Annotated in this window: 64 protein-coding genes, 1 tRNA gene and 1 other RNA gene (2 of these 66 cut by a window edge); 37 read left to right on the top strand and 29 right to left on the bottom strand. The window is 51.8% G+C overall.

Translation table 11 applies throughout. The annotated features are described in order from the left end of the window. On the top strand, positions 1-574 hold the 3' portion of the coding sequence (locus NTE_RS11965) for a phosphatase PAP2 family protein (RefSeq protein ID WP_158385527.1). The gene continues 152 nt to the left of window position 1, outside the view; only the last 574 of its 726 coding nucleotides appear in the window; its start codon lies off the left edge, out of view; it ends in the stop codon at positions 572-574. On the opposite strand, the gene NTE_RS11970 is transcribed toward NTE_RS11965, so the two are convergent. Together NTE_RS11970 and NTE_RS11975 are read right to left on the bottom strand one after the other, a co-directional pair. After that, a complete protein-coding gene (locus NTE_RS11970) occupies positions 571-903 on the bottom strand; it encodes a hypothetical protein (RefSeq protein ID WP_148701224.1) in 333 nt (110 codons plus the stop codon). The two genes, NTE_RS11965 and NTE_RS11970, sit on opposite strands and share 4 nt — an antisense overlap. Before the next feature lie 2 nt (positions 904-905). After that, a complete protein-coding gene (locus NTE_RS11975; protein WP_148701225.1) occupies positions 906-2360 on the bottom strand; it encodes an NAD(P)/FAD-dependent oxidoreductase in 1455 nt (484 codons plus the stop codon). Between the two features lie 109 nt (positions 2361-2469). Here NTE_RS11975 and NTE_RS11980 point away from each other — a divergent pair, with 109 nt between their 5' ends. Together NTE_RS11980 and NTE_RS11985 are read left to right on the top strand one after the other, a co-directional pair. Next, positions 2470-3189: an HAD family hydrolase gene (locus tag NTE_RS11980; RefSeq protein ID WP_226986991.1), complete on the top strand. Its 720-nt coding sequence runs from the start codon at positions 2470-2472 to the stop codon at positions 3187-3189. Positions 3190-3201: 12 nt separating this feature from the next. Further along, complete coding sequence (locus NTE_RS11985) at positions 3202-3510, top strand: hypothetical protein (RefSeq protein WP_148701226.1); 309 nt, start codon at positions 3202-3204, stop codon at positions 3508-3510. Here the strand turns inward: NTE_RS11985 and NTE_RS11990 are convergent. Together NTE_RS11990 and NTE_RS11995 are read right to left on the bottom strand one after the other, a co-directional pair. Beyond that, positions 3460-3891, bottom strand: a complete 432-nt coding sequence (locus tag NTE_RS11990) for an HIT family protein (protein ID WP_148701227.1) — start codon at positions 3889-3891, stop codon at positions 3460-3462. The two genes, NTE_RS11985 and NTE_RS11990, sit on opposite strands and share 51 nt — an antisense overlap. A 32-nt stretch (positions 3892-3923) precedes the next feature. Next, a complete protein-coding gene (locus NTE_RS11995) occupies positions 3924-5321 on the bottom strand; it encodes a SelD-related putative sulfur metabolism protein (protein ID WP_148701228.1) in 1398 nt (465 codons plus the stop codon). 157 nt (positions 5322-5478) lie between these two features. On the opposite strand from NTE_RS11995, the gene NTE_RS12000 reads away from it, so the two are divergent. Continuing rightward, positions 5479-6222, top strand: coding sequence for a phosphoadenylyl-sulfate reductase (locus NTE_RS12000; RefSeq protein ID WP_148701229.1), 744 nt, complete (start codon positions 5479-5481; stop codon positions 6220-6222). A gap of 13 nt (positions 6223-6235) precedes the next feature. Next, positions 6236-7366: a sulfate adenylyltransferase gene (gene sat / locus NTE_RS12005; protein ID WP_148701230.1), complete on the top strand. Its 1131-nt coding sequence runs from the start codon at positions 6236-6238 to the stop codon at positions 7364-7366. Positions 7367-7421: 55 nt separating this feature from the next. Here sat and NTE_RS12010 read toward each other — a convergent pair whose 3' ends face one another. The 3 genes from NTE_RS12010 to NTE_RS12020 form a co-directional block, all read right to left on the bottom strand. Continuing rightward, entirely contained in the window at positions 7422-13256 is a 5835-nt protein-coding gene (locus tag NTE_RS12010) for an Ig-like domain-containing protein (protein WP_148701231.1), read from the bottom strand. Positions 13257-13704: 448 nt separating this feature from the next. Beyond that, positions 13705-14073, bottom strand: a complete 369-nt coding sequence (locus NTE_RS12015) for a hypothetical protein (protein WP_226986992.1) — start codon at positions 14071-14073, stop codon at positions 13705-13707. A 100-nt stretch (positions 14074-14173) separates the two neighbouring features. Then, positions 14174-15217 (bottom strand): hypothetical protein, encoded by a 1044-nt coding sequence (locus NTE_RS12020; protein WP_148701232.1) that lies wholly within the window; start codon positions 15215-15217, stop codon positions 14174-14176. A gap of 108 nt (positions 15218-15325) precedes the next feature. On the opposite strand from NTE_RS12020, the gene NTE_RS12025 reads away from it, so the two are divergent. After that, positions 15326-15742 carry a winged helix-turn-helix domain-containing protein gene (locus tag NTE_RS12025; RefSeq protein WP_148701233.1) on the top strand — a complete coding sequence of 139 codons (417 nt, stop codon included), beginning with the start codon at positions 15326-15328 and terminating at the stop codon, positions 15740-15742. A 95-nt stretch (positions 15743-15837) separates the two neighbouring features. On the opposite strand, the gene NTE_RS12030 is transcribed toward NTE_RS12025, so the two are convergent. The 5 genes from NTE_RS12030 to NTE_RS12050 all read right to left on the bottom strand — a co-directional run bounded on the left by NTE_RS12030 (position 15838) and on the right by NTE_RS12050 (position 19724). Next, positions 15838-17391, bottom strand: a complete 1554-nt coding sequence (locus tag NTE_RS12030) for a DUF3179 domain-containing protein (protein ID WP_226986993.1) — start codon at positions 17389-17391, stop codon at positions 15838-15840. Positions 17392-17528: 137 nt separating this feature from the next. After that, positions 17529-17723, bottom strand: a complete 195-nt coding sequence (locus NTE_RS12035) for a hypothetical protein (RefSeq protein ID WP_148701234.1) — start codon at positions 17721-17723, stop codon at positions 17529-17531. A gap of 235 nt (positions 17724-17958) precedes the next feature. Next, positions 17959-18420, bottom strand: coding sequence for a hypothetical protein (locus NTE_RS12040; RefSeq protein WP_158385529.1), 462 nt, complete (start codon positions 18418-18420; stop codon positions 17959-17961). A 226-nt stretch (positions 18421-18646) separates the two neighbouring features. Then, a complete protein-coding gene (locus NTE_RS12045; protein ID WP_148701236.1) occupies positions 18647-19345 on the bottom strand; it encodes an HFX_2341 family transcriptional regulator domain-containing protein in 699 nt (232 codons plus the stop codon). A gap of 94 nt (positions 19346-19439) precedes the next feature. Beyond that, the gene (locus tag NTE_RS12050; RefSeq protein ID WP_148701237.1) at positions 19440-19724 is read right to left on the bottom strand and encodes a hypothetical protein; all 285 of its coding nucleotides are present in this window, start codon (positions 19722-19724) and stop codon (positions 19440-19442) included. Positions 19725-19930: 206 nt separating this feature from the next. On the opposite strand from NTE_RS12050, the gene NTE_RS12055 reads away from it, so the two are divergent. Next, positions 19931-20581, top strand: a complete 651-nt coding sequence (locus NTE_RS12055; RefSeq protein ID WP_148701238.1) for a helix-turn-helix domain-containing protein — start codon at positions 19931-19933, stop codon at positions 20579-20581. A 53-nt stretch (positions 20582-20634) separates the two neighbouring features. Here the strand turns inward: NTE_RS12055 and merB are convergent, their stop codons facing one another. Both merB and NTE_RS12065 read right to left on the bottom strand, forming a co-directional pair. Continuing rightward, positions 20635-21318 carry an alkylmercury lyase MerB gene (gene merB, locus NTE_RS12060; protein WP_148701239.1) on the bottom strand — a complete coding sequence of 228 codons (684 nt, stop codon included), beginning with the start codon at positions 21316-21318 and terminating at the stop codon, positions 20635-20637. A gap of 176 nt (positions 21319-21494) precedes the next feature. Next, positions 21495-22703, bottom strand: coding sequence for a DUF7482 domain-containing protein (locus tag NTE_RS12065; RefSeq protein WP_148701240.1), 1209 nt, complete (start codon positions 22701-22703; stop codon positions 21495-21497). Positions 22704-22876: 173 nt separating this feature from the next. On the opposite strand from NTE_RS12065, the gene NTE_RS12070 reads away from it, so the two are divergent. Beyond that, on the top strand, positions 22877-23176 hold the full coding sequence (locus tag NTE_RS12070) for a DUF8036 family membrane protein (protein ID WP_193354107.1): 300 nt from the start codon (positions 22877-22879) through the stop codon (positions 23174-23176). A gap of 266 nt (positions 23177-23442) precedes the next feature. Further along, complete coding sequence (locus tag NTE_RS12075) at positions 23443-24024, top strand: hypothetical protein (RefSeq protein ID WP_148701242.1); 582 nt, start codon at positions 23443-23445, stop codon at positions 24022-24024. Between the two features lie 377 nt (positions 24025-24401). Here NTE_RS12075 and NTE_RS12080 read toward each other — a convergent pair whose 3' ends face one another. Together NTE_RS12080 and NTE_RS12085 are read right to left on the bottom strand one after the other, a co-directional pair. Continuing rightward, positions 24402-24704 (bottom strand): Sso10a family chromatin protein, encoded by a 303-nt coding sequence (locus NTE_RS12080; protein ID WP_148701243.1) that lies wholly within the window; start codon positions 24702-24704, stop codon positions 24402-24404. Between the two features lie 213 nt (positions 24705-24917). Next, positions 24918-26348: a hypothetical protein gene (locus NTE_RS12085; protein WP_148701244.1), complete on the bottom strand. Its 1431-nt coding sequence runs from the start codon at positions 26346-26348 to the stop codon at positions 24918-24920. A 15-nt stretch (positions 26349-26363) separates the two neighbouring features. Between NTE_RS12085 and NTE_RS12090 the strand changes: the two genes are divergently transcribed. Then, the gene (locus NTE_RS12090; RefSeq protein ID WP_148701245.1) at positions 26364-27068 is read left to right on the top strand and encodes a hypothetical protein; all 705 of its coding nucleotides are present in this window, start codon (positions 26364-26366) and stop codon (positions 27066-27068) included. Here NTE_RS12090 and NTE_RS12095 read toward each other — a convergent pair. Then, entirely contained in the window at positions 27022-27702 is a 681-nt protein-coding gene (locus tag NTE_RS12095) for an endonuclease III domain-containing protein (protein WP_148702159.1), read from the bottom strand. The two genes, NTE_RS12090 and NTE_RS12095, sit on opposite strands and share 47 nt — an antisense overlap. A gap of 134 nt (positions 27703-27836) precedes the next feature. Between NTE_RS12095 and NTE_RS12100 the strand changes: the two genes are divergently transcribed. The 5 genes from NTE_RS12100 (at position 27837) to ffs (ending at position 31123) form a co-directional block, all read left to right on the top strand. After that, positions 27837-29003 carry an aconitase X gene (locus tag NTE_RS12100; protein ID WP_148701246.1) on the top strand — a complete coding sequence of 389 codons (1167 nt, stop codon included), beginning with the start codon at positions 27837-27839 and terminating at the stop codon, positions 29001-29003. Continuing rightward, positions 29000-29410 (top strand): aconitase X swivel domain-containing protein, encoded by a 411-nt coding sequence (locus NTE_RS12105; protein ID WP_148701247.1) that lies wholly within the window; start codon positions 29000-29002, stop codon positions 29408-29410. Before NTE_RS12100 ends, NTE_RS12105 begins: the two co-directional genes overlap by 4 nt. A 142-nt stretch (positions 29411-29552) precedes the next feature. After that, on the top strand, positions 29553-29768 hold the full coding sequence (locus NTE_RS12110) for a TFIIB-type zinc ribbon-containing protein (protein WP_158385533.1): 216 nt from the start codon (positions 29553-29555) through the stop codon (positions 29766-29768). A 54-nt stretch (positions 29769-29822) separates the two neighbouring features. Then, positions 29823-30779 (top strand): TIGR00269 family protein, encoded by a 957-nt coding sequence (locus NTE_RS12115; RefSeq protein ID WP_148701249.1) that lies wholly within the window; start codon positions 29823-29825, stop codon positions 30777-30779. Between the two features lie 33 nt (positions 30780-30812). After that, positions 30813-31123: signal recognition particle sRNA (ffs, locus tag NTE_RS12120), an RNA gene on the top strand. Positions 31124-31252: 129 nt separating this feature from the next. On the opposite strand, the gene NTE_RS12125 is transcribed toward ffs, so the two are convergent. Then, positions 31253-31699: a class IIb bacteriocin, lactobin A/cerein 7B family gene (locus tag NTE_RS12125; RefSeq protein WP_148701250.1), complete on the bottom strand. Its 447-nt coding sequence runs from the start codon at positions 31697-31699 to the stop codon at positions 31253-31255. 154 nt (positions 31700-31853) lie between these two features. Between NTE_RS12125 and NTE_RS16720 the strand changes: the two genes are divergently transcribed. The 3 genes from NTE_RS16720 to NTE_RS12135 all read left to right on the top strand — a co-directional run bounded on the left by NTE_RS16720 (position 31854) and on the right by NTE_RS12135 (position 33428). After that, positions 31854-32006, top strand: coding sequence for a hypothetical protein (locus NTE_RS16720; RefSeq protein WP_158385535.1), 153 nt, complete (start codon positions 31854-31856; stop codon positions 32004-32006). A 31-nt stretch (positions 32007-32037) separates the two neighbouring features. Then, on the top strand, positions 32038-32553 hold the full coding sequence (locus NTE_RS12130) for a hypothetical protein (protein WP_148701251.1): 516 nt from the start codon (positions 32038-32040) through the stop codon (positions 32551-32553). 401 nt (positions 32554-32954) lie between these two features. After that, positions 32955-33428: a hypothetical protein gene (locus NTE_RS12135; RefSeq protein ID WP_148701252.1), complete on the top strand. Its 474-nt coding sequence runs from the start codon at positions 32955-32957 to the stop codon at positions 33426-33428. Between the two features lie 184 nt (positions 33429-33612). On the opposite strand, the gene NTE_RS12140 is transcribed toward NTE_RS12135, so the two are convergent. From NTE_RS12140 to NTE_RS12150, 3 genes are all read right to left on the bottom strand, one after another. Next, positions 33613-33873, bottom strand: a complete 261-nt coding sequence (locus NTE_RS12140; RefSeq protein ID WP_148701253.1) for a hypothetical protein — start codon at positions 33871-33873, stop codon at positions 33613-33615. Beyond that, entirely contained in the window at positions 33831-35276 is a 1446-nt protein-coding gene (locus NTE_RS12145) for a Vgb family protein (RefSeq protein WP_148701254.1), read from the bottom strand. Before NTE_RS12145 ends, NTE_RS12140 begins: the two co-directional genes overlap by 43 nt. A 97-nt stretch (positions 35277-35373) precedes the next feature. Continuing rightward, positions 35374-35952, bottom strand: coding sequence for a PepSY domain-containing protein (locus NTE_RS12150; protein ID WP_148701255.1), 579 nt, complete (start codon positions 35950-35952; stop codon positions 35374-35376). A gap of 285 nt (positions 35953-36237) precedes the next feature. On the opposite strand from NTE_RS12150, the gene NTE_RS12155 reads away from it, so the two are divergent. After that, entirely contained in the window at positions 36238-38427 is a 2190-nt protein-coding gene (locus tag NTE_RS12155; protein ID WP_148701256.1) for a heavy metal translocating P-type ATPase, read from the top strand. Here NTE_RS12155 and NTE_RS12160 read toward each other — a convergent pair. Further along, positions 38420-38650 carry a heavy-metal-associated domain-containing protein gene (locus NTE_RS12160; protein WP_226986995.1) on the bottom strand — a complete coding sequence of 77 codons (231 nt, stop codon included), beginning with the start codon at positions 38648-38650 and terminating at the stop codon, positions 38420-38422. The genes NTE_RS12155 and NTE_RS12160 overlap by 8 nt on opposite strands. A 94-nt stretch (positions 38651-38744) precedes the next feature. Between NTE_RS12160 and NTE_RS12165 the strand changes: the two genes are divergently transcribed. Then, a complete protein-coding gene (locus NTE_RS12165; RefSeq protein ID WP_148701258.1) occupies positions 38745-38888 on the top strand; it encodes a YHS domain-containing protein in 144 nt (47 codons plus the stop codon). Between the two features lie 126 nt (positions 38889-39014). On the opposite strand, the gene NTE_RS12170 is transcribed toward NTE_RS12165, so the two are convergent. Next, positions 39015-39380 (bottom strand): hypothetical protein, encoded by a 366-nt coding sequence (locus NTE_RS12170; protein ID WP_148701259.1) that lies wholly within the window; start codon positions 39378-39380, stop codon positions 39015-39017. A gap of 232 nt (positions 39381-39612) precedes the next feature. On the opposite strand from NTE_RS12170, the gene NTE_RS12175 reads away from it, so the two are divergent. Beyond that, complete coding sequence (locus tag NTE_RS12175; RefSeq protein ID WP_148701260.1) at positions 39613-40020, top strand: hypothetical protein; 408 nt, start codon at positions 39613-39615, stop codon at positions 40018-40020. 57 nt (positions 40021-40077) lie between these two features. On the opposite strand, the gene NTE_RS12180 is transcribed toward NTE_RS12175, so the two are convergent. Beyond that, on the bottom strand, positions 40078-41376 hold the full coding sequence (locus tag NTE_RS12180; protein WP_226986996.1) for a DEAD/DEAH box helicase: 1299 nt from the start codon (positions 41374-41376) through the stop codon (positions 40078-40080). A gap of 179 nt (positions 41377-41555) precedes the next feature. On the opposite strand from NTE_RS12180, the gene NTE_RS12185 reads away from it, so the two are divergent. The 9 genes from NTE_RS12185 (at position 41556) to NTE_RS12225 (ending at position 46930) form a co-directional block, all read left to right on the top strand. Then, the gene (locus NTE_RS12185) at positions 41556-41867 is read left to right on the top strand and encodes a 4Fe-4S dicluster domain-containing protein (RefSeq protein ID WP_148701261.1); all 312 of its coding nucleotides are present in this window, start codon (positions 41556-41558) and stop codon (positions 41865-41867) included. A gap of 4 nt (positions 41868-41871) precedes the next feature. Further along, a complete protein-coding gene (gene dph2 / locus NTE_RS12190; protein WP_148701262.1) occupies positions 41872-42873 on the top strand; it encodes a diphthamide biosynthesis enzyme Dph2 in 1002 nt (333 codons plus the stop codon). 379 nt (positions 42874-43252) lie between these two features. Beyond that, a complete protein-coding gene (locus tag NTE_RS12195) occupies positions 43253-43495 on the top strand; it encodes a hypothetical protein (protein ID WP_075054524.1) in 243 nt (80 codons plus the stop codon). A 23-nt stretch (positions 43496-43518) separates the two neighbouring features. Continuing rightward, entirely contained in the window at positions 43519-43893 is a 375-nt protein-coding gene (locus NTE_RS12200; protein ID WP_148701263.1) for a hypothetical protein, read from the top strand. Then, entirely contained in the window at positions 43868-45280 is a 1413-nt protein-coding gene (locus tag NTE_RS12205) for a UbiD family decarboxylase (protein WP_148701264.1), read from the top strand. The genes NTE_RS12200 and NTE_RS12205 overlap by 26 nt, the downstream gene beginning before the upstream one ends. 24 nt (positions 45281-45304) lie before the next feature. Continuing rightward, positions 45305-45634: a hypothetical protein gene (locus NTE_RS12210; protein WP_148701265.1), complete on the top strand. Its 330-nt coding sequence runs from the start codon at positions 45305-45307 to the stop codon at positions 45632-45634. Positions 45635-45678: 44 nt separating this feature from the next. Continuing rightward, positions 45679-46239, top strand: a complete 561-nt coding sequence (locus NTE_RS12215) for a hypothetical protein (protein WP_148701266.1) — start codon at positions 45679-45681, stop codon at positions 46237-46239. Between the two features lie 66 nt (positions 46240-46305). Next, positions 46306-46737, top strand: coding sequence for a hypothetical protein (locus NTE_RS12220; protein ID WP_158385537.1), 432 nt, complete (start codon positions 46306-46308; stop codon positions 46735-46737). 73 nt (positions 46738-46810) lie between these two features. Then, positions 46811-46930: transfer RNA gene (locus NTE_RS12225), tRNA-Gly, on the top strand. A gap of 83 nt (positions 46931-47013) precedes the next feature. Here NTE_RS12225 and NTE_RS12230 read toward each other — a convergent pair. From NTE_RS12230 to NTE_RS12240, 3 genes are all read right to left on the bottom strand, one after another. After that, positions 47014-47973, bottom strand: a complete 960-nt coding sequence (locus NTE_RS12230) for a transcription initiation factor IIB (RefSeq protein ID WP_148701268.1) — start codon at positions 47971-47973, stop codon at positions 47014-47016. A 37-nt stretch (positions 47974-48010) separates the two neighbouring features. Next, positions 48011-48595, bottom strand: coding sequence for a putative antibiotic biosynthesis monooxygenase (locus tag NTE_RS12235; protein WP_148701269.1), 585 nt, complete (start codon positions 48593-48595; stop codon positions 48011-48013). Positions 48596-48812: 217 nt separating this feature from the next. Further along, positions 48813-49226, bottom strand: a complete 414-nt coding sequence (locus tag NTE_RS12240) for a winged helix-turn-helix transcriptional regulator (RefSeq protein ID WP_158385539.1) — start codon at positions 49224-49226, stop codon at positions 48813-48815. 87 nt (positions 49227-49313) lie between these two features. Here NTE_RS12240 and NTE_RS12245 point away from each other — a divergent pair, with 87 nt between their 5' ends. Beyond that, complete coding sequence (locus NTE_RS12245) at positions 49314-49745, top strand: hypothetical protein (protein ID WP_148701271.1); 432 nt, start codon at positions 49314-49316, stop codon at positions 49743-49745. Positions 49746-49890: 145 nt separating this feature from the next. On the opposite strand, the gene NTE_RS12250 is transcribed toward NTE_RS12245, so the two are convergent. Beyond that, positions 49891-50385 (bottom strand): hypothetical protein, encoded by a 495-nt coding sequence (locus NTE_RS12250; protein ID WP_148701272.1) that lies wholly within the window; start codon positions 50383-50385, stop codon positions 49891-49893. Positions 50386-50468: 83 nt separating this feature from the next. Between NTE_RS12250 and NTE_RS12255 the strand changes: the two genes are divergently transcribed. After that, a complete protein-coding gene (locus tag NTE_RS12255; protein WP_148701273.1) occupies positions 50469-50966 on the top strand; it encodes a CopD family protein in 498 nt (165 codons plus the stop codon). Here NTE_RS12255 and rtcA read toward each other — a convergent pair. Further along, positions 50963-52027, bottom strand: coding sequence for an RNA 3'-terminal phosphate cyclase (rtcA, locus tag NTE_RS12260; protein ID WP_148701274.1), 1065 nt, complete (start codon positions 52025-52027; stop codon positions 50963-50965). The genes NTE_RS12255 and rtcA overlap by 4 nt on opposite strands. Positions 52028-52137: 110 nt before the next feature. On the opposite strand from rtcA, the gene NTE_RS12265 reads away from it, so the two are divergent. From NTE_RS12265 to gatD, 5 genes are all read left to right on the top strand, one after another. After that, positions 52138-53160, top strand: a complete 1023-nt coding sequence (locus NTE_RS12265; protein WP_148701275.1) for a TIGR03557 family F420-dependent LLM class oxidoreductase — start codon at positions 52138-52140, stop codon at positions 53158-53160. A gap of 65 nt (positions 53161-53225) precedes the next feature. Then, positions 53226-53771, top strand: a complete 546-nt coding sequence (locus NTE_RS12270; RefSeq protein WP_148701276.1) for a nicotinamide-nucleotide adenylyltransferase — start codon at positions 53226-53228, stop codon at positions 53769-53771. Positions 53772-53810: 39 nt separating this feature from the next. Further along, positions 53811-54197 carry a hypothetical protein gene (locus tag NTE_RS12275; RefSeq protein ID WP_148701277.1) on the top strand — a complete coding sequence of 129 codons (387 nt, stop codon included), beginning with the start codon at positions 53811-53813 and terminating at the stop codon, positions 54195-54197. Positions 54198-54326: 129 nt separating this feature from the next. Beyond that, entirely contained in the window at positions 54327-54698 is a 372-nt protein-coding gene (locus NTE_RS12280; protein ID WP_148701278.1) for a hypothetical protein, read from the top strand. Positions 54699-54786: 88 nt separating this feature from the next. Further along, positions 54787-56118, top strand: the 5' portion of a protein-coding gene (gatD, locus tag NTE_RS12285) for a Glu-tRNA(Gln) amidotransferase subunit GatD (RefSeq protein WP_226986997.1). It continues 6 nt past the right edge of the window; 1332 of the gene's 1338 nt are visible here — the first part of the coding sequence; the start codon lies at positions 54787-54789; its stop codon lies beyond the right edge, outside the window.

Consider the following 56118-nt stretch of genomic DNA (forward strand, 5'->3'; position numbering starts at 1 on the left):
AGAGGGCAACCCCGGCCTTGACGCGGTCATGATCGCAATAACGACGATGGGCGACGTGGCGACGCTCCTCCTGTTTGCCATTGCAATCACCATAGTCAGGCGCACAAGAAAGGCAGGCATGATATTTCTCATCAGCATAGTTGCGCTTGCCATAGCAGTCATGTACCTAAAACCGTTTGTAGGCAGGACAGCGCCGCCGTACGAGTTTGTCCCTGCGGTAAAGCTGCCAGAGAACTTTGGCATCGAAAGCGACAGCCTTGCGCCGTTTGCAGCGGCCTTTTCCTACCCGTCGGGCCACGTGTCAAGGGCCACGGCTCTTGCGTTTATCGTCGGATACCTGCTGTACAGAAAATCAAGAGTGGCAGGGTACGCGATATGGGCATTTCCCATAGTCATAGGGATTACCCGGGTCTACGTCCAGCAGCACTTTCCGACAGACTTGATAGGCGGTTTTCTGATTGGCATGATAATATCAGTCGTCCTGAGCAACTCGATGAAGCTGTGGCAGCCGTTCCAGCTATCAAGATTCAAGGGCAAAGAGGACGAAGAGGGCGCCAAGGCCAGCAGCGCCTAGGCCCGGCCTTCAAACTTTTCAAATATTTTTGGGCTTGCAAGGAGCCAGCCGTAATGTTCTTCGTCATGCACGTAGCGCAGGTCTCGCACCTGGGGCACGAGCCCGCGCTTGCGAATGGTCAGTATAAACTCGCCCTGGAACGTCATGCCAAGCTTTTTGGCCTTGCCGGTCAGTTTTTCTCCCCGGGGCAAAAGTATGCGGAAACTAAACTCATCCTGCCTTTTCTCATAGGCGTCTGCCACCTTGTCGACTGCGAGGCGAATGTCTGCAGCGTCGCGCAGGTCGATTGTGTCTATCACTGGAAAGCCGGCGTATTTTGAGGTCATCATTATTACTTGTACTTGGCAAACGCTTCCTGCAGCATGCCGTGGAGCGTCTTTTGCCACGCGGAAAAGCCGTCAGGCGTTTCAGGGTAGTTGTAGTAGTGGTCCGTGAGCTTTTTGTTGATGCTGGCGCAGTAGCGCAAGTCCTCTGCAAGTTTCTTGTTCATGGCGCCCCTTATCATCATGCCCAGCTTGTCGACCGTGCTAAACTCGGGGTGCTCGCCCTTGGTTATCTTGTCGATGTCCATCTTTGACAAAAAGTGCTTCATGCCATAGTTTATCTGGTCGTTTGTGAGACCTTGCAGCATCCTTCTGAACACTTCAAGGCCGGCCGTCTTGTAGCCATAGTCGTTTATGAAATGCTTGTTGTATTTCCACAGGTTGCGCTCGGAAGTGTCGTTGGCCTCTATCGCCTCGACGGCGTCCTTGCCTGCGATTGTGGCCGCGATTATTGCCGGGCCGATGCCTCCTGCATCAAGCGGCTTGGGCATCCACGCCGAGTCGCCTACCAGCATGTAGCCGTTTGACACCATGCAGTCGTTCTGACGCCTTACTGATACCTGCCATGTGCCCCAGGCGTTGCCGTCGTCCATCTCTCCGTCTGCAAGCGTCGGGTTCTTTATCGTCGGGTTTGCCTGCACATACTCGTTTATGAGCGTGGTAAGGTTCGGGTTTACGCCCATTTCCTTGTTGCGCGCCTCAAACGCCTTTTGCTGCACGCCAAGGCCGATGTTGACCTTGGTCTTGCCCTTTGGAAAGACCCAGCCGTAGCCTCCCGGGGCAAGCTTTTGATCCAGATGAATAATGCAGTAATCCGGATCGAAATAGGTTTTGTCGTCGTTTGCAAGCTCGAAATTGTAGATGTAGCGGCCTGTCGCTTCAAGATCGTCGCGGTCAATCCTGCGCTCAATGTACGACTTTAGCGGAAAGTTTGTGCGAAGCACAGAGGTTACGCCCGTGCAGTCAACCACCAGTTTGGCAGTTTTCTTGAAGGGAGTCTTGCTGGCAAGGTCCTCGCCCTCGACCCCAATGACGGCGTTGTTTTCAATAATGAGAGAGCGTATTGCGACGCGTTCTTTGAGCTCTACTCCCATCTTTTTGCAGTCCGCCATTTGGCGCTGCGGGAGCATCTTGCGGTTCAAGATGTAGCCTTCGCCGTCAAACGCGACCTTGGTTTCGTGGTCTGGCGAGAACGCGACCACTCCCTTGACAGGGTGCTCGATCTCGGGCTTGCCCCAGTTGATGTGTATGCGCTCTGCCATATAGTCGACGGTGTTCCTGCCTACCGCATCGCCGCAGACCCAGCCGGAGATGGTCTTCATTCCCTGCTGGGGAAACGCGTTCCTGTCGATTACCAGTATTTTCAGCTTTTGCTTTGAATAATACGCGGCGGAGGTGCCAACTATCATGCCTGCAAGGCCACCGCCTGCCACAATAATGTCATAATCACGCTGTCCGGGCATTGTTGCTTGCTAGCCGAGAAAAGAGCCCAAAACGCTATTTAAAGTGTTGGAGGCTCAAAACGCAGAATATAATATAAGAATACTTTGCAGAAATGAGATAAAGAGAAAGATGCACAGGCAGCAGCCGTTCGTGTTCTTTGACCTTGGACAGACGCTTGTCACGGAATGGGATTTCATCAACCACTTTGACGGCAAATTCCTTGAACTCTTGAACGGCTATGGCGCAAGGATTGACATGCGCAACTATCGCGCCGTTCGCGACAGCATGATACGCGACCGCAGGATAGGCCACGGAAGCGTAAAAGAGCTTGTGATTGAGATCTGCCGGGCAGTCCTGCCGTCCGGCTATGAAAACGCGATACTGCAGAAAATAGACCCGCAGGTCAAGGCAGGCAGAAGAGAGCTATTCAGGTTTGCAGACGGCGCGGAGCAGGTTTTAAAGGAACTGTCGCAGGGAAAAAAATGCGACCTTGGCATAATCGCAAACCAGTCTGAGGATATTGTCGCGCTCTTGCAGGGAGCAGGCCTTGACAAGTACTTCAAAGTCACTGCAATATCAGGTGCTATCAAGATGAAAAAGCCCGACCCGCGCATATTCCAGCTTGCGCTCAAGCAAGCAGGAAGGGAGGCGCAAGAGTGCGTCATGGTAGGCGACAGGCTTGACACGGACGTGTGCCCGGCAAACAGACTTGGCATGACCACGATGAGGATCACCGACTCGCTCTTTGCGCTGCAACAGCCCCGCGAGGACTGCGAGCGCCCCGACTATACTATTGCCAAGCTGACCGAAGTCCCTGCAACAGTGGAAAAAATTATTAGCAGAAAATAGCAAGATACACATGTGCTGCGCGCAACTATCAAGATGCTCAAAAACACTCACAGGCACCCTGCCAACAAGGCGCTTCATGCAGTTGGTCTTCCAATATACGCATACGGCATTGCCATGATTATTGGCAGTTTTGCGGGTGCAGGCACGGATAATGCCTTGCTTGGACTTGGCCTGTGGGCCCTTGCAGTTTCCATGCTAGTTGCAGGCCATGCAATAGAGGGCAACGTCATGTCCATGACGCCGGTGCTGCTTGCCCGGCTTGTCTTTCGCTCACTTTGCCGGGTTCATCTTGTCGAGAAGCGCGTCCATCTCTTGCGCTGACAGCTTTGGCCGGTTCTTGAACATAGAGTGAACCGGCCCGGCCCCGTCGCCAGGCTTTCTCGGTATGATATGGATGTGGACGTGGGAAACCTCCTGCCCTGCTTCTTTGCCATTATGGATTGCAATTGTTGATGCGCCTGTACCGGCAGCAGACTCGACTCTGGCGGTTATTTTGTATACGAGATCAAAAACCGCCTGTGCGTCAGGCGCATCCATATCCTGCACCTTTTGAAAATGCGCCTTTGGCACTACAAGCGTGTGGCCCGCGGCAAGCGGAAAGGCGTCAAGAAACGCCGTCGCCCTGTCGTTCTGCATTATAACCCTTGCAGGAATCTGGCCCGTCGCTATTTTGCAAAAGATGCAGTTTGGATCTTGCGGCATCGCGCGTTATCCGGTACAGGAAGAGGAGGATATTAACTCGCCGGCTTTAGCAGGCGTGCAAGTTTTGCCTTTTGTGCCACATACATACTTGCGTCTTTTTCTATTGCGATTGACGGCGCGCCTTTTTTTGCAACAAAGCCTATCCTTTCAGGTGCAAAGTGGTGCTGGCGCAGATCCTCCGCCGCAAGGTTCAGCACGTCCTTTGTGCCAACTAGTATGTGGCAGCCGTGCTGCGATGCAGTCGAGTTTTCTACAAGCGACTCTTTTGTTGCAAGCCTTGCAACCTCTTCGTGCCTTACAGGAAGCTCGTTTACCGCAATGTGGGCATTTGCCAGCTCCGCAAGGGCGCCAAGCGCAAACAGGCCTTTTGCGCCGACAGGATAGACGGCGGTGATGTGTGCGCTCTTGTCGTATCCCTGCCCAAAGTCTGGGCAGTATTTTGAGATTATCTTGCCCAGCGCAAAGTGGGGCTCGCTGAGGCTCTTTAGCGCCTCGTCCCTTGCAGCCGTCAAGTCAGGCATTGAGACGCCTGCCTGCTCGAACTTCAAAGCGTTGGCAGGGTCGGAAAGAGCAAGGGCGTGCAGGCTGACTGCCGCAAGCCCGCCAAACTTGTTTGTTATCATGACTTCCATTCCCTCTTCTATCTGCTCGTAGCGCGTTGGAAGCTCTTTGTTTGTGATCGCAACGGCGCTTGTGCCGTAAAACAACCGGCCGCGCTTGAGTGAGCTATAGTCTTCCATGACAAGGTTGTAGCGCGACATGAACGCGTCGAGGTTCGTGCGGATCCTGTCGAGCATCCCTTCATCAGGCGCATCATATATCGGAAAGAACTTGAAAAGCGCCGAGTTGCCGCAGCCAAGCAAGTTCAGGCGCTCCACTGCGTCAGTAAGCGCGATCCTGACATGCACTTCGTCGTCTGGTGCTTTTGTAATGTCTGCCACCTGCTCAAACGATGACAGCGCTGGCATGTAGCCGTCCTTGTTGCCCCGGCGAAGCTCGATGTAATCGAGCAGTGCAAACTGGGCGCCAGGATGCTCTGTCGTTGCAACAGGCGCACTTGTCACCGCCACTTTGGCCCTGAAAACCGAAAAGAACTTGCCCAGTGTTTCTGCAAGTGCCTGTGGCGACTCGGCAGTAGCAGAGTGCACGCGCAGAATAGCAAGCGCTCTTTTGACCTCCACTTCCTTGTCCACGACGGGGCTTGCCAGATCATAGACGCGCCTTGTCAGCTCGGGCTCTTTTCCTTCGATATGAAAGTACGAGTCAAACCAAAAGGGCGACGCCAGCTTTATCGTGCTGCGCTTTATCTCGGCAAGGGCGCTTTTGACGATATTTGAGTCGGCCTCAAGCGAGCAAGACGAGAGCCAGCGCAGCGGATCGGCGCCCAGCTTCCTGTATTGCTCTACATTTTCCCAAAAATTATTAGACAAACCCAGACTCCCCTAGCAATCACACTATTTGTAATGAACGAAGTTACACAATATATAGAAAATAACTTGTTAATAAACAAATTCTTGTACGTCCTCATGTGACGGGATTTTACCGGAACAAGTATTATAAGGCGTTCAGAAACGAAGAATCACGTATATGAGGTTCACCGCTGAGCAGGTCGAGCAGCTGGCCAAGGACTTTGAGGGCAAGACGGCCCAGCAGGTGCTAGAGTGGGCCCTTGAAGAGTTTGGCCCCAAAATTGGCCTTGCCTCAAGTTTTGGAGCAGAGGACGTTGCCATCATTGACATGATGGCACAGATAAACAAGGACAAGACGCACGTTTTCACGCTAGAGACAGGCAGGCTCAACCAGGAAACCTACGACGTGATGGACGACATTCGCGCCCGCTATGGCATCAGCATAACGGCGTATTTTCCAGACCAAAAGGAGGTAGAGGAGATGATAAGGGCAAGGGGAATGAACCTCATGTATGCAAGCGTCGAGAACCGCAAGCTGTGCTGCGAGATACGCAAGGTCCACCCTCTTAACAGGGCGCTTGCAAGCCTTGACGGCTGGATAACCGGCCTGAGAAGGGACCAGGTCGCAACGAGGGCAAGCACGAGAAAAATAGAGATAGACAGCGCGCATGGCGGTATAATCAAATTAAACCCGATAGCAGACTGGACATCTGAAATGGTCTGGGACTATATCAAAAAGAACAACGTCCCGTACAACAAGCTGCACGACATGGGTTACCCAAGCATCGGTTGCGAGCCGTGCACGAGGGCGGTAGAGCCGGGAGAGGACCCACGCGCAGGCAGGTGGTGGTGGGAAAACGCCGCGCACAAAGAGTGCGGGCTCCACTTTGACCCGGTAAAAATGATGAAGAAGAAAAAGTGAGGATGATAGTAATATGGCTTTGCAACAACCACACGGCGGAAGGCTGGTAAGCAGGTTTTCAAACGCAAGCCTTGACGGCATGTTCGCTGTCGAGGTTTCAAACGACCTGAGAAGCGACATCGAGAACATCGCCGACGGTATTTTCAGCCCCCTTGAAGGCTTTGTCGGCCAGGACGACTTTGACAGCATCGTAAAGACGGGCAGGCTGAAAAGCGGCCTTGCATGGACGGTCCCAATCGTGCTCGACCTTGACGAGCAGGCCGCAAAAAATGCCAGGCAGGCCGGCGAAGTCGCGCTTGCAACCGCAGGGGAAAAATTTGCATCACTTAAAATAGAAGAGGCATACACGTTTGACAGGCTTGCCTCTGCCAGGGCAGTCTATGGCACAGACGACCTCAACCACCCAGGGGTTGCCAAGATGTCAAACATGAAGAGCCACCTTGTCGCCGGTAGGATAGAGGTTTCAAAGAGGATCCCGCAAGGACAGATAAGGAAGTACAGAAAGACCCCAAAGGAGACGAGAGAAGAGATGGCGCAGCGCGGCTGGAAGACCGTCGTTGGCTTTCAGACCCGGAACGTGCCGCACGTTGCGCACGAGATGCTGCAAAAGGCGGCCCTCAACCTGTACGACGGGCTTTTCGTAAACCCGCTCATCGGCAAGAAAAAGCAGGGCGATTTCAAGGACGAGGTGATTCTTTCTGCGTACGAGACCCTCATCAACAACTATTACCCAAAAAACCGCGCCATGTTTGTCACATTGCACACAGAGATGCGCTACGCCGGGCCCAAGGAGGCGATACACCACGCAATCATGAGAAAGAACTTTGGCTGCACGCACTTTATTGTCGGGCGCGACCACGCCGGCGTTGGCAGTTACTACCACCCCTTTGCATCACACGAGATATTCAAGAACTATCCTGACCTGGAGATACAGCCTGTGTTCTTTCCGGCGTTTTACTACTGCAAAAAATGCCTCAGCTACGCCAACGAGCGCAACTGCCCCCACGGCCCGGAGGTCAGGGAGGAACTGAGCGGCACAAAGATGAGAAGGATGGTCAGCTCTGGCGAGATGCCGGCAGAGCACCTGATGAGGCCGGAAGTATCAAGGCTGATAGTGTCGTTCAAAGAACCTTTTGTGTCCTAGAGAATCCAAAAGAAAAAGAGACGGAAAGACCCTCGTAAAAAAGAAGAGGGTCGTATCAGGAAGTGAACACGATGTTCACGTTAACAACGTGCCACTGCATGTTGCCGGCGCTGTCAGTCGCCCTTGCCACCAGCTGGTGCGCGCCAGCGGTCTTGAAGACTACACTTTTTGTCCAGTGGGCGTACCCGTCAGAGGTCGCCGCAGTGCTATAGCCGCTTGTATCTGTCCTTACTTCTACGATCTGCACTGCAAAGTTGTCAGACGAGGTGCCCTGCAGGTTCACCGTCACTCCGCTTGAAGGACCAGACAGGGAAGACCCTTCAACAGGGATGGTTACGGTCACCACTGGCCTTGTCACGTCTATTGTCATGCCTATGTTTATGTTGATGACGTGCCACTGCATGTTGCCGGCGCTGTCAGTCGCCCTTGCCACCAGCTGGTGCGCGCCAGCGGTCTTGAAGGTGATGCTCTTGGTCCAATTAGCATAGCCATCCGCAGTTGTCACCGGGCTGTAGCCGCTCGTCTCTGTCCTCATCTCGACTATGTGTATTCCGCTTCCGCCTGCGTTATCTGATGAAGTGCCCGAGATGTTTACCGTGACCCCGGACGTCGGCCCGTTGATGGTGGCGCCGTTTGCAGGCACAGAGATGTGGACTGTCGGCTTGACTGCGTCTGCGGCAGTTATTGTATAGACTTCTGTCTTGACCGATTCCTGGTTGCCTGCCGCGTCCTTGGCAAAGAACTTGAGCGTGGTTGTCGACGTTATCGATACTGGCGAGCTATACACTGGACTTGAGGTTGTCGGCGCTGTGCCGTTTGTTGTGTAGTAGATTGTGGCCGGCTCGCTGGCTGTCAGCGATATTGATTGCGGGCCAACAAAAGTGCCTCCTGCAGGGGCGGCCGTTGTAGTCGGCGCTGTCGTATCCGCAACCGCCAGAGATATCGCAGCAATGTTGCTGTCCAGTGTTCCGTCATTTGCCTTGAACGTGAACGAGTCTGGGCCGGTGTAGTTTGCGCTTGGCGTGTACGTCAGGTTTGGCGCTGTGCCGGAGAGTGTACCGTGAGAGGGGCTATCCACCACAGAGTAAGTCAGGGTATCAGCAGGCAGGTCGGCATCGCTTGCCACCAAGGTGACGCTTACTGGAGTTCCTTCGCCAGTGCTTGCCAATCCGTCGCTTGCTGTCGGTGCCGAATTAACCTCCGTCACTGTCAGGCTGAATGTCTTGCTGTCCGTGCCGCCGTTGCCGTCGCTCACCGTGACTGTGATTGAGGAGGTGCCGTCATCTGATTCGCCGGGTGTTCCCGTAATCTCGCCGGTGGTAGCGTTGATTGCAGCCCATGACGGAAGCCCGGTCGCGCCGAAGGTCAGCGTGTTGGCTGGGACATCAGAATCGCTGGCCGACATGGTGATGGATGCAAGCGCCAGCTCGGGTACTGACTGGTCAGCGGGCTGCGCCAGCGAAGGCGGATCGTTTGCCGGGGTAACAGTGATGTATACGATAACTTCGTTGCTGTCTGCCTGCCCGTCGCTGACCTTGAAGGTAAAGCTGTCTTCCCCGGTAAAGTCAGATGATGGCGCGTATGTCAGGTTCGGAGCCGTTCCGGAGAGGACGCCGTCAAACGGCCCCAGGACTATTTCATATGTCAGCGTGTTGGCCGGCTGGTCAGAGTCGGTCGCTGACAGAGTTATCGGGACAGGAGTATCTTCGGCAGTTATTACAGGGTCGTTGTTGTTTGCAACCGGCGCAGAGTTGACTTCATTTACAGTGACCGTTACGCTCTTGCTGTCTGTGCCGCCGTTGCCGTCAGACACCACCACGTCAAAGGTGTACGAGCCGGGGCCCTGGGCTTCAGCAGGCGTCCAAGAGAACGCGCCTGTCGTTGAATTCATGGATGATCCCGCGGGCTCGCCGGATAGGCTGTAGGCAAGAGTGTCTGCCATATCACTGTCAGTAGCTGAAGCGTTGAAGGCCAATTCTGACAGCTCGTTTACCGTTTGTGGATCTATCGCGGCAAGTACCGGAGCGTCATTGACCGGACTGACGGTGACCGCAATAGTAGCCTCCGCGCTGTCTGCATTTTCGCTGTCTGTCACTTTGAACTTGAACTCGTCAGGGCCGTTATAACCGGCGTCAGGCGTGTAGGTCAGATTAGGAGCAGTGCCATTGAGGGTGCCGTGTGAAGGACTGGAGGTAACAGCATAGTTCACCAAGGCGCCATCTTCGGTGTCGTTTCCTGTTAGTGTTATTGCTACTGGCGTATCCTCATCTGTTGAAACTGATTGGCTGTTGGCTAGCGGTACGTCATTTACTGCGTTAACAGTGATAGATATAGTGGCTGTGTTGCTGTCAAGTGTTCCGTCGTTTGCTTTAAAGGTAAACGAGTCGGAGCCGCTAAAGTCAGCGTTGGGCGAATATATCCTACTGTCTCCGGTTCCTGACAGGACACCGTTGGACGGTCCTGAAACTATTTCATATGTCAGCAAGTCACCATCCGAGTCTGTCGCTGGCAGAACGATTGCGGCAGTTGGCGTGTCTTCATTAGTCGTGGCAGAGGCGTCGGAAGCCACGGGCGCGTCGTTCACGCCGTTGACGGTAATGCTCACCGTTGCTTCGGCGCTGTCGAGCAATTCCGAGTCTGTTACCGTGAATGCAAAGCTGTCCGGTCCGTTGTAGTTGGTATCCGGAGTGTACGTCAAGTTCGGAGCGGTGCCGGCAAGTGTACCGTGAGACGGGCCAGATGTTACCGTGAATGTCACTGCTGTGCCGTCTTCAACGTCGCTACCAGCAAGCGTGATGCCAGTTGGCGTATCTTCGTTGGTTGCTACATTCTGGCCGTCGGCTGTCGGCGCGTCATTGACCGCATTGACGGTGATTGAAACCGTGGCTATGTTGCTATCTGCCGCGCCATCATTTGCCTTGAATGTGAAGGAGTCTGTGCCGTTGTAGTTTGCGTCAGGTGTATATGTCAGGTTTGGAGCCGTTCCAGAAAGAACGCCGTGGGATGGGCCATCAACTACGCTGAAGGTCAAGCCGTCGCCATCGACATCAGAAGCTGTCAGCGTAATTGATTTGGCCGCATCTTCATCGCTCGAAACGTTCTGGTCATCAGCTACTGGCGCGTCGTTGACTGCGTCGATTGTGATGGTTACTGTTGCATCGTTGCTGTCTGCCTGTCCGTCGTTGACCTTGAAGGTGAAAGAGTCAGGCCCGTTGTAGTTTGCATCAGGCGTGTACGTCAGGTTTGGAGCTGTGCCGGAGAGTGTACCATGGGAGGGGTTTGTGACATTGTACGTCAGAGTGTTGGAGGGAATGTCGGTATCGCTTGCCACCAAGGTGACGTTGGCGGGCGTGTCTTCACTCGTTGTAACCGCGCCATCGCTTGCAGTAGGCGCCGAGTTGACTTCTGTTACTGTAATATCAAAGGTCTGACTGTCATTGACAGAGCCGTCGCTCACAGTAACAGTGACTGACGATGTGCCGTCGTCAGCTTCGCCCGGCGTTCCTGTTATTTGGCCAGTGTTCTCGTCAATTGCAGCCCACGGAGGAAGACCTGTAGCAGCATAAGTGAGTGTATTGGCCGGCACATCACCATCTGCGGCCAAAAGCTGGATGGAAACTGGAGAGCCTTCCGGCACCGACTGGCTGCCGGGGTTGGTCAGTGAAGGCGCCAGATTTACCTCATTGACGGTTACTGTTACGTTCTCTGAATCTGTGCCGCCGTTGCCGTCAGACACTATTACATCAAAGGTGTACGAGCCGGGACCCTGGGCTTCAGTAGGCGTCCAAGAGAACGCGCCTGTTGATGAGTCTATAGACGCACCGGTCGGTTCGCCTGACATGCTGTAGGTCAGTGTATCTGCGAGGTCGCTGTCGGTGGCTGAAGCGTTGAAGGCCAATTCAGATAGCTCGCCTATTGTTTGTGGACCTATGGCGGCAAGTGCTGGTGCATCATTGACTGCGTTTACTGCAATTGACACTATAGCTTCGCTGCTGTCCAGGCTTTCAGTATCTGTCACCTTGAACTTGAACTCGTCAGGGCCGTTGTAGTTGCTGTCTGGCGTGTACGTCAGGTTGGGCGCAGTTCCGGATAGGGCGCCGTGGGATGGGCCGGATGTAACAGCATATGTCACTGTCGCGCCGTCTTCAACGTCGCTGCCAGTGAGGGTCACCGTGGCTGCAGTGTCTTCATCGGTTGTCAGGGATTGGCCGTCAGCAGTTGGAGCGTCATTTACCGAGTCCACGATGATTGAAACCAGAGCCGTGTTGCTGTCTACTGTGCCATCATTGGCCTTGAACGTAAAACTATCAGAGCCGTGATAGTTGGCGCTTGGCGTGTACGTCAGGTTTGGAGCCGTGCCAGAAAGCGTGCCATGGGCGGGGCTATCTACCACTTCGTACGAGAGCAAGTCACCATCAATGTCTGTTGCAGCCAAGACAATTGGCAACGCGGTATCTTCGTTAGTTGAGACGCTCTGGTTGCTTGCTACTGGCGCGTCATTGACCGCACTGACCGTTATTGACACGGTTGCCGCAGAGCTGTTTTCAAAGCCATCGTTGACCCGGAAGGCAAAGCTGTCCGGTCCGTTGTAGTCGGCAGCAGGGTTGTACGTGACTGCGCCTGTCGCAGAGTTAAAGCCAGAAAGGGTGCCGTGCGAGGGGTTAGTGACTATTTCAAAAGTCAGCGTCTGCCCGACGTCGTTGGCGTTGCCTGTTAGTGTTATTGGAAGCGATGTGTCTTCATCGGTGTTAAGACTCTGTGCGTTTGCAGTTGGCGTAGTATTTGGCGGCAACGTATAGTAGACTGTCATCGTAATGTGGTCTACGCGTGCTGATTCATCGGTATTGGAATTGCTCTGCACCGACAGTACGACACCAAAGTTTGCATTGTTGATGTCTGCAGGCGTCCAGGTTGTGCCCCAAAGATCGCTGCTGCTGCCATACGTTGCCGTCGTGTCTGTCGTTGGCCAGTTTGTACCAGTAACTGCCTTGTTACTTCCTGTAACTACGTTGTTCTTAACTAGACTAACAACGTTATCCTGAATCTCCGCGTTGCCGAGGCCGCCCTCGCTTCTTTCTATCTTTGCTTCAATCCCGGTTATGGTAGCGGTACTAGGAATCGTGAAACCGAATCCCGTGGCTCTGAGATAGTTGGATATATCAGCGTCATTTTGTATCGTGACATCCGCATAAAGATTGTTTGATGTTGTAATGTTACCTGCGTTATTCCAGTTGGCATCGCCGCTAGTGATTGCAATGTTACCTGCGGCGGTCGAGCTACTTTGCGGTCCCTGCGCCGAAGGAACAAAATAAGTAACAGTGATTGTCATGTGGTCAACCCTTGCAATTTCGTTTCCGCCAGATGTGCGACCTACTGACAGTACGACACCAAAGTTTGCATTGTTGATGTCTGCAGGCGTCCAAGTTGTGCCCCACAGGTCGGAGCTTCCACCGTATGTTGCAATAGCGTCGGTCGTAGGCCACGCTGTAGAAGTGCCCTTGTCCTGCCCGGTGACGACGTTATTCTTTACTAGGCTGACCACATTGTCAAAAATAGTTGCAGTTTGAGTATTGGCTTCGCTTCTTTCTATTTGTACTTCAATTCCTTGTATAATTGCGGTAGTAGGAATCGTGAAGCCAAAGCCGGTTGCCCTGAGATAATTGGATATATCCAAAGAACTGGTTACGGTTGCTGTTGCATAGGAGTTGTCGGAACTAGCCGCGTTGCTAGGATTCACCCAATTAAAATCGCCGGAGGCAATAGGAACGTTTCCTGCAAAGGTCGTGCCACTTCTTGGTCCAGCAGAATCTGCATAGGCAAACGGTATAGTAACCATTGAGGCGACCATGACTGCAAGTAAAGCGATTGCCAGTATGATTTTCTTGTTCAATTTGTATTTCTCCTTCTGTTAATGGAACCGCCGGTGATTGCTGACTGGGATGGCCCAGACTTGGCATCTTTCATCATCAAAGCACTCAAGTGTGCAAGGAGTATCGTTTCAGATACCGTGCGCTCGTGGGTGCCAGTTGCAAAAAATGCCTCATCATTTTTGGTATTCTCCGTCGAGAATCTACGGTGGAGGGTGGTGGTGTCCATTATAATTTCGACAAAGCTTGCAGCATTATGATAGCAATCGGTTCGCCTGCAAACAATTTACTCACTAGAAAAACCTTCTCAGGAAATTCTATAGAGTAAAAAACCCGATCAATTGCATGGCCGTGAAGCAGGCTAATAACACACCTGTTTATAGTTCCATTGAACGCCTTTGATGAAAAATCACAGGATTATCATTGTAAACATCAAAAATACCTGCTATCGAAATGCGTATTTTTCAGCATCTATTCTGCTGCTAAAAGAGGAATTATCTTTTGTAGAATTATCTTCTCATGTTCGGCCTCGACGTCAAATGAGACCATGAGACAGTGGCTATCAGGATCGCGAATTGGTATGGTGGCGCGCTTTACTCGCTCGTACATTGCAAACGCAAAGATTGTCGGACCCAGCTTGTTCTCAAACACCGAGCGGGTTCCCATCCGCAATATCGACTGCGTCACGGACAGTTCTGACTCTTCCTTTGTCAATAGGGGCTTGACGTTTTTGCGATACTGTGACGCCACAATCCTGCCAAGATGGTCGGCAACGCTGGCAAAGCGCACCTTCGGGTCGATATCAAGTATCTTAAGGCACAAGGCGTCATAGTCGACCAAGAGATTCCAGAAACGGAATATTTTGCTGCAGATAATTAAGTTAACGGTAAGGAGAAAGATAGAGAAGAATTTAGAAAAAAAGAAAAAGGCAGGGGCGTCTCTAGTTGACGCCCGGGAGGTTGTTGTTTGCCGAGTTGTACGCCTTGGCGTCCGTGAAGAGCAGGAAGGTAAAGAACACCGGCTGCGTCGGGTTGTCCACGGACCACGGAGTCGACTGCGGCTTTGGCTCTGGCGCGTTTACGCCCCATTCTGCCAGCTTGGCATAGTCAACTGGAGGCGGATTCTTCAGGGACGGGTCGTCTGCAAGAGGCGTAAAGCTCTGCGCCTGCTCCGGCGTTAGAGGGCCTATTCCGCCTGGAAGCTGCACTCCGCTTGGGACGTTTACGAGGAAGAGGAGCACTACAAGCGGCGTGCCGTCGTTGTTCTGCATGTCGGAGTAGAACCCTTTCTCGTCCACTGCTTTACCCACCATCAGGTGCATGAATATGTTCTTTGCAACCAGCTTGCCGCCGTCAGTCTCGTCGTAGACGTTTGCATGGCCGTACACCACGACCTTGTTTGAGAACAGAGGCACGTCCGCCCTGTCTATCATAGAGTGGCCGTGCTGGTACTGGTCAAATGCCACGCCGTTTCCAGGCAGGAGAAAGTCTGGCGTCCTTGTGGGAAGCGGAGTCTGCGCAGGGTCGTCGTTGTTCCACTTTGTGTCTACCATCACCACCTTGTACTTGTGGCCTTTGACCTGGTGGTCGCCGTAGGTGATTGGCGCGGTGTACGTGGCAACGAACCTGTTGTCGCCCCGCGTGCCATTCTCCTTGAATACGCCCTTGAAAGTTGCATCCGTCTGGACGCCGCAGGTTATCGCGTTTCCGCAAGAGAAGGTGTCGTTAAAGAACGGAAATATGCCGCCTGGGCCAAACACGTTTGTCTTGCCTGCATTGGGCTCGTACAGCGCTGAACTGCCTGCAAAAGCCTTGACGTATGGCTGCTGCACCATGTCTGCCGCTTCTGCTTCTTCTGTGGCTGCTCTCATAGATGAGCTAATGGCCACCACCGCCGGGACCATTGCAACCAGCATGGCTGCAAAGACCGTGGCGACAATGACATTAGTCTTGATTTTGCCGTTATCGTCGCGAAGAGGATTCATTGCGGGTGCTTTTGCTCCGGCTATAAAGGATTTTTCCCCAATTCACACCCAATTTACTCCCCAATTGCGGACAACTTTATAACCACGCAAAAACACGCAGTTTTGTCGATGTTTCTAACGGCAGGCATTTCAGGCATCATTGCTGGCCTCCTCGTCACCCTCCGCCTGCCATCGTCATCGTTTCTGCACGCGGCACCCGGCGGATTTGCAGGACAAGGCGGAGGATACATCGATCCCCGCTTCAAGCGCGTGCTGTGGTACCTGATAGCAAGCAGCAGGGGAGGCGCTAACCGCGCCAAGATAATCGACATGCTAAACGGCCGGCCGGCAAACGCAAACCAGATCGCATCAGAACTGAAACTTGACTACAAGACCGTGCTCCACCACCTCAAGGTGCTCACGGAAAACGGCATGATAATAACGGAAAACCGCGAGACGTACGGCGCCACATACTTTTTGACGCCGCTCATGGAAAAGAACTATGCTTCATTTCAAGAGATACTGGCCAAGGTAAAGAAAGAATGATTGCCATGGGGGAGTGGGGCGTGCTTCCAGTGGAACACGGCAGTTTCCAGTTACTTCTTTTATACTCGCAAGAGAAATTGAGTTACGGACCTATGTCATCGGCTGTAAAGCTCTGTTTCCGGATGGAATGCCACCCACTCAAACCAGAACCCTTCGTCAAAAGGAAGGCGACTTAGCTGCTTGCCCTTCAACGGCCCTTCGATTGCTCTCCCATTAAAGTCCCACACACTTGATGTCTGCTTATCCATAATCTTGCCATCCGGGTACTGAAAGTCCAGAACCGCACCGTCATCTAATGCCCTGTCGAACAACCGGACACCAAATGGATAGACGGAGAACAATGCTATGGGCCTCGCACCGACCTGGTCATTGATCACGTGTCTGTCTTCGACATCTTGGAGCTTGTATGCCTTGTAAGTGCCAGAATTTTCTTCAAGCCCTATCACGATTTCCTTTGGACCAAGCCTATCGTCACGATGGGAAACCGGAAACAAAATGTCCGGGCTTGTATAATAGTCACCATACGGGTCTGAGCCATAAGGCCGGCCATAACCTGTATCCTGAGAGAGTACCTTTGACTGCGGGTGCAGCTCTTTCCAGTCCTTCCAGTATGCCAGATCAAACGGAACCCGCTCAAGCTTCACCCCTGCATATTTGCCGGCAATTCCTTGCCCGAGTGCTTGGCTCCAGAGCGACTCGCTTGTCCTGTCATACATTACCAAGTTACTGTTGTACAGCTTGCCCGAAGTCCCAAATTCCACTACAGTATTATTATTTCCATCATCTACTACTGCACGCTTGAACACCTGGTTAGTAAAGCAGAGAGGGCAGTACGTGACTGCCACAGGCATGCCACCGACGTTGTCATTAACAATCTCGTGCCAGACCATGATGCGCAGCGGGTATGCCCTGATGTCGCCGTTGATTTCAAGCCCGAGCACAAGGTCAGAGTCCCCAAGCCCCGCACCATTCGCCGAAGTAAACTTGGGATTGTCGATTGACGGAATCCCGTCGCGCGGAGGACCTCCATTCACAATCTTGTCTGGCGGCACCACCACGAAAGGTCCTGCAGGCCGATCACCCGTCGCGGATGTTGTATTGCTTGACGGCTGCTGTTGCTGATAAGTAGCGGCGGCCGCTGACGCAATAATCACGACTGCAAGGACTATAGAGCCGATCAATATCGCCAGGGGCTTACCAATACTAACTGAAGGAGGTCTGGGCGCCATTCTTGACATACGGCGATGCAGCCTCGCGCCGTTGAGGACTGTCAGGCCCAGTACCGACGCCGTGGCGACGTAAGAAAGCGGTTTTGAATAGTCAATGAGAAATGCAGAGGCTGCAGTGCCCAAGACTGACGGGAGAAAAGATAGCAAAAGGAGCCAGCTGCCGCAACAGCCAAGCGGGACGAGCGAAAAGAACGAGAAAAATGAGCCGACCGCACTGCCTGAACCTGTACCAAGCCGGCTTCTTTTTTCAAGATTGCATCCAAAAAGACTTTTCCCATAGCTGGCAAACAAGGTCTGCACGGCTACCGCCGTCGAGGTGCCGCCAATGACAATAGGGTTTGCCGAAAAAGAAGCTTGAATGGCTGAAAGGGCAGGGAGGCTTGGAGTAGTCAGCACTACTACAAGCAAGTACAGGGACATTGTTATGCCACCTGCCAGCAGACTCTTAGTCAACGCATTTCTTTCGATGTAGCCCAGGCGCCGCTGCTGCAAATCTATCGCTAGCCATAATTCGTCTGTTCATTATTTAATTCCGTACTTTAAGGGTTAAAGAAAAGCTAAATGGGTTGATTCAATCCACTACTACAAGTAGTAGTTCTTCTAATCTCTGCTATTTCATGGAGCATCCTGTTGATCCTTCTCCTCTGCCTGATGACCTTGATCCCCTTCATCATGACTGGGCTTGCTGCCATGCCTAAAAGCATGCCCACTGTCATGTCAAGAGAGACAAACCCGAGCATCAACGGTTCCATAGCCCTTGTAGGCTGCAAAACAATAAAAGATTTTTTCCGGTTTTGCGACGGCAAATGCTATTAGTTCTGCTACGATCCCGCGTGTCCTGCTAACTGGGCCGGCTGCTGCACGTCGCGGGCCTTTGTTGCAAGGCGCGGCCAGACTGGCTTTTTCTGGCGCTGCCAAGTTGTAATGACAGGCAACCGGGGAAGAAAAATTGGTCGTGGCTGCTGGAGCAGAAGCAGGAGATTCGTTTCAGCGATGTCGATTTCTAGCTTCCCTTAGCACGAATACCGATGTTACTGTTCCCAAGACAGCGCCGTATACCAGATGCTCGATTACGCCGATACCCATCATTGTGGGCATCGCCTGCTGCATCATGCTCATGACCTGCTGCGTCGCTCCGGGGTTCATGCTCAACATCATTCGCATAAGGACTAGGGGCATCATCACCATGCTAACCGGCAAAAAGAGAACTGCCAACGCTATTGCACCGGTTATCACACCCTCGCCGATTCCTTTCCCCATGCTTGTAATGTTTAGCTTCTTTACCGCGGACGTTACAAATCCAAATATTGCTCCTATCAAAATGCTAGTAAGCATATGGATGCCAAAGCCGGCCATTACAGCGTTATCCATGCTAGCACCAAACATCAGGCCTATCGCCTTGAGCATAGTATCCGCGGGCATTCCAACAGCTATGCCGGTTAGCATCATAAACGGTGCCATCACCAAGCCTGCAATGATACCACCCACTGCACCACAGGCCACACTTTTGCCTAGGGGTTTCTGCCTAAGAGTTCCGGTTGATGTCATATTTTTCCGATTCGTTAATGATTTATTTCATTTGCCTAGAACAGATAAAGCATTTTTTGAATTGTTAGATTTACTACCTGTAACATTATTTCCGCAGGATCAATCTTGCAGATTCCTTCATTGGATGTTAATTTGTGGTGGTCGGGGTGCTGCTGATGGCGCTGCTTGTGACCAGCAATTTGCCAAGCGTGGTCAGCTTTGCAGATATCTTGCCCCTGTCGCCCTTTTCCACTTCAAGCAGGCCAAGGTCTGCAAGCCCTTTGGATTCACGCGAGCCCATCACGTGATAGCTGAGCAAGGGCTTGCCGTAGCCTGACACTTGCTCGAGCTGATCCAGACTCTCGATGGCGCCGCCGGCGCCGTGGATTGCCTTCAGTATCCTGATCTTTGCTTCAGAGATTATTTCGCTGTAGCTGAGTTTCAGAACAGGCATGAGCAAGGGCGCGCCGGCGGAGTCCATCCCGAAAGCCTTGATTCCGTTGATAAAAGCCGCAGACAGCGCCGCGCATCCCATCAGCTTGTCCCCGCAGCTCACGTTCACGAGGACCTGCTGGAACTCTTTTTGAGAGATGTTGTTGAGGATTTCGCCCACCCTTTCCATCGTGTCCCTGATGACGTTTTCACGCGTGACCAGGCTCAGCGTGACTGTCAGGCCAAGGACTGTCCGGAGCTTCCTTGCAAACTCTTCTGCCTTTTGCCTGTCAGAGTTGTAGCACAGGAGCACCAGCTGGTGTACGGGGAAATTTCTGATGCCGGCAGCAATGCCTTCCTGACCTTCGCTTCCAAAAGTCGCTATCTGGAGCGTGGTCATTTGCTGCTGAGACATATGGGATAAATTGAGCGAATGATAGTATTAAAAATAGCGTTAAACCGTTCAATTTTTCCTTTAACAGAAGAAAAGGAGAGCCGTACTAAAAATATTATTTGGAGTCAAGCGCCGCATAGCATGTCCCGCATTTGGATTTGTATCTATATTCAAGACCAAATCCGACTGCAAGCACAGCTATAAGGGTAGTAAATGTAACCCATGCCGGCAGATTTACCACTCCTATAGTGTCCAGGAGAGCCAAAATGCCAAGTCCCAAGAATCCCGGCCCGGTTATTTTGCAGTGGTATCTGCCGCATGAGCCATAATTGACTAGACACAATGCACCTGCTGCAAACCAGCCCGCGACTAGCGCCCATCCTTCATACGGAGATGGCATCAAGTTATCTGCCAACACCATGTATCCGATTATTGCCAGCCAACCCCACAGGGGAATCTCCTTATGCCTAGCCATAGGTTCAACCGGTTGCCGATTGTTCTGTCTCACAGGTCTGCTTTACAGAAGCAATACATTTTTCCTTTATACCCCACAGGTTGGGCACATTTATTATTAGAAACAAGATACTATTAGTAAGCGTATGCAGCATGCGGCGCGTAACTCTGGAATTCAACTATCAAGATGCATGGAAGCAGATCTTTGGTTCCAATTACGGCAAGGTCGAGGTTCTTGAGGCTCTCAGGTGCTTCAGGTGCGATACTCAGGGTCTAGCCCTCATCTGCAGGATAAGATTGAAGGACAAGAGTATGGATGTGAAGGATTTAGTAGGTAATGGACTTCTTACAAATCTAGAGGTTCTTTACAGGGAAAAGGACGGGTCACTGGTGGTTTTTCTTGAAGGAGAGACCGTTGTCCCGCAATCGCCGGGGAATCTCTATCGGCCCAGATTGCTAATGGCTCGACCGCCAGAATTTTTGGATGTAAATAGAATGAAGGCAGAGCTGGTAGGCAAAGAGACAGAAATAAAGAAATTCCTTCAATATACGAATAAGTTGAGTAGTACGTACAAGATCCTTGGACTCACTTCGGTCGATACAAAAGCAGAATCGCCTCTGTCAAAGCTGACCCTTAAACAAAGACAGACGCTTCTCATGGCTTTTGCTCTGGGCTACTATGACGTGCCAAGAAGGATTTCCTCAGAAGAGCTCTCCCGTCACCTGAATGCTGACAAGTCCACCGTTGTTGAGCACTTGAGGAAGGCCGAGAGAAAGCTCATTGACGGAATCATAGCCGGATAAAATAAAATGAAAAAAGCTATATGATGCCCTGTTGAGCATCATGCAAGAAAATTTCAGCAGCATATTCTTTCCTGCCGTACAGTCATGTCGCCGTACTTGTTCAGAATTATGTGCTTCATCGCTTGATAGACATCGTTTGCAGGATAGAACATCTTGTCTGGATGCTTTTCAATCCATCTTGATGCTGTTTCAGGAGAGCTGAAGAAATGCACATGGCAGCATCCGCTACCTCGGATGTTTGTAGCATCTACGTTCTTTACCCATGATACAACAGCACTTTTAGGCTCTATCTCCACCACTCTGTCAGGCGTTACACCGACTCGAATCTTCTCTCCAGTCACAGGATCGGGCGATTCTATATAGGCAGTGTGATTGAGCATGACTGGAAAGAGCAGTGCGTCCGCCGCGCACCATGTGTACAGCTTGCGGCCGTCAACTTTGTAGACATGCGGAGTTGGAACTAGAGTCAGACCGACTCCCAGTACGTTGCCGTCTTTGTCGAATTCTGCGCCAAATCCGCGAAGAGTAGAGATCACCTTGTCTGTCAGGACTTGTAGGCGTATAGCTATTTCGTCAGGTGGAACGGGACAGCCATTTGCCAGTAGTTGCAACGTTTGACCGAAAATACGCCGCTGTTCTTGTTCTGGGATGAGGCTTTCAAAGATGTCTGTTGCAATCTTGTCGATTGCTTGTTGCACTTCGTTGCCGTTCATTTTCTTTTGGTTGGTTTTAGCCATGCAACTAACTAGGAGCGTGCAGCGGATTAGTTCTATACCCTACAGGTCGGGCTCTTCAAGGGTTCAGAGTGTTTTGTTCACACATCAAACAGGATTGCCAGTTAATGGGCAAGATAATACTGTTGCATATATCATTACCCCTTGCCTCCTGTTCTGCATCAGAATCATAGTTTAATTCATCCTTCTTTGTGCATGTGCTTTGATACTGTTTCTTCGCCAAAGAATGGGCAGTTTACAACATGCTTGCCTTCCATCGCAGGGGCCAGCGTGATCGAGCCATCTGCAACCATTGTGTTTATGTCTCCTAGATTTTCCAGAACCCGGGCCTGCGATGGATCCTTCCACTGGATGAAGGAGATCTTCCACATGGGGCTGTACTTTGCGCTGTCGTCAGGATTTGCCCCACCGATGCCTGCCTGAAAGCCCATCGGGCCGGTTCCATTTATGCCGTTTGTAAACTGGAACAGGTCAACTGCGACTGGAGTCCTCGCAAGTTTTTCGTCCGCCGGCACGCTGGCCACCCCCATCATCGTTGCCGGCATTTCAGGCGTGGCGTCTGTCACCACATAGTAGATTGTTTTCCCGTCTGGTCCCCATCCCCTGTGGGCAACCATCGTGACGAGCATCCTGTCCGTGTCTATGTTGAGAATCTGGCCTCCTACGTACGGCGAGTCATCGGTGATGTTGTCCCTGTCGTCCCGGATCTTTAGCGAGCCGCCGTCCCACTTGATCGTAGGGTGGTTTACGATAATGCCGGTCTTTGTCACGCTCAGCTGTCCAGAGCTTTGCGCATCCATGATCTGCTGGACCGAAGTTAATTCTCTTGGAGCTGCGCCTTCTTTCCAACTTGCCATGTTGACCTGCCACAGCGGGCTGTAATTCCTGTCGCCGGGTTTGGATGTTACCACGGGCAGTTGGAACCCAAATGTGCCATTGCCTTTAATGCCGTTAGTAAAGACGTATGCCTGGTTGCGCGCATCCTGCGGGGCCTTGGCAAGCAGCGGCGCAAAGTTGACTGCAAATCCACTCTTGTTAGTTAGCTGGGCGGCAAAGTTCTGGTCCGACGCGTCGGTCGTTATAAAGAATATCTCTTTTCCATCTTGGTATCCCTTCTCAAGGGGCATGTCTATTGGGACGCTTGCCCTTGACAGCTTTAGAACCGAGCCGGCGTTGATGTCCACTACCGTGGCGTTAGACGCTGCAACAGCAGTAGCAGTACCTGCCTGATCCTCTGTCGATTGTTGTTGTAGTGATGTCGCTGTCGCAGTTTCCTGCTGTTGCATTGATGACAAAGAAGCAGACATGACGACCAGTATTGCGATTATCAAAACTGATGCAGCTACTGTAGAGGTAACTACACTCTTTTTCGTCTTTGACAAAACCATCTATGCTCTTTCGACGGCTTGTGCGTATAAAACGAGTATTTCCAACAGTTCAAGATTGACTTTAAGCGTTTGATTTCAGAGACGGCGGCAACAGCGAGAGTCAAATTAGCTTGAATTGGGACCGAATTGGGAAAAAGTAAATTAGGCAAGCCGAGAGCCCAAAATCCGTATTGGTGGACTTTATGCTTGGTGCCGCAGGGGCCGCCCTTTTGAACATCGGGCTCCTCGGAGGCATAGTCGCGCTCTACATACAGAGCCTGAGAGTGATAAAGTCCTACTTTACATGGGGCCTCGTCATAGTGGCGTCGCTTTTCATAGTCCAGAATATTGTCATAGTCATCTTTTGGTCAAACCTCTACCTTGCAGGTCCATCGATAAAGGCCATAGTAGATGCAGCGGCGCCGTACCTGTTTGCGATAAACGCGGCCCAGTCAGGCGGGCTTGCAGTTCTTTTCTGGATAACTAGAAGGTAACATACAGCCTCCATGATGTAACTTTGAACTAATGTATGCGCAAATTGCAAGGCTAAAACCTGAGATGATGTTTTTATCCACTGCACGACAGTATTCTGGGCCAAATGCCAACTTGACAATAGTTGGCTCCATTCATGAAGCTCAAGTTATATATCACATACATAGCCTTACTTTTTCCAAAACATTGCATCAGCGGCTTTATAAACACCATAATATTGCCATCACTTCGATTAACCCTTTAAAATTGTAGTCCCTAGTATACGGTAATGTCAAGGCTTGGAAGGTACGAAAAAGTGGTTATTCTAGCCATGTTGGCTACAGGATTAGTGACTGCGTCAATGACAATGGCAGTTGCACCGCGGGCTTTTGCGCAAGCTGCAGTTTCAGCAGCCGCACAATTGTCGTCTACTGAATCAATCCAACCAACTGATACTGCGCCAGTAGTCGTTACCATGAACTCTAACGATTACATCAATGCGGGCGTCACGCACAGCAACACTTCAAACACGGGCGATGTGGTCGTCAACGAACCCGGGGCTTACCTGATCGTGGCAGCAGGCCAGGTGGGAAAGACGTCAGGCAACAATACAACTTGCAATGTCGATTTGTGGCTTAGGCAAAATGACAAAGATGTAGCAAATAGCAATACTCGCGCTTCAGTCATTTCAACAAATGACACTATCGTCCTCGTATCGCAAGCAATTTTACTATTGAACAAGGGCGACAAGATAAATACAATGGTGTCAGTGTCTGCTACCGACCAAGGTTGCGGCCTTATCAATACCGCACCAGCTGGCGAGCCAGATATTCCTGCAATCATATTCAGTATCGCAAGGATAGGTGATTGATGTACATAGATAGAAAAACAGAGACATCCGCCAATTTTGCTGGACCAAGCGCATAGACCTAGGATGGCAAAAAAAGAAGAGCCATCCTAGGTCTATGCTTCCTTATTTCTCCTCCTGGCACACAGCATCTGGTGAGACATCAGGACGCGAATGATAATAATTCAAAATTGAATTACGCCACAGTCCAAATGCAAGATTTAATGTAGCAGGCATTATATGCATACATGTTAACAGAATTTATTTTCAATTTTTTGAAAAACATCAGGCAGGGCTCAAAGCCCTATTTTGCATCGATATGCATTACTACTTGATAATTAGTGGCAGTAGAAGAAGAAGGATTTTGTGGACACAAGAGGTAGTAGTAAGAAAAAAGGGACCTACTGTGCCACAAGCTGCACTTTTTGCTGTTCTTCGGGGTATCCTTTGATCAGGTCGGCCATTCTGTTGAAGTAATGCAGAAACTCTCTTCCCTTTTCGGTTGTGCGGTACACCGGCGAGCCTTCCATGATGTCTTGCGTAAGCAGGCCCTTTCCAAGCAGTTCGTTTAGGTAGTAGAGTATCTGCTCGTAACTCAGGTTGGCTTTGTACATGATGTGGGTCTTTTTTATCCCGACCGTTGACAGGGTCAGGACGTCGGCCATGATCTCGATTTTGCCCCTGTTGTTTTTGCGTTCAGACATGGCTCTATCAGATTGTTCTATATTATTTTAGGAATAGGGTGGAATTCGTGCTGGAACGCGCGTTCCAAATGCCCTTTTTTGGTCCAAAATATCCCTAAAGCAGCGTTTAGAACGGCAATCTTGCCCCTGACGCCATGATAACTGCTACTATAACCTAATTACCATAAAATAGCCTAGAAATCAAGACTTTAGGAAATTACCAAAACACTTGTGCTAGAATGAATGAATCAGTCGATTGACGTCGATAAGGGTCTTGGAGGCGGTCGAAAGCGATTCCCGGGCTGACTGGTAATTCCCATCGTCAATTGCAGTTCTTGCCACGTTGATGAGGCTTATCGCCTCGCGTATCTGGTTTTCAGCCTGCGCGTTGCCGGCTGCATCGGCAAGCAGCTTTTCAGCCCTCTTTTCCAGCCTGTCGGCAGACGCTGACAGGTTACGCGCTTCTGGACTGTTTACTGCTGCCGCATTATTTTCATGGCTGGTGGCGGCGACTACACTGGCATCATCACCATAATTGCCGCTGCTGGCGGCCTGCTCTACAAGCTTGGCTCGCGCCTTGTCCAGCATCGACTCTGTCAGTGCAAGCGTAGGTTCGGCCGAGTTGAGGTCCTTGACTCCTATGAGCCTCTTTGCCTCGACGAGCAGCGACTGTATGTCGTCAAATATGGCATCGGTGACGCCGTTCTTTTCCGCAAGGCCTGCAAGCGTGCGGTAAATGTTGGCCAGCCTGTCGTACCTGTCGTTTGCGGCCGCCAGTCGCCTTTCTTCGTCCTCGTCTGCCTGGGGCTGCAAGAGCGCCTTTGTGTTTTCCGGCGAGAGAAGGTCCAGCGCATCTGCAAAGTAGGCAAGCGCCGCGTCCATGTGCTTGTGCGCACTGGATGTTTCGCCGTACTCTGCTGACTGGATTGCAAGCGAAGCCTCGGACGCGCCAAGCTGGTACTTTTCGACCGCCTGTGTCGGTATAGAGGCGCCAGCCTGTACAAGCTCTTTTATCCTTGCGTTGACCCTGTCCGTTGCCTGCATCACGGTGTCGCGTACCTGAGCCAGCTCGTCGCTGTGCTCCACCACATTCTCCTCATCGACTATGCGAAAGCCGGTGGTCGCCAGCTGGGCGCGATAGGCGGCAGTCACGGTGTAGTTGCCGGACCCGCAGTCCACCTTCATGGGCCGGGAAATAAACGAGCCGTCGCGCTCTACCCTGACAAACTGCTGGCCGCAGATGACGTCGTCCTTTGCCACCTTGACTGTCACGAACTTGGCTTTGTCCTTGTTGCTGTTATCATTATTGTCACCCAAGTCGACAGTCCCGGCCACGATGACACGGTCGCCGGAATCAAAAACGCTCTTGTTGGTAGTGACTACAAACGATGATGATGATGATGAGGAGGAAGAGGAAGAGGAAGAGGAAGAGGAAGAGGCAGATGATTGGCCGTACGCCCCGGGGAGGATTGCGGCAGCAAGCAGCAAAGCTACAAAAGGCAAGCCTAGCCCCTTTACCCCTCCCACCATGTTCCTGCTTTTGATAGGGCTGGCGCTTATTTCAGGAACCCTTGAAACGGCCGTTCCTCCATAAAAGTGCGACAATAGTCGCATATGCGGCGGGCGAAGCAGCTGTTGCGAGTCGTATATATTGCCTGATTGCATACCTCTATCCAAAATATGCGCCTTTTGCGCCCGGCCTTGGCAGTATTTGGGTTTCTCGTCATTGTGCTTGTCCCGTTACAGCAGGCACTTGGGCAAGAGGAGATCCAGCCCACGAACGTTATAAAATCGCCAAAAGACGAGAGCTTTGTCCTCCCGTACCAGGCGGCAAACCGGGACATCCGCAACCCGGTGGTCTACAAGTACGACCAGTCAAAGGGCCAGAACTGGATATTCACGGTCGACGACAAGCTTTCGTACGTCCCAAGAAACGACTCCAAAGTCGTGATAACCATCAAGGAGCCGGCGCCAAGCGAAAAGTACATCCAGATATTCATGTACGGAGGCGACGAGCAGAAATTCGTAGTCGCGGTAAACGCGCCACAGACGGGATACCAGATAATCGAGAGCGGCAACTGGGTCTACGAGGAGCTTGTCACCCTGACCCACAGCGACAACAGCGGGCTCACGGTGACGGACGGCAAGAGAATAGTGGTTGACAGGCTCGACATACAGGGATTCAACCCCGCGTCAATCGAGGTGTACGGCATGGACGAAGCAGGAGCGCTTGCAAACGCGTACGGCGGGACGCTTGGCATAGGCATCCTGTACGGAAGCCCTTCGGACACTCCGATATACTATGTGCCGGCGGCAGTCATGATAGGCGTTGGCGCGCTCATGGGCGTTCTTTTGTGGAAGAAGAAGAGATCGTCGTCGTCGTAGCATAGTAGCGGCACACACTTTTCAAGTCGCACACGCGGCAGTTCGGCTTGACAGGCAGGCAGATGTTCTGTCCGTACATGACAAACGTGTCGTTTACCTTTGTCCACAGCCTCCTGTCCACCATCCTGCTCAGCTCCTCCTCGGTCTGCTCTGGAGTCTTTGTTTCCACGAGCCCAAGGCGGTTTGATATGCGGTGCACGTGTATGTCGACAGGGATAGCAGGCTTGTCAAACGCGTAGACGAGCACGCAGTTTGCAGTCTTGCGGCCCACGCCTGGAAGTTCCAGCAATTTGTCAATGTCAGAAGGAACAATGCCTCCAAATTTTTCGACGATGGCCTGCGCGACCTGTTTTATCCTTGCCGCCTTGACATTGTAAAAGCCGATGCTGTGTATCAGTTTTTTAAGGTCGTCAAGGTCGGCAGACGCCAGCTCTTCCGGCGTCCTGTAGGTTGCAAACAGCTTGTTAACCACCTTTGTCGTGTATTCGTCGCGCGAGCGCGCAGACAGGATGGTTCCTATCAGTATCCGGAAGGGGTCGCCATTCTCTTCCTTCTGCAGGCCGCGAAGCGCGGTCAGGCGCGGCGGATTTTCCCGGTAAAGCGCCGCTTCCATCCGGCGGAGGATCTCGCCCATTGCCATCTTCTTGTTCTTTGTCGTCGCAGTCCTCCCCTTCTTGGCCAAGCAATGGTGCGTTCGTGCGCCCGTGATATAACCCTGCTCCCGTGCAAGAGATATGGTTCTTATACTCTGTTTATGGAGATGTTTTCGTGGAGCTGACGAGGGAGGAGGAGAGGGCGCTTGCAGGAGAAGAGGGCGAGGCGCTTGCTATGGCGTACCGCATCCTTGCGGCCATCGGTGAGGCCACGGGCGCAAAGAGGCTGGTGCCGATAAAGTGGGCCCACGTTTCTGGCGTCAACTATAACACTATTGGCGACGCAGGCGTGCAGTTCCTTGAAAAGTTCAGCGAGGGTGCAAGGGTCGCAGTAAAGACGACTATAAACCCGATGGGCTATGACAGAAGCAGGCCAGAGCAATTGCCTGAAAAGTTCATTGAAAGGCAGGCAAGCATAATGCGCTCGTACGAGCGCATGGGAGTCACGCCATCGTTTACGTGCACTCCTTACGAGGTTTTTGACATCCCGAAAAAGGGCACCGCGGTCAGCTTTGCAGAAAGCAACGCGGCCGTGTTTTCAAATTCGCTCCTTGGACTTCGCACCAACAAGGAGAGCGCGCTCTCCGCCCTTGCAAGCTCTGTCACCGGCAAGGCGCCGCTTTCAGACCTGCGCCTTGACGAAGCAAGGAGCCCCAGGGTGGCCATAGAGACAAAAGGACTTGCATTTGAAAGCGATCTGGACTATGGCCTGCTCGGGTATTTTGCGGGCAAGGTGGTAAAGGACAGCAGCGTCGCGCTTGCAGGCAGCATTGGAAGTTCAATAGGCAGGCCGCAGGCAAAAGCGCTTTCCGCAGGCATCGGCACTTCCGGCTCGTGCGGCATGTTCTCGCTTGGAGATTCGATAGCAGGCAAGGAAAAGATAGCGTTTGGCAAAGAGGAAGCAAAAAAGGCAAGGGACGAATTGAACACGGCGGAAGACGGCGACATCATCACCCTTGGAAGCCCGCAGCTAGGGCTTGAAGAGCTTGCCACCCTTGCCAAGATGACAGAGGGCAAGAAATTCAACAAACGCTGCATGATATTCTGCTCACGCGCCATCCACAACCAGGCGACCAAGATCGGCCTGACAGGGCAGATCGAAAAGGCAGGAGGCGAGTTCATGTGCGATTCTTGTACGTGCCTGACGCCGTACGTCGACAAGGACAAGTACGATTCCGTGGTAACAAGCAGCGTCAAGGCGGCGTACTACATGAACAACTCTAACAAGGTACGAGTCGCGCTCAAGGACATAAAGACAATAGTAAAGGAGTACACAAGATGACAATGATAACCGGTTGCCGCAGGATTGTTGGCGGCAAGGGCGAAGGCGAGGCGCTTGTCAGCTCGCAGCCGATAAACTTTCTTGCGATGGTCGAGGCAAAAAGCGGCAGGATAACCGACCCAAAGCACAAGCTTTACGGCAAGTCGCTCAAAGACACGGTCCTGGTGTTTCCAAACGCCGTTGGAAGCAGCGTGGGCGCATACGTCTTTTATTCGCTCAAGGAAGCAGGAACGGCTCCAAAGGCCATAGTGTGCGCAAAAGCAGACATTACCACCGCCTCTGGTTGCGCAATCGCCAACATCCCGGTCGTCGACCTCCCGGAGAAGTCGTCATCCTTAGTGTCTCTGGTTAGGCCCGGCTCCAGAATAAAGGTAGATGCAGACGCGGGCCAGATAGCAACAGTTTAATCTTTTTTCCTACGCAGCAAAGCTTGCTCGGTGCACGGCACACCAGATGGGCGAACCGACCGCGGCTAGCCTGCGGAATGACGACCAAAGTCCGTGCACCGACTGAAAAAACCTTTTATTTGCGCGTGGAAACGGGATCATATTGGTCAGCTACTGTCCCGAATGTGGAGGCGAGCTCAAGTTTGACCTCGCCAGCAAGAATTTCATCTGCAAGAGCTGCGGCCTTTTTGCTTCAAGAGAAAAAATAGACGAGCTGCGCGACAAGGCCGACGCCAGAAAAGAAGACATGCGCCAAAAGAAGCATGACGATTACATCGACTGGTGGCAGTCTTCCAAGAAGGACAAGCAGCAAAAATAACACAGAGCCCGAGAATAATTAATATCCCTAGCAGGGCTTGCAGCAGATGTAATCTTGCACACCTGCACCAAGTGCCACAAAGACCCTTCCGTGTATTTTCGCGCCTACTCTGGCGAGTACCTGTGCAAGAAGTGCTTTGTGCGATCCATCGAGGACAAGACCGCAAGGACGATGTCCAAGTACTCGATGCTGAAATACGGCGAGCGGGTCGCCGTAGGCGTTTCTGGTGGAAAGGACAGCCTTTCGCTTTTGTATGTTTTAAAAAAGATCTTTGACGAGCACGACCGTGGCAAAGACGACCTCATCGCAGTCACGATTGACGAGGGGATAAAGGGATACCGTGACGAGTCGCTTGAAATCGTCAAGGACTTTTGCCTGCAGCTTGGAGTGCAGGGCAAGATAATGAGCTACAAGGATCTGTTTGGCGTGTCGATGGACGAGGCGATGGTGCTGCGGCCATCAGAGAAAAAGATGTCATCATGCTCGATGTGCGGCACGTTCAGGCGGCGTGCTATTGACTTGGCGGCAGAAAGCGTCGGCGCAGACGTCGTAGCTACTGCGCACAACATGGACGACCAGCTTCAGACGTTTATGATCAATTTATTGGCAGGCGACGTGGAGCGCATCGGCTGGATATACCCGGAGCCGATAGAGTACGCAGGCGGCATGAAAAAGATCAAGCCCTTTGTGGAACTGTACGAGCACGAAATAGTATTTTACGCGCTGCAGCGCGAGATCCCGTTCCAGTCAGAGGAATGCCCGTACATGAACGAGAGCATCAGGACGGACCTGCGCGAGTTTTTCAACAAGATGGAAGGGGAGCACCCGGGGATAAAGAACAACGCGTACGCGTCGATGATGAAAGTGTCGGAAAAATTACGAGCGTCGTTTACAGAGCCAAGGGGCGACAAAAAATGCAGGCTGTGCGGCCGCGATTCCACCGGCGATGTCTGCTCGGTATGCAAGACAACAAAGAGTCTGCTCGGACAGGCGTCACAAATCGACCGCTAGTATAATATAGCGATTTTTGTACAGGCATTGTGGAGGCAGGGAGGGTCGGGGTGCTAGCCGTGCCCCACACTGGAAATCGGCTTTATGCCAGGATCAGTAACCGCTGGGTAAATCCGCTGGGAGGGGGTACCCGCTTGCCTTGCGGAAATGAAATCACGCCGTGTCGGATGGTTATGAGCAGCGATCTGCGCGAAGGCGCGGCGTCGACTGCGCATCGTCGAAATGGGTGAGGTCCGGGAGGGAGCAACCCTAAGGCGGCGTAGCCATGCTAGCACGTCTACGTGGTGGATCTCGCAGGGCTTGAGATGGGGCCTTTTTCCAACGGTGGTACCGGTGGGCTGCCTCCACTCTCTTTTGTATATGTGTACTGGGAGTAGGGGCGTGCTTCCAGTGGAACACGGCAATTTCCGGTTACTTCTTTTATACTCTCAAGAAAAAATGAACAGAGTTGTTGGCAGCGAGTTAGGCTATCATCACTTTTTGGCTAGTGCCAGTATTCCTGCTATGATTCCAAGTATTGGACCGATGAAGAAGCCACTCATGCTGACAAGACCTACAATAGACGCAACTAGAATTCCGATTCCCCAGACGCCCGCACTTGCTGGCTTTCTATGAATGGCCAATCCTCCTGCTACAGATACTGCACCTGCACCTACAGATATTGCAGACAAGGTCCCGACAGCCCACCACATGAATCCTGCACCGTCTGGCACCATCATAGTCATGCCCCATCCTCCGCTTCCACCCATCATCATTTGGCCGCCCAGTCCAGATGGCATCATCATCCCCATCATCTGCGTGTTCCATAGGCTAAGCATTGAAAGGGCAAATATTCCTCCCGCAAGCATGAGTGCGCCTCCTATGACTGCCATTATCGCGGAAGGAGCTATTCCTCCGTTGGTTTTTGAGACACTTTCCAATTGTTATCGCTCCTCCTTCTGCACACCTTATTGTTGCAGAAAATGATAGATAAGCGCAGCAATTTACAATTGTAAAGTGCTGTATTGATATAACACGGGTTAGAGCTGAAAGTACATGCTCGGATTACTTCAAAAGCATTGCCCGGTATGCGGAATGGACGTTGACAAGAATACAGCAATGAAAAGATTCGGGAAATACTTTTGTTCAGAGGAGCACGCCGGGCAATATGCCGAAATGAAAATGGCAAGGGATATAGAAAGAAAGGATTATGAAGATAGGGGCTCCGGCGGCGGAGGATGCTGTTAGCTGCATAATATCAGGTGAATGAGAGAAAAAAATGACAAAAGGCAGCAAGCCAGATGCAAGAACACAAAAGAGCGGCATCAAGATAATCATCATAGCTGCCATAGCAGTTATAGCTGCAGGAATTACTGCCGCTGCAGCTAGTGGCGCGATTCAACCGCCAAATGCACCAATGGCAAGTACCAATAACGACAAGCCGATGGTCATGCACATTCATCCTAAACTCTCGCTATTAGTTGGCGGTCAAGAAACACAGGTTCCACAAAATATAGGGATAGACAAGACTTTATGGAATGACCATTCGCTTGACTCTTTTGGTATGCAGGGAATGGCCCCGCTACACACGCATGACACAAGCGGCACAATTCACGTCGAATCCAATGAGCAGAGGGACTACACATTGGGCCAACTTTTGGACATCTGGGGCGTGATGTCGGACAGCAAGTATGCAGGCAAGGAAGTAAAAGTGATCGCAGACGGCAGTCCTGTCCCCGACTTTAAGAATCTGGTTCTAAAGGACGGGCAGGAAATCAGGCTAGAGGTATCATGAGGACTGCAGCAAGGGCTAAGAAAGACACAAGACCGATGAATGAAGCAAGTCCAGAGCAAGCTAGGTTTTAATGTCAAAAAATCCCTTTTTTGATTAGATAAATGTCTATCAAGTGTGCAGAATGCCAGTGTGACCCGCAGGATTGCATGAAGGTGGAACATGCTCAACGCTGTGGCACCTGCACCAAAGAGGCATGTTGTTGTATTGCCATTCATAACAGTGCGAAAAAGTATGCGTCAAAGTTGACGCTGACAAAAATGAATGACGATTGCTGCGCTTCGGGTGTTTGTAAAAATGACTCTATACCGCAAAAAACAACCTCGCAATCCGGCTTACTTCAGTTTCTTAGAAATGCAAAAGCACTGTACGCTGCTGCACTTGGCATTGAAATTCTCTGCATCGTGGCTACTGAAATTGGCGAAAACACGGGCTTGTACCTCTTTGGCTTCAATCAGATAGGGATACCTATAGCATATGCAATGGGCTACGCCCTTGCAGGATTTACTACGTTTGCCACAATACTTGGCAGATACAATTACGGCTCAAATGACAGGATTGACGGCTGCTGCTCTGTTTTGGAGCAAGGAGCAGGAACAGGCTTTACCTCAAACCTAAAGACGACTTTCAAAAACCTTGCAATTGGCATGACTAAACTGCCTCAGCTGCACCGCCAACCAAACAAAAAGTACATGTTGAAAACAAGTGCATACATTCTAGTAACTGCTGAAAGTGCTTGCATCCTGACAGCAGAGACAATCGATTTAGTATTCTATCAATACTCGTTGCTACTGTCAATTCCTTTGGCTCTCCTTGCCGGTGCCTTCACGGTGGTCGCACCAGAAGCCTACCGAAAGACAAAACGAAAGGCTAACTGACCTATTGTATATTCTTCATCATCCCAATTCAACACATCGCGACTCGGTCTCAACAGAGACGGAGTTTCACCCGAATTTTCACCAGTGCCATAAATGATCGCAACCCTCATAGCAATCCAAGCAGCACCACATAGCAGATGCAGAGCCTTGCAAAAGAAAGTGTCATCGGAAGGATTGCGCCGACTTACTTTTTCTTTCTTCCCTTGATCTTCGTGTAGACAATATAACCAACAAGACCTACGGCTGCCGCGGCAGCCAGCACTCTGATTATATCACGAATGTCAAATGGAGATGAGGCAGGAATATTATTACTGCTGCTTTGCGGTTGTTCTTCTTCCGTCTGGGCAGGCGCAGGTTGCGGGACATCCAGAACCAGCTTGACAGGATACAGCCTTGAAACTATCAAGCCGTCATCGTCCTTCTCAGGAGTCTGAACCTTGACCATCGCGGTATAATTGCCGGGCTTGGAGTTATTCTGGCCTGAAGCTGAATGTTAGATTCGGCAGAAGAAGATGATGCATTTTCTTGCAGATTAACCCTCGGCGGATTTGCGTGATAGGTCACCCCTGCGAGTCCTGACTCGGTCATTCCGGTTAGCCCAACTTCGACCTGCGAAAGGGACAAGGAACCAAGACTATTATCACTACCATTTGCAATGGCAGATTTTTTTATCAAAACATCCAAGCTTGCAGCCCCGCTTTTGGTCAGCGTGATAGACTGCTGCGGCTGAAGGATTTGCGCATCAAAAGGCACCTGCGCCGAGGCATCAAGATATGCCACCTTGTTTGACGCCCATTCAGTAAACCACACTTTCTTTCCGTCATGAGAAACAGCAGCAAATACCGCTGCAGAAAGTGGCCCGGTGGGAATTTCGTACTCGGTCATAACTCCCTGCGAATCTATCCTTGCTATCCTGTTTCCGCCATGCTCGGGAAAATAGACGTTGCCTGATTTATCATCTGAAACGATCTGGCTTGGCAGAGTGGCGGGAAATGATCCAGAAGGAGATGTCCAGTACGACGTATAGTTCTGCAGCGTCGCGTCAGATACTATGACCCGGCTTGAGCCGTGATCAGAGAGATACAATTTGCCGTTATTTGCTACCGCGATTCCAAACGGAGAAAAGGAATCAGGCTTTGGCAATGACAGAATGGGCATACCAGCTGCACTGCTTGACGCAAGCAGCCAGGGCTCTATCCGCATGACGCTTCTTGAATAGGACAGGCTGACCCAGAGAGCCCCGCTATCGTCAAAATCAAGAAAGGTTGGGCCGCTCTGCTCTGGCAAAGAGTATTCAGCCGTTATCTTTGCAGAAGCCGTATCGACTTTGCCTATTTTATTGCCCAAGATTTCTGCAAACCAGACGCTCCCGCCATCAGGCGACAGGGCAATGCCCATCGGTCCCGATTTCTCTGTCGGTATAGGTATGAGTTGGATTTGCCCGTTTGCCAGCCTGCCTATCGAATTGGTTCTGGCGTCCGTAAACCACAGGGCACCTTCTCTGTCAAATACGAGCTGGCCAGCGGCCAGCTTTATTACAGGATTGTCGACAACTGTCTCGCCTTGCACGTCGTAGCGAGTAAATTTGTTGCCCGAGGGGTCAAAGCTGAAAACTGCGCTTGTGGCATTGGTTGAGAAATAGAACCATGGCATTCCCCGTGCATCGGTTGTTATCCCTCCGAGCCCGCGGTCTTCTTTTAGGTCGTTAATTTGAAATTCTTTTATGAATTTGCTTTCCTTGGTGTACGTGACATCATCATTTCCAGTGGTAACTGTCTGGGCATTAACAACTTGGAACGGCAAGACAGCCAAGAGCAATACCGCTACCGCTAATGCTGGTGCAACCACGTATCTCCACATACGGACTAGAATCAAAAATAGCCCATACTTTAATCCTAATCTTTACAGTGGTAAATTGCCACCCTTAACGCATTGTCATTCCTCATCAATCGTCATCATCGTCATGATGGCCGTGGTGATGATGGTGATGTTCGTGCGTCCAGTGTCCAAAGGCTCCGTCCATCATTCTTCCAAGACTCGAATTGTCTATCGGCTTTGCAGGCGAGGTGTAAAGCACGCTTCCATTTCCTGCATCAACGATTACCTTGTGAACAGTCCCGTCGTTCATGTTTGCCACCGTGATGGTGTATACCAAGTAGTCGTGCACTACGCCGAGGCGGCCTGTGACTGCCGTCCCGTTGCCCTGACTTCCTGCCACCCTGGAAGCGTCGGTGAGAGTCACGCGGAGATGGTCACTTAGGAATGTTTTCTCTGCTTCTTTGATGTTTATCGTGCCTACTATCTTGTCCATTGTTGCCGCCTGAGTACTGTTAGTATTGTTGTTCGCTTGAGGAATTGCTCCTTTCTGCGTACTATTATTGGCATTGTTGGTGTTATTGTTTCCTAGAGGACTGGTCGTGTTCTGCGCGGAGGCAAATGACGTGGCCGCAACCAATGAGGCAACCAGGCCCGCGGCCAAAAGAGCGGGAATTAGGAATTTCTTGTTTCCTTTTAGGCTTGACATCGATTCATTATCGCTCTCATGATTCTTAATACTTGAGGAGACACAACTGATTATCTTGCTTACCTAGAATAGCAATAGCAGAATCCTGAAGAAGCAATCTGCGGGTGTGGAACAGAAAACCAAGCATCGAACAGTCGCGAAAGCGAAAACTTTCAGGGCGCCGTAACAGAGTTCTGCAGACTGATGAAGCAACACCATAAAGGCGGCATCAGGTGAAACCTGTTTTTTACAGTTGTAAAGTCCTGCTCCTATATACGAGAAAGCCCAGAGGTACAGCAGAACAATATGGCAAAAGATCCAGTCTGCGGAATGTTTGTTGAAGAAAAGCCCGACGCCATACGCCACACGGCGGACGGCAGGGAATACTTTTTCTGCAGCACGCAGTGCCTCAATGAATTCACTGCGCCAGAAAAAGAGCTGAGAAAGCTAAAGATAGTCACAGGGGTTAGCATCGCCCTCACCATACCGATAACGATACTGACCTACCTGATGCTGCTTCCAAAGGAGGTGAACAGCTACGTCCTCCTTGCGCTGGCAGCGCCTGTGCAGTTCTGGGCCGGATGGCGGTTCTACAAGGGGACGTGGGACGCTATCAAGGCAAGGGCGTCAAACATGGATACGCTGATCGCTGTGGGAACCACGGCCGCCTTTCTGTACAGCGCCGTCGTGACTGTAGCGCCTGGCCTGTTCCCGTTTGAAGGCGTGTACTTTGAGACGGCCGCCATAATCATCACCCTGATACTCATAGGCAGGCTGCTTGAAACAAGGACAAAAGAAAAGGCGTCAAACGCGGTGAGGAAACTTCTCGACCTCCAGCCGAGGATGGCACGAGTGATCAGAGACGGCGGAAGGGAGGAAGAAGTGCCGGTAGAGCAGGTGCAGGAAGGCGACTTGTTCCTTGTCAGGCCGGGCGAGAGGATACCCACCGACGGGACGGTGGCAGAAGGCTCTTCCTCTGTTGACGAGTCGGCCGTCACGGGCGAGTCGATACCGGTCGACAAGTCCGCCGGCTCTGAAGTCATCGGCGCCACGATAAACAAAAGCGGCCTGCTCAAGGCAAGGGCAACCAAAGTCGGCCAGGACACGGTCCTGTCGCAGATAATAGCGCTTGTCCAGGAAGCAAGGACGGGCAAGGCGCAGATGCAAAAGATGGCAGACCAAGTTGCAAAATACTTTGTCCCGGCCGTCATCGCGGTGGCAATCGCGTCAGCGCTGGCATGGTATTTCGTAGGAGGCATCGGGCTCACGTTCTCGCTGCTTGCATTTGTGTCGGTCATAATCATAGCCTGCCCGTGCGCTCTTGGAATTGCAACACCGGCCGCGTTGATGATGGGAGCAGGCAAGGGGGCAGAAAACGGCATACTGTTCAAGGGAGAAGAGTACCTGGAGATGGCAAGAAAAGTCAGGACGGCGGTGTTTGACAAGACGGGCACCCTGACAAAGGGCCAGCCCGAAGCCACCGATGTCATAGCGTTGTCGGAAAAGATGGGCGGGCAGCAGGAATTGCTCAGGCTTGCCGCAATAGCAGAGTCAGGTTCCGAGCACCCGTTAGGGCAGGCGATAGTGAGAAAGGCAAAGGAACAAGGGCTTGTTATTGCAAGCCCGGAATCGTTTGAAGCGGTGTCGGGCCACGGGTTGAAAGCCGGATATGCAGGCCACTCTATAATGATTGGAAACAGAAAGATGATGGCCGACAACGGAATAGCTGTCCCGGACAAAGTCAATGCCACGATGAGCAGGCTTGAGACAGAAGGCAAGACAGCAACGCTTGTCTCAGTTGACGGCAGTCTTGCAGGCATTGTGGCAATGGCCGACACCGTAAAGGAGCACGCGCAAGAAGCAATCGACTCGCTGAAGCAGATGGGCATAAGAGTCGTCATGCTAACGGGCGACAATGAAAGGACGGCAAGGGCAATAGCATCCAGCCTGGGCATTGACAGGGTAATCGCGCAGGTGCTACCCCAGCAGAAGGAGCGAGTGATTACAGAGCTCAAGTCGGAAGGCAGAGGCGCGGTGGCAATGGTAGGCGACGGCATCAACGACGCACCGGCGCTTGCCCGTGCCGACCTTGGCATCGCAATAGGCTCCGGGACTGACGTTGCAAAAGAAACGGGTGGAATCATACTGATAAAAAATGACCTGCGCGACGTCGTGACTGCATTTGAACTTGGAAGGAAGACGGTGTCAAAGATAAAGCAGAACCTGTTCTGGGCCTTTGCGTACAACACGGGTCTGATACCCATCGCGGCAGGGGCGCTCGTGCCAGCATTTGGGGCGCAGATGTACGAATGGCTCCCGCTGCTTGCGGGAGGGGCGATGGCCATGAGCTCGGTTTCCGTCGTGGGCAATTCGCTGCTACTTGGCAGGTACAGGCCGAGGTTTGCGACAGCAGAAGGCAAGCCAGAGAAGGAGCGGATATACGGCGAGAAGGAGCCAAAGCAGGTCTACTACTACAACAACGCAGAGGCTACATAGCTTCTGTCCTTCTGACGAACTGGTAGCCAGAGCGCTCCAGCCTCTGTTTTATTTCCTCTTTTGTGATTAATGCAGGATCGTATTCTACTATGACAGAATCAGTCATAAAATCTAGGTCTATCTTTTTTATCGCCTGCTCACCCTTCAACTGCTTTTCTACAATGGGCTTGCACGTAGTGCAGTACATGCCTACTACTTTGAAGAGCGCCTTTTGAACTGCCATTTGTACTAGATAGATCATATCTTGGATAATAGGTTGCAGCCTTACAATTGTAAAGTGCCGTCTTTATCTACGATGCAATGCCTATTAATGGCACATGTTCAAAGACCCTGTTTGCAAAATGATGGTTGACGAGAGGACTGCAAAGCACGTATCAGAGGCGGGAGGCAGAAAAGTCTACCTGTGCTCTGCAGCATGCAAGTCACAGTTTGACGCCAACCCATCAAAGTTCGGATATTAAAGAGACGACGCACTTTTTTATCAATGCGGCCTCTTGTTTTTCCGTGCGTATGCGTAAATGCGTATTTACAATAATAATAAAAAAGCACGGTTTTCTTTGGCTTTCTTTTGAGCAGTTTTTGATCTACTATTTTTCTGGCCGCTTATTTTCTTCCAGCTTGAATCCTATTTTCTTCAAGTATTCATCAATTTCCCTCTTGCGGTTATCTTGCTCTGTCTTGACAGGCTCTATTTGCGCCAGTCTCTCTCTTACCTTGTCGATCATCAATAAGAGATCTTTGAATTTGAAATCTTTGGAAACGCTGAATTGCATGACGGGTTCTAACCTGTCAGATCCTTCGCACTTGATCACCGCAACGCGCAGCATCGCAACACATTCTTCGTCATTGGCAACCTTATCGCCTACCTTGGGGTTTTCGACATCCAAAGAGCCGTCTCTCATATTTATCACTAAAAAATGGGAAAAATATAAAATAGATTCCAGCAAAAGCATGAACTGATTCCGGCAATTCTTTCAAGCACTTCCATAGCTACATACAAACAAATGCCAGCTTGCTTTTTTTTCAGTACGAAATGGCCGGCAAATCAGCGATTGTTTTTGGCGTCATTCTGGACATAATCGTTAAGTAATTATCGATGCAATTTCCTTCAAGATGGAACTGCCCTCTCACCGATACAGGCGGTTCGCAGGTGCGGGGCTTTGCATTGTCTGTGCCTTTCTTTTCATGCCAATAATAATAACGCCGTCCGTTTATGCTCAGAGCGCTCCCTACCCAATCGAGATTGAAAGCGTCAGATTAATGGACCCCAGCGGGCACCCTCTCAATGACTGCCGATCAGGCGAGGGACTGGTCATGATCGCTGTCACGCTCAGAAATCTCTCAAATTCAGTCCAGCCTGCAGCTATCATAGTCGACCTTCAAGACAATAGCAATGGCATTTCACAATTCGTCCAGTGGCAGACAATGTCCATCAATTCAAACGATGTGCAGCAGATGGCCCTAAGTTTCGATCCTTCTTCCCTGCCGTCATCATCAACAGTTCAATATGACGCCAAGGTTTTCGTATGGGACAAGGTGTTGACGCCTGTGCCTTTAGCAGACCCATTAAAAGTCCCGATTAGCTGCAAATAACACTATACGAGCAGGTTCCCATTGGATGGCACGGTAAGGATAGAGATGACATTCTCTCTATTTTCTCCAGTTTCTTCTTCTGCCCCCGCCAAAACCGCTGCGGTTTCGGTTGCTGCGCCTGTGCTGCTGCGGATGCTGCTGCCGGCCATGTTGATTGGGGTGTCGTTGCTGCATCGCAGGAACTTCAATCCCCATCGCCTCGTTCAGCCTGCTTATTGGAAGCTTGGTCTGCCTCAGTATCCTTTCAAACTCGCCGAACCGGTCAGGGGACACGAGCGAGACGGCGGTGCCCTCCGCGCCTGCCCTTGCGGTCCTGCCTATCCTGTGAAAGTAGGTTTCCGGCTCGTTTGGGACGTCGTAGTTTATCACGTGACCTACCGCCGGCACGTCGATTCCCCTTGCGGCAATGTCCGTTGCGACAAGCACGCTGTCTGCGCCCTTTCGGAACCTGTTCATGACGTGGTCCCGCTCTTTTTGCGACAGGTCGCCGTGTATGGCAGACGCCCTAAAGCCTCCTGCTTTCAGGTTTGCCGCCAGCTTGTCCGCCCTGCGCTTTGTCGCGGCAAATACTATCACCTGCTCCTTGTGCGGGCGGATGAGGTTTGTCAGGTGGTTGAATTTCTGCTGCTCGCCTACCAGCAGGTACGACTGCTCGATGTTGTCAAGGCCGACTTCCTTTGTGTTCAGCCTTATCTCGCGTATCTGCCCTTCCCGCATGTGGCCCTTGGCAAGCCTGAGGATCTCCGGCGACATTGTCGCGGAAAACAATAGCGTCTGCCGGTCCTTGCTGCTCCCGCTCTTGCCCAGCCTTGACAGGATGAACTCGATGTCCTCGATGAATCCCATGTCAAGCATCCTGTCAGCCTCGTCAAGCACGACAAACTTGACTCCGTCCAGCTTTATCGTGCCCCGCTTTATGTGGTCGATGAGCCTTCCCGGCGTGGCGACTACAACGTGGGCGCCCCTCTTTAGCAGGCCGGTCTGGACTCCAAAGCTCTGCCCGCCATAGATTGAAACCGTCCATATCTGCGCGTATTTTGAAAATTTTATCAATTCGCTTGTAACCTGCACCGCGAGCTCCCTCGTCGGCACGAGTATCAGCGCCTGCACCTGCCTGGTGTCGTTTCTCATTTTTGACAAAAGCGGCAACCCAAACGCTGCCGTCTTGCCGGTGCCCGTGTGCGCCTGCCCTATGACGTCTTTGCCCTGCAGGATGAGGGGTATTGCCATCTCTTGTATCGGAAAGGGTTTCTCAAACCCGTTTTCTGCAAGCGCTCTTTGGACCTTCCCGTCAAGCCCCAGTTCATTAAACGTGATTGCGGATTCTCTTGGCACTGTCATTTCTTTTCTTTTCACTATTTTCTTATACAAAAGCCACGGATGCGTTGTTTTTATTGCGTGACAAACCTGCCGGAGTCTCTTTGTATACCTGACGCAATAGGCCGGCGCATGATATAAACTGTGGCAACTCGCCAAGGCTTGTGTGCATACATAGCATGATTTAAATTGAATTCGGCGAGATTTTCTCTCGCAACTTGCCAATCGATCCAGACTTTCAGGCGCACAGGCATCCAGAAGAATCGTACGGCAACCTGAAGGTATGGCGAGACAACAAGGGCACGCTTGGCATCTATGGCACCAGTGTCACAGTTGATTTCGACCTCTGCGTCGGCGACGGCGCGTGCATCGACGTATGCCCTGCAGACGTGTTTGAGTGGCACGGCGAGGGCGCAGAGAGAAAGGCCATGCCAGAGCGCGAGCGCGACTGCACATACTGTTTTGGCTGCGAGGCAGTCTGCCCCAAGTTTGCAATCAGAGTCACCATTCCATTGCAGGTGAAAAGATAGAAAAATGATCAAGATAGACGAGAACCGCATCTTCCAGATAATCGAGGAGCGCAAGCCCCGTTCCATTGCGCTAAACGGCGCCGAGGCGCTCATCCCGCGGCTGCAGGACGTGGCCGACCACGTGCACGAAAAATTCGGCATTGAAGCGTACGTCATTGGCGACCCGTGCTGGGGCTCGTGCGACCTGAACACGCACGCGGCAGACATGCTCGGGGCAGACCTGCTGTTCAACGTGGGTCACACGGTGGCGATGGAGACATTTGGCGAAAAGGTGGTGATGATAAACGCGTACGACGATGTCAGCTTTGATTCCGTGGCAAGGAAATTTGCCAAGGACATGCAGGGCAGGTACAAGGCGATATCGCTCGTAACAGACAGCCAGCACCTGGAAGAAGTGGATAAAGCGCGGCAGGTCTTTGAGGAGTTTGGCTACAAGGTGATAATCGGGCGCGGAAAGGGCCAGCTGCGCGACGCGCAGGTGTTTGGCTGCGAGTTCTACCCTGCATGGAACGTGCAAAAGCAGGTCGACTGCTATGTTTTCTTGGGCCAGAGCCAGTTCCACTCGGCAAGCGTGGCCATGTCGACAGAGAAGCCGACGTTCATGCTGGACCCCTATTTTGAGGAATACACGCAGGTAAACGAGTTTGCACAGGGGCTGCAAAAGCGCGCCATACTTTCAATATACAAGGCGGCAGACGCCGAGCGCATCGGGATCGTTATCGGCCTGAAGGAGGGTCAGTTTGCGCACGTGCGCGCGCTGGAGCTGAAAAAAGAGTTTGAAAGACTGGGCAAAAAGGTGCAGCTGATAGCGATTACTGAAATCACAAGCGACAGGATGCAGATATTCAAGGGAATCGACGCCTTTGTGCAGGTCGCCTGCCCAAGGATAGCAACGGACAACCACTTTACCAAGCCGATGCTTTCCGTGCCCCAGGCGCTTGCGCTGATAAAACTGCTAAAGAAGGAACCCATCGAAGACTTTCTCAGGATACAGCACTGGCTGTAGTAACAAGCTTTGTAGCGTTGCCTCCCTTGATATTTCCGCCTCATGGAAACAATTAAATAGAGCATCAAGATTTTTGCAGTTTTCTTGAAAATCTTGCAGAATTCCGCATTCGTCGAAGCACTAGTGAAATACTTTCACAATAATCAGTGTGACATCGCATAAAATATTGAACAGATAACTATGATTTTCCCATATTTTATTTAGAACATTTACAATAAGGAGCAGAAACAAGTTATACAAATTTTGACATTATCCAGCTTTTGATGATAGAATATTTGTATAAATCTTAAATAGATATTGCGTGTAATTGAAGCAAGGGAAAAAGAAGACCAAGGCGGGCAACACCGCCATGTGCCAGTATTTTGCCCAGTGATAAAAAATGACTTGCAAGGGTATATGCATACGTCACAAGGCTCAAAAGCCAGTCGGCTCGGGCAGGTACGCCAGCGGCCAAAAGAGGTGCCAGATCTGCGAGATATTCATCAAGTGGGATGGACTCTGGTGTCCGTGCTGTGGGTACAGGCTGAGGACAAAGCCAAGGAACTTGAAGTACAAGGCAAAGCTGCGGGCCAGAGCGAAAAAGATGGCCGTGGCCAAGCCTATAGCGGTCCGCTCAAGATAACATAAAAGCGAGCAGGACTGGCAATGGAGAGCGGAACTGGAGCGCCAAGCAGGGAAGAGGTTCGCTCTGACAGCGGAAGAAGTTTTCTGCTTGATGCCAATTTTTACGGCAACGGCTGTTTTTTAGCCATTTCAGAAGGGCAGGACAGGAGGATTGGCGCCATATCGGTAGCGATAAGCTCGCAGAACAACACGACTGCGGCAAAGGTGATACCGAGCAAGAGCGACCCGCTTTTTGTCAACACCATTGCAGAAAAGGTGGCTTCCATGATAAACGGCATCTGCATAGTCTCGTTTTATGCCAAGACCCAGCTGAAGCTGGAAGACATGAAAGCAATTATGGGAGGGGTTATGCATATCGTGGGGGCAGAAAATGGCAAACAGCAGCAACAACAATAATGGTGGCGACCTCCGCAGCTACCTTGAGCTCCTTGAGAAAGAGGGCGAGCTTGTACGCATAAAAAAGCCAGTCAGCACAAAATTCGAGCTTGCGGCCGTGGTGTCCAAGTTTGACTCCAAGCAGGCAGTGCTGTTTGAGAAGGTAAAAGAGGGCGGCAAGATATCTACTGTCGCAAGCAACGTCTGCGGAACGCCAGGGAGGTTCTACATGGCGACAAGCTCGGCAAAGAGCGCACCAAAGGGCATCGCCGAGACAAAAAAGGCGATACGCAGCAGGGTGAGCGAGGCGCTTGCAGGCATGTCTGCGCCTTTGAAAACGCAAGAGGGCAAGGCGCTTTTTGAGCAAAATTCCTCAAGGAACCTGAACGACCTGCCGATAGTAACGCATTTTGAAAAGGACGCCGGCGCGTTTGCCACGGCGTCGGTCGTTTTTGCAAAGGACGGCGAGCGGAGGAACCAGAATTCTTCCACCCACCGCCTGCTGCGCCTGGACGAAAAACATATGGCAATAAGGATGGTGGAGGGCAGGCACCTGCACAAGTGCTACACGTACGCAAAGGAGCACGGCGAGGACCTGAAGGTGGCAATAGCAGTAGGCGTGCATCCTGCTGTCAGCATTGCAGCGGCGTACCAGGCAGCGTACGGCGTCGATGAAATGATGATTGCAAACGCGCTCTTGGAAGGCAAGCTAAAGCTTGCAAAAACAGGCTATTCTCAACTGTACGTGCCAAATCACTCTGAGATAATCATCGAGGGCAGGATACTCAAGGACAGGGTGCAGGAGGAGTGGATGGTCGAGATGCTCCGCACGTACGACTTCAAGCGCAAGCAGCCGGTGTTTGAGCTTGAAAAATTAAGTTTCCGCGACGGCGCAATCTACCACGACATCCTGCCCGGCTATGCGGAGCATCGATTGTTGATGGGCCTGCCGGTGGAAGCCAAGATGTACGACTATGTCAAAAGCGTCGTTCCAACCACGCAGGCGGTGCACCTCACAGACGGCGGGAGCAACTGGCTCTCTGCAGTCATCCAGATAAAAAAGCGCCTTGAAGGCGAGCCCAAGAACGCAATAATGGCCGCGTTTGCCGCCCACCCATCGCTAAAGATGGCTACCGTTGTGGACGACGACATCGACCCGACTGACGCAGTGGCGGTGGAATATGCCGTTGCGACGAGGTGCCAGGCCGACAGGGGCTTTGTAGTCATCCCAAACGCAAAGGGCTCCAGCCTCGACCCTTCAAGCGACCAGCAGAACCTGCTCACCACCAAGGTGGGCATCGACGCCACCGCGACAATCCTGAAACCAAAGGAAAGGTTCGAGATTGCAAGGATTCCGGGCGAGGACGAGATCAATGTAAGCGATTACGCCTCTAATAAGATTAAATAGCCTCATACACTAACACTGTGCGCCATGAAAGCTAACAATTATGCCATGAAAGACTGGCACCTTGAACACGTTGAAAAAGTAATTGTTCGCTATGTCAAGGGCGTGTCCCCTGACGCTTCCTCTTTTGAAAAACGCAACTACAAGAAATACAGCACGGTCTCCAGCTGCGCCAAGCAGATAGAGTACGACATCAAGCACGGCGTGACGCATGAAGAAGTAATGGCAGTCGTGCGCAAGGTCCGCCACGACAAGTCTTTTAAGGACCTGCAAAAGAACCCCGAGTCGCTGCAGCGCCTTGACGAGCTGGAACGGCAGATCTGCGCCCCGAAAAAAGTGGCGGCATCGTTCTTCTGAAATAGTTATATTGGCGTTGTCGGGCAAGACTGGTGCTACAGCAGATGTCAGAGTACCGGTTCACCGACGGCAACCTTCTTGTCCTGTACGCAGTCCACAGGGGCAAGTCCCAAGACGGCGGCCTGCCTGATTATGTACAAGAGCGCGTCAAGGTCGGCCTTGAAACGTACAACATGATAATGAAGTCAAGGCCGGACAGGCACAAGACGATGGTGATGATAGTCGGCGAGCCGGGCCCGTCAGAGAAGGTTAAGGAGATGCTGGTAAAGGGCGGGGTCAAGCCAGAGATCATCGCCATTGATTCTGAATCCAGAAGCATCGGGCAGACAATCGACTATATCCACAGCATGATAAGCAAAAAGCCAAACCCGCCTTTCATCTACTTTATCGCATCCGTCTGGCTGCACGACACGTACAACGCGACCGCAATTTCCAAGCTGAAGGGCATCAAGACGCAGTTCTACGGAGCGCTGGACCACAGGCCTGTGCACGAGGTGGAGCAGGAAAAGACGTACGATGCCCCGAAAAAGGGTGGCGAGTACTACAAGCGCAAGCTGACAAACAAGGCGGTAGACGTCGTTTTGAACATAATTTTCCCAGACTGACTACTAGAGCAACAACAGCTTTATTCCATATTGCTTAAATCCTATGGATACTTGGACATCATGCGGTTGTCCCAGTACAGGCTGGCGGTGGCGCTCATTTCCATGATATCAACAATCTCGCTGATCCCATTGGCGTTTGCATCATACATCGTCCTGATGACTCCTTCCATCCCAAAAGCCATAACAATCGACAATCTATCTGTAAAGGAGGCAATAGTTGGACAGCAGTTAGTGATAACAACCACTGTCCAGAGCAATCTAAAGGAGGCGAGGTCCTATGCAATCATAATCGAGGCAAGGGATTATGACGGAGTAACAATGGCAATGAACTGGCAAACTGGAAATATGGACGCCCACGGCTCAACATCGATGGGAATGTCATGGATTCCACAAAAAGCAGGCACATATCAATTGCGCACATTTGTAATGAGCGGCATACACAATGCACAAGTCTATTCGGCCGTGGAATCTTCGGAGATCAAGATAAGCACGCGCTGATGTGCATAACTCAAAGCCAGATTATGCAAACTGATAAGGATTTAATACCCTTGCCACTTTCGCTAGTCCAAGTGCGGTCATCGTCTAGTTTGGTCTAGGACGCTGGCCTTCCACGCGCGTTGCGCGAAGAAAGCCCGCGACCCGGGACCCAGTTTTTCAAAATTGGGCGGGAATTCGAATCCCGGTGACCGCACTCTCTTTTCCAATACTCGTTTGGTTGATACAAAAGCTGATCTTCCTTTCTAAAACTTGACGGACTCATCACAGAGGAGCTGCTTACTTCAGATTGGACCTGAGCTTTTTTCTTGGCTCCTTTGATCTGTTTCTTACGGTTGCCTCAGTCACGCCGGTAGCGTTTGCAATTTCTGCCTGCGTCCTGTATTCGCCTGTATTACGCGATGCGACATAAAGCACGGAAGCAGCTATCACCGTCGGATCCTTGCCAACAATAAAGTTCTTCGAATTTGCTTCCTTTAGGATTCCAAGCGCCTTGCGCTTGATGTTTTCGCTGAATCCAAGGTTGTTTGCCACCTTGGCTATATACCTTACAGGGTCTGTCGCCGGGACCCTGAGGTCTAGCTTGGACACCAGCGTCCTGTAAGAGCCTGCAATATCTTTGGGCGAAACACCTGTTTTTGCAGATACGTCTTCCAGCGATCTTGGCATGTCCATTTGCCTGCTTGCGATGTAGATCGACGCAGCAAGCACAGAGTCAATGGTTCTTCCTTGAATCAACTTCTTTTTCAGGGCCTTTCTGTACAGATACGCGACTTTTTCTACCACGGGATCGGATAGCGCCATCCTGTCCTTCATTCTTGCAAGCATGTCAAAAGCCCGCTGCAGGTTTCGCTCCGAAGGCGAGCTTTTCTGACTCCGAGCATTCCATGTCCTGAGCCTTGCCATCCTTGAGCGCACGCCGGCGTCCAGGACGTTGCCCCCGGCATCCCTGTTCGTTTTACCTATGATTGTAGATAGGTCTGGATCTTGGCGGGCAAGCGAGACAGGCGCGCCGGTTCTTGCGCGTTCACCTGCTTTTTCGGTGCCAAAAGCGCGCCATTCTTTTTCGCCTGACAGTAAGGGGCTCTCGGAAATTACCTGGCCGGTCTTGATGTCGATTAGTTCGCCAGTTTCAGGATCAGTTACCAGGTGCCTATTTTGCAAAGAAGATGACTTTTTTTCTTTTTCTTCTTCTGGAGAAGCAGCAGATTGCGGATTCTCGGACGGATCCTCTGGCACCGTGTTTCTATATTACGGTTCGCCACTTGATATTGATTTACAATAGCGTCTTTTTGAATAGCCACGGTCTCAGCAATCTTGTGACAGACGGCATGACGACGTAGGTCATCAGCAGCACCATTATGGCGACCACTACAAGCGTCCTGAACTGGAATGGAAGATCCTTGGTGGCTAGCTGTATCTGTGGAACCAAGATGCTTAGGAGAACGAAAATAACTGCACCTGTCACCATCGCCATTTTGTAGCGCGGTGGCACCGCCAAGCTACCGCTACTTGGCGTGAACCAGAACTCAAGACCCGTTTGCATCTCGACCTTTGGCTCGCCCTCGGTCACATCCCTGCTTTTTTTGAGCCATTCTTTTCTTATCTCAGACCTTTCCCATTTTGCCAGGTTTTCGTACGTGTTAAAGCGGAAGATTATGACATATTCTCGATTCAACGGTGGATCAGACGGCCGGATTATGTGTACTCCCATGTGCCCCTCAAACTTCATGGCTTCGTGGATGATGCCGTCCATCCATTCCTCAAATTCCTTGATTCTGCCTTTCTTGGCTTTTCTGGTCACAATAACGGTCACGGGATCATTTGCGCCATGATCATTATTCTGCGGATGTGGATGCATACAGACAACACATCTTCTTGCCTTTTCATGGCATCACCTCGTCTTTAGCATTTGTGCTCGGTGCGGATCTTCGAGGTTCATCTCCTCACGTCAAAGGTATGTGCCTATTTTTGGCTCAATATTTTCCGAAAAACTCGATGACTTGAGTGTTGATCGGTTACTGAAATGTTCAGTTGGTATCACATGTATGACAACAATCAGAATAAAAAATACGGATCTATTGCTGCCTCATCAAGATATCATCGGGCGTTCTTGGCTTTCCGTCCTTAAAGACGGTTGTAGGCATATGCCTCATTGAAAAGGAAGCGGCGGCAAGCAACACCGGCTCGAATTCTTTACCCAGATCCGTCAGCCCGTACTCCACCCTGATTGGAGAGTCCGATACGATTTGCCTCCTGACAATTCCAAACCGTTGAAGCTCTCGCAGGCGTTCTGTGAGAACCTTTGGCGTTATGCCTTCTATATTTTCCAGAAAACGGTTAAACTGCGTTGTGCCTCTGAGCAGTTCCCTTATTATTAGAACGGTCCATCTTTTTCCTATGATTTTAAAAGTCGTTTCAATCGGGCAGGACTTTAGTTCAGGCATGTCATAAACGGCTTCCATTATCATTGAACATTCTTTATCGCTCATTCTTCCCATTCACTTTCCATCTGGTGACTAGCTATTGATCTGGTTACGTGAGGCTTATAAACTATGCTTTTGATATCAGGTATGAAAATGAAACTACTCGATGGCCGTTCAAAACAAACGCAGTACAACAACACGACTTATATCTTGATAGCCCTGCAAACGTGGAGGGTGGCTGGCATAGTTTTCCTGTGGGGCGTGACCCAGGGAATCCTGCATCCTGCCTTTGGAATACCCGCAGGAGTTGGGGATATTCTGGTCGGGGTGACGGCGATCCCCTTTGCCCTTTTTCTGTTAAAAGGATACAGCTGGTCCAAGTACGCCCTCGTAGTCTGGAACGTGCTGGGCATCGCAGATCTGGTAATGGCAGTCAGCCTCGGCCTCCTTACGTCGCCTGATTTTGGAGCCTCGACAATGACGACATTTCCGTGGGTTCTCATTCCCGCTGTCGCGGTGCCGGCTGCGCTAGCACTGCATGTGATTACGCTGTACCGCCTGAGGCGCTGGGCGCAATTGCAATGACTGGCAAATCATGACGCATGCACAGTGAATCGAGCAAGCAAAGAGATCACCAGATCTCCTTCCCGCTTTTATTTCATCATCTGTTCATCAGCAGCCGACAATGGACGAGCCTTTGATTGACTGTACTCTTTTTTAAAAAGAAGTCTTAAATCTCGTTGTTAAAGTCCCTTGTCGCTATCGTAAGGGTGGACTCGATTTGTGCCGTACCGCTTGCGCGCCACTTTATCGAGTCAGGATTGTCCTTTATCTTGTTGTAAATGTCGGCCACCTTGTCGTCGAACTGGAGCGTAAAGCTGTCTGGCACGGGCACGCTCATCCCTGAGAATATCGCCGGCCTGCCGTTGAGCGGGACATCCTCGTACGACAGGGTGTGCGAGCCCAGAGACACGCCGTCGGCAAAGAGCTCATAGTCTACCTTTGACGTCGTTATCGTCACGTCAGTAGGGTTCATTATGGTAAAGATGGGTTTTATCTCCATGCTCTGCTCAGTCGAGTCCGCAATGGTCACGTTTGAGAGCCGCACGCCAATCTGGTTAAAGTCGGGCGCGTTTAATGTAAAGATGATTGGCACCAGGATAATGGTGGCGGCGACGGCGGCAATCACGCCGATGAGCAGGGCTCTACGCGGGCCTATAAGCACGGGCTATGCTCTTCGGGGTGCGCATTAAAACCTTTCCTCCTCTAGCAGCATCGATAATATAATGCTAGAGCGTGGCTCTGGTATTGGCTGTTGCGGACGGCCTTGTCACGTGGGTGCACCTGATCTGCGCGTCAATATGGGTGGGAGGCTCTATCTTTATCGCGGCGGTCGCGGTGCCTGTGCTGAGATCGCACACCAAGTCTGTCGAAGAGCTTGTCGGCCTGATGGTCAAGCTGGGCAGGCAGTTCAACAAGGTGACCGTGCCTGCGTTTGCAATCCTCATCGTGTCTGGTATATACAACGCAAGGGCGTTCATGTCAGACCCCGGCGCGCTTGTGGACTCTAACTATGGCATCCTGCTTTTGATAAAGATAATACTGGTGCTTGCAACCGTGGGCGCGTACGTCGTCCACGTGCGCACGCTAAACGCTGACATGGAGCGCAGGATCCTGTCTGGAAACGCCGGCGCCGTGTACGTGCAGTCAGTGCGCTCCAAAATAATCCACCTTGGAAGGATAATAGTATTTTTGTCAATAGCGATACTCTTGCTTGCCGCGCTCTTGGACAGCGGCGGGTTCTAGTAGGCGCCTTCTATTGTTATCACGGATTCGTTCTTGCCCGGCGGCTGGGCGATATTGTACCTGCAGCCTGCTACTATCTGGCTTGCGACCTGCAGGTTTGTACGCAGGTGCTCCGTGACTTTAGACGTCCTGTATCTTGACACGCCCTTTGCAAGGCAAAGCGGCAGGACGAGCATGTCTGCAAGGAAAGGGTCGACCGCAGCCTCTGCAAGCGTGCTTTCCAGGTATCTTGCGGCAGCCTCCTGTCCCACCTGCTCGGCGCGCTTGCCAACCTCGCCTATAGAATCGCCCCCCACAAAGGGCCCGCCAAAATCAGAGACAGAATAAACCAGTACGGACGTGCCCGGCGAAAGCGCAGTCTCAAACGACGCCGTGTAGTTGGTGCACTTGACCCCGCTCTTTTCAAGGCTCAAGAGGGCCGACGAAATCTGCCTTTCGGCCACGTGCTTTGGAAGCTGGCTGCATACGCTTGTTATCCGGGGCGCAACCGCCCTGCCGTTTACAAATTCTGCGGGCGCAGGCTCGCCGCACGGCTCTATCGTCGCCTTTACAATACCACCGCCCTTTGGATAGTAGCCCCTCTTCAGCACGTCCAGCGAGAACTTGATCCCTACGCTCCTGTACGCCTCTGACACGACGTACCGCAAATAGTCGATGGTAGGGCTTGCCCTGACGTCGGTGCCTCCCGTTATCTCGATTTCAAGGCTGTTTCCAGACAGCGAGACTGCAGGAATTGCAGCCATCAGCGTGAGCGATATGCTCCCGGCGGTGCCAATGTCCACCTTGCACGGGCCGCCGGCGAACTTGCCTTTGGCAGGAGAAAAGCGCACCCAGTCGGCTCCAACCTGCAGGTTTTCCACCTTGGCGCCAAACAGGTCTGCAACAACCTTTACCGCGGCAAGGTGCGAGGGGCGCAGGCCGGGGTTTTCCCTCTTGGCCCGAATTCCGGTTATTTCAACTGGCGTGCCTGTCACTGCAGAAAGCGAGATCGCAGTACGCAGTATCTGGCCTCCACCTTCGCCCTGCGACCCGTCGATCTTTATTATTGTCGGTGGTTTCATGCCTGGATGATGTGTGTGATTTTTTCACAGGCGCTCTCTTATTAGTTGTTGAACGGCAAAAAGCGTGCAAGCAAAACTCCTTTAGAATTTCGTGCCGAGCTTTCCCAGTAATGGTCAGGATATCTTTCATGGTGGCGCACGAGCAGGTAAATTCAAGGGACCTGCTAAAAGACGTGGCATTGATGGAGGAAAACGGCCTTGAGCGGTGCTGGTCAAGCGACCACTACATGCCGTGGTGGCACACAGGCGCGGCCGGCGGCGCGACGTGGCCGTGGCTTGGCGCGGCCCTTGCCCGAACAGACGACATACAGGTAGGCACGTCCGTCACGGCCCCCATCCTGCGCTACAACCCTGCAATAGTCGCGCAGGTGTTTGCCACGCTTGACAACATGTTTCCAGGCAGGACGTTTCTCACGGTCGGTACTGGCGAGTCGCTCAACGAGGTCCCAACAGGCAACCAGTGGCCTCCGTACCCGGAGAGGCTTGGAAGGCTGAAAGAGGCGATGCAGGTAATTAAGAGGCTGTGGAGCGAGGACTGGGTGGATTTTGAGGGCACTTATTACACGATAAAAAAGTCAAACCTGTACACCAAGCCGGAGACCAAGATACCGCTGTACGTGGCTGCGCTTGGCAGGCAGTCGGCAGAGCTTGCGGGGGCAGAGAGCGACGGGCTTGTAACAAACGAGGTGAACTCCACCCTGATAAAGGAGCGGCTGCTCCCTGCGTTTGAACAGGGAGCAAGGCAGGCGGGCAAGGACCCTGACTCGATGCTAAAGGCCGTGCTCATGCCTGCTTCGTACGACGAGGACAAGCAAAAAGCGCTGGAATCAATGGGCTACTGGAAGGGCGCCATGATAAAGGCGTTTTTCGACGTCAACTATCCGGACCCCCGCGACATTGAAGAAAACGGTCAGGCGGTCGGAAACGACACGATAGAAAAGATGATGCCCGTGATATCAAGCGCAGAGGAAGGGATAAAGAAACTGCAGAAATACGCAGACCTTGGCTTTACCGACATCATCCTGGTAAATTCAAGCCCCGATAGGTCCAAGCTTATCGAGCTGGTGGCAGGGCAGATAGCGCCTGCACTTGAGGGCGCTGCAGGCGAGCGCGTGACCACTGCAGAAGCATAACGACATATACAACGTAGCTAAAAAATGTCTTTAAATTAGCGCCCGCACAAGGGAGGATGCCACACATGACCACAGGCCTCTTTGTCGGCAGGTTTCAGCCCTTCCACCTGGGCCACCTTGCGACTGTCAAGTTTGCGCTAAAATCCGTGGACGACCTTGTCATTGTGGTCGGCAGCGCGCAAAAGAGCCACGAGCAGAGAAACCCGTTTACCGCCGGCGAGCGCATCGCAATGATAAGGGCGGCGCTAAAGGCCGACGATGGTGTCGACATGGGCAGGATAATGACGATACCCGTACCGGATGTCGACGTTCATTCGCTCTGGACACGGCAGGTCGACATGCTCGTACCGGCATACAACATCGTGTTTGTAAACGACCCTTTCACGCTCTTTTTGTTCCGAGAGCGAGGCGTCAAGACAGTAGAGCCTCCCCTGCAGGAGCGCAGCAGGCTTATGGCGACAGAGGTGAGGCGCAGGATGGCAGAAGGCGAAAAGTGGCAGGAATTGGTGCCGGCAGCTGTCGCCAAGGCCATAGAGCAGATAGACGGCGTTGAAAGAGTAAAGGCAGTCACGCAGCAAGACTATCACCATCATAATCACAATCATCACTAGAAAGTTATATGACTAGCTAGTGCGAAAGATCATGTGTTGTTGGGCAAATCATCGTCAGAAGTGCAACAAAAGCCAGTCGCAGAGGAGCTTTGGTACGCAGACCTGGCCAAGCTGTCAAATGACGAGCTCATGCGCATGTACACCATGATAAAGGACGGCAGGTACGAGTTTGCCAAGAACGCGTGGTACATCCCGATAGGCGGAGACCAGCGCTGCCCGATAATGGTGGCAAAAGGGTTCCGCTCGCCGGACACGCTTGCCAAGATGGCCGAGTTTCAGGATACCGCCAAAATCCTTGAAGGAGAGTACCGCAACTTTATCGACGCGTGGGATTTTGGCTACATCACGACAAAGGACATAGAAAAAGCCGTGCTAAAGATCCTCGAAGAGCGCAACATCGAGATCGCCGAGCGCTCCCCGGTGTAGAGCGCACGTATGTGTGTGTGACGCAAAAACCAGAGATACTCTAGCATTTACAGAAATTGGCCCACGCAGCACTGGATTTGCGGTCAACAGGCTATTATAATTGCGTCAAGAGTACAATTCCGATAAATTATGAGCACTACTACAACATCAGCAACAATACAAGAAGTTGTGGACAAGTTTAACACGCTTGACGATGCGCTGAAGGCAGCATTTCCAAAAGTAGATCCACGGCTGGTAGTGGGATTGATAATTCGCGAAAAAACAGAAAAGAGGCCAATCTATACTCTGGAAACAGTCATCAAACCGGGCCAAAAGATAGACTCTATCAGGAACGACATACTGAACGTGACAGGCATGGCGCCCGGCTTTTATCTTCAAAATACCAAGATCATCGTGACACATGCACTGGATCTAGAACTCTTGAAGCGGATAAACGACCTTGACTACGTGGTATCTATCAAGGGCAGCCCGTACAGCGCAGGCGGATCTTCGGACTTTTGATGATGATTATGGCGGCAGGCAGCTGGAAAGAAGAAAAAATCCAATATTATTAAATTAATATAACCAGCAAGCGAATTCTGAAAATATATTGTCAAGCGGCTCGTACAGGGGGGCAGGTGCAGAACTGCTGTCAAAGCATGGTGTCTCCGCCGGCGACACTGTCTCGATATCGATTGACGGCGGAGAGACGATGACAGGCGTCCTCATGCCGCGCTACGAGTCGGCAAGCGACAGTTACATTGTGATAAAGCTGAAAAGCGGCTACAACACCGGAATCGAAGCAGCCAAGATAAAATCGATAACAAAGATCGCAGGCGCTGCCGGGACTGCGGCAACAAAAGTTACGCAACAACAACAGCCGAGCCCGCCTTCCAAACAAGAAGATGTCAAGCTCCCAAAAATCGCGCTCATCAGCACAGGAGGAACGATAGCAAGCAAGATAGACTACAGGACGGGAGGAGTCAGGGCGGCATTGTCGGCAGAAGAGCTGTACGCGTCCGTGCCCGAGCTTGCCAGCATTGCCTCCGTGGACCCGGAGGTGCTCATGAGCGAGTACAGCGAGAACATAAACCCCGGGCACTGGACAATAATGGCGGACAGGATTGCCGATAAAGTCCGGTCCGGCAGGTACGACGGCATTATAGTTTCGCACGGCACCGACACGATGCACTACACCGCGTCGGCGCTCAGCTTTGCCCTGCAGGGCCTGCCAATCCCGGTGGTGCTTGTCGGCGCGCAGAGGTCATCGGACAGGCCGTCGTCGGACGCGGCATTGAACCTGATTGGCGCAACCACTTTTGCGGCAAAGGCTCCGGTGGCAGGCGTGTTTGTTGCGATGCACGCAGGCACCTCTGACGACGCCGTGGCCGTCCACATCGGGACGCGTGTTAGAAAGAACCACACGAGCAGGCGCGACGCGTTTGAGTCGATAGACGTGACGCCTGTTGCACTGGTAAAGGACGGCAGGGTAGAGATGCAAAAGCAAAGCGGCATCGATCTTGTGCCAAGAGGCAAGGGGAAACTGAACCTGCAATCGTCGTTTGACAGCAGGGTGGCGCTGGTAAAATACCACCCCGGCTTTGACCCTACGCTTGTCTACTGGCTGATTTCCAAAGAGTGCGGAGCGATAGTGTTTGAAGGTACGGGCCTTGGCCACGTCAACAAGAACCTGTTCGGAGTCCTAAAAGAGGCCGCGGAAAAGGGAGTGCACATGTTCATGACGTCGCAGTGCATCTGGGGCAGGGTCAGTATGACAGTCTATGACACGGGCCGCGACCTGCTTGACATCGGAGTCGTCCCGCTGTCGGACATGATATCTGAAACTGCGGTTGTCAAGGCGATGTGGGCGCTTGCCAACACGCAGGACCTCAAAAAAACAATGCAGGAAAACCTTGCCGGCGAGATGTCGTCAGCCATCCCA

This window comes from Candidatus Nitrososphaera evergladensis SR1 (assembly GCF_000730285.1).
Taxonomy (GTDB): domain Archaea; phylum Thermoproteota; class Nitrososphaeria; order Nitrososphaerales; family Nitrososphaeraceae; genus Nitrososphaera; species Nitrososphaera evergladensis.

Coding starts and splice junctions, on each gene's coding strand:
- NTE_RS11970 (WP_148701224.1), bottom strand. CDS start 903: ATGATGACCTCAAAATACGCCGGCTTTCCAGTGATAGACACAATCGAC.
- NTE_RS11975 (WP_148701225.1), bottom strand. CDS start 2,360: ATGCCCGGACAGCGTGATTATGACATTATTGTGGCAGGCGGTGGCCTT.
- NTE_RS11980 (WP_226986991.1), top strand. CDS start 2,470: ATGCACAGGCAGCAGCCGTTCGTGTTCTTTGACCTTGGACAGACGCTT.
- NTE_RS11990 (WP_148701227.1), bottom strand. CDS start 3,891: ATGCCGCAAGATCCAAACTGCATCTTTTGCAAAATAGCGACGGGCCAG.
- NTE_RS12000 (WP_148701229.1), top strand. CDS start 5,479: ATGAGGTTCACCGCTGAGCAGGTCGAGCAGCTGGCCAAGGACTTTGAG.
- sat (WP_148701230.1), top strand. CDS start 6,236: ATGGCTTTGCAACAACCACACGGCGGAAGGCTGGTAAGCAGGTTTTCA.
- NTE_RS12020 (WP_148701232.1), bottom strand. CDS start 15,217: ATGAATCCTCTTCGCGACGATAACGGCAAAATCAAGACTAATGTCATT.
- NTE_RS12025 (WP_148701233.1), top strand. CDS start 15,326: ATGTTTCTAACGGCAGGCATTTCAGGCATCATTGCTGGCCTCCTCGTC.
- NTE_RS12030 (WP_226986993.1), bottom strand. CDS start 17,391: ATGTCCCTGTACTTGCTTGTAGTAGTGCTGACTACTCCAAGCCTCCCT.
- NTE_RS12035 (WP_148701234.1), bottom strand. CDS start 17,723: ATGGAACCGTTGATGCTCGGGTTTGTCTCTCTTGACATGACAGTGGGC.
- NTE_RS12040 (WP_158385529.1), bottom strand. CDS start 18,420: ATGATGCTAACCGGCATAGCTGTTGGAATGCCCGCGGATACTATGCTC.
- NTE_RS12045 (WP_148701236.1), bottom strand. CDS start 19,345: ATGTCTCAGCAGCAAATGACCACGCTCCAGATAGCGACTTTTGGAAGC.
- NTE_RS12050 (WP_148701237.1), bottom strand. CDS start 19,724: ATGCCATCTCCGTATGAAGGATGGGCGCTAGTCGCGGGCTGGTTTGCA.
- NTE_RS12055 (WP_148701238.1), top strand. CDS start 19,931: ATGCGGCGCGTAACTCTGGAATTCAACTATCAAGATGCATGGAAGCAG.
- merB (WP_148701239.1), bottom strand. CDS start 21,318: ATGGCTAAAACCAACCAAAAGAAAATGAACGGCAACGAAGTGCAACAA.
- NTE_RS12065 (WP_148701240.1), bottom strand. CDS start 22,703: ATGGTTTTGTCAAAGACGAAAAAGAGTGTAGTTACCTCTACAGTAGCT.
- NTE_RS12075 (WP_148701242.1), top strand. CDS start 23,443: ATGTCAAGGCTTGGAAGGTACGAAAAAGTGGTTATTCTAGCCATGTTG.
- NTE_RS12080 (WP_148701243.1), bottom strand. CDS start 24,704: ATGTCTGAACGCAAAAACAACAGGGGCAAAATCGAGATCATGGCCGAC.
- NTE_RS12085 (WP_148701244.1), bottom strand. CDS start 26,348: ATGCAATCAGGCAATATATACGACTCGCAACAGCTGCTTCGCCCGCCG.
- NTE_RS12090 (WP_148701245.1), top strand. CDS start 26,364: ATGCGCCTTTTGCGCCCGGCCTTGGCAGTATTTGGGTTTCTCGTCATT.
- NTE_RS12095 (WP_148702159.1), bottom strand. CDS start 27,702: ATGGGCGAGATCCTCCGCCGGATGGAAGCGGCGCTTTACCGGGAAAAT.
- NTE_RS12105 (WP_148701247.1), top strand. CDS start 29,000: ATGACAATGATAACCGGTTGCCGCAGGATTGTTGGCGGCAAGGGCGAA.
- NTE_RS16720 (WP_158385535.1), top strand. CDS start 31,854: ATGGACGTTGACAAGAATACAGCAATGAAAAGATTCGGGAAATACTTT.
- NTE_RS12130 (WP_148701251.1), top strand. CDS start 32,038: ATGACAAAAGGCAGCAAGCCAGATGCAAGAACACAAAAGAGCGGCATC.
- NTE_RS12140 (WP_148701253.1), bottom strand. CDS start 33,873: ATGGTCAAGGTTCAGACTCCTGAGAAGGACGATGACGGCTTGATAGTT.
- NTE_RS12150 (WP_148701255.1), bottom strand. CDS start 35,952: ATGTCAAGCCTAAAAGGAAACAAGAAATTCCTAATTCCCGCTCTTTTG.
- NTE_RS12155 (WP_148701256.1), top strand. CDS start 36,238: ATGGCAAAAGATCCAGTCTGCGGAATGTTTGTTGAAGAAAAGCCCGAC.
- NTE_RS12160 (WP_226986995.1), bottom strand. CDS start 38,650: ATGGCAGTTCAAAAGGCGCTCTTCAAAGTAGTAGGCATGTACTGCACT.
- NTE_RS12165 (WP_148701258.1), top strand. CDS start 38,745: ATGTTCAAAGACCCTGTTTGCAAAATGATGGTTGACGAGAGGACTGCA.
- NTE_RS12170 (WP_148701259.1), bottom strand. CDS start 39,380: ATGCTTTTGCTGGAATCTATTTTATATTTTTCCCATTTTTTAGTGATA.
- NTE_RS12175 (WP_148701260.1), top strand. CDS start 39,613: ATGCCAATAATAATAACGCCGTCCGTTTATGCTCAGAGCGCTCCCTAC.
- dph2 (WP_148701262.1), top strand. CDS start 41,872: ATGATCAAGATAGACGAGAACCGCATCTTCCAGATAATCGAGGAGCGC.
- NTE_RS12195 (WP_075054524.1), top strand. CDS start 43,253: ATGACTTGCAAGGGTATATGCATACGTCACAAGGCTCAAAAGCCAGTC.
- NTE_RS12200 (WP_148701263.1), top strand. CDS start 43,519: ATGGAGAGCGGAACTGGAGCGCCAAGCAGGGAAGAGGTTCGCTCTGAC.
- NTE_RS12205 (WP_148701264.1), top strand. CDS start 43,868: ATGGCAAACAGCAGCAACAACAATAATGGTGGCGACCTCCGCAGCTAC.
- NTE_RS12210 (WP_148701265.1), top strand. CDS start 45,305: ATGAAAGCTAACAATTATGCCATGAAAGACTGGCACCTTGAACACGTT.
- NTE_RS12215 (WP_148701266.1), top strand. CDS start 45,679: ATGTCAGAGTACCGGTTCACCGACGGCAACCTTCTTGTCCTGTACGCA.
- NTE_RS12235 (WP_148701269.1), bottom strand. CDS start 48,595: ATGCATCCACATCCGCAGAATAATGATCATGGCGCAAATGATCCCGTG.
- NTE_RS12240 (WP_158385539.1), bottom strand. CDS start 49,226: ATGAGCGATAAAGAATGTTCAATGATAATGGAAGCCGTTTATGACATG.
- NTE_RS12245 (WP_148701271.1), top strand. CDS start 49,314: ATGAAACTACTCGATGGCCGTTCAAAACAAACGCAGTACAACAACACG.
- rtcA (WP_148701274.1), bottom strand. CDS start 52,027: ATGAAACCACCGACAATAATAAAGATCGACGGGTCGCAGGGCGAAGGT.
- NTE_RS12265 (WP_148701275.1), top strand. CDS start 52,138: ATGGTCAGGATATCTTTCATGGTGGCGCACGAGCAGGTAAATTCAAGG.
- NTE_RS12270 (WP_148701276.1), top strand. CDS start 53,226: ATGACCACAGGCCTCTTTGTCGGCAGGTTTCAGCCCTTCCACCTGGGC.
- NTE_RS12280 (WP_148701278.1), top strand. CDS start 54,327: ATGAGCACTACTACAACATCAGCAACAATACAAGAAGTTGTGGACAAG.